The organism is Rummeliibacillus sp. TYF005, assembly GCF_003844195.1.
Classification (GTDB): Bacteria; Bacillota; Bacilli; order Bacillales_A; family Planococcaceae; genus Rummeliibacillus.
Genome location: NZ_ML122561.1, coordinates 1 through 57,671 on the forward strand (window position 1 = coordinate 1; position 57,671 = coordinate 57,671).

General features: G+C 34.2%; 63 protein-coding genes, 3 pseudogenes and 2 other annotated features (1 of these 68 running past the window's edge). Of the genes and pseudogenes, 52 read left to right on the forward strand and 14 right to left on the reverse strand.

Going from position 1 to position 57,671, the window contains the following annotated elements; translation table 11 throughout:
• Positions 1-71: 71 nt before the first annotated feature.
• From CW357_RS10825 to CW357_RS10860, 9 genes are all read left to right on the forward strand, one after another.
• Positions 72-536: an NUDIX hydrolase gene (locus CW357_RS10825; protein WP_124218024.1), complete on the forward strand. Its 465-nt coding sequence runs from the start codon at positions 72-74 to the stop codon at positions 534-536.
• A gap of 54 nt (positions 537-590) precedes the next feature.
• Positions 591-989: a hypothetical protein gene (locus CW357_RS10830; RefSeq protein ID WP_124218025.1), complete on the forward strand. Its 399-nt coding sequence runs from the start codon at positions 591-593 to the stop codon at positions 987-989.
• A gap of 211 nt (positions 990-1,200) precedes the next feature.
• Complete coding sequence (locus CW357_RS10835; protein ID WP_124218026.1) at positions 1,201-1,644, forward strand: MarR family winged helix-turn-helix transcriptional regulator; 444 nt, start codon at positions 1,201-1,203, stop codon at positions 1,642-1,644.
• 44 nt (positions 1,645-1,688) lie between these two features.
• On the forward strand, positions 1,689-2,636 hold the full coding sequence (locus CW357_RS10840) for a ring-cleaving dioxygenase (protein ID WP_119415021.1): 948 nt from the start codon (positions 1,689-1,691) through the stop codon (positions 2,634-2,636).
• 5 nt (positions 2,637-2,641) lie between these two features.
• Positions 2,642-3,700 carry an LLM class flavin-dependent oxidoreductase gene (locus tag CW357_RS10845; protein WP_119415020.1) on the forward strand — a complete coding sequence of 353 codons (1,059 nt, stop codon included), beginning with the start codon at positions 2,642-2,644 and terminating at the stop codon, positions 3,698-3,700.
• A 195-nt stretch (positions 3,701-3,895) separates the two neighbouring features.
• Positions 3,896-4,150, forward strand: a binding site (T-box leader).
• A gap of 86 nt (positions 4,151-4,236) precedes the next feature.
• Entirely contained in the window at positions 4,237-5,604 is a 1,368-nt protein-coding gene (locus tag CW357_RS10850; RefSeq protein WP_124218027.1) for an amino acid permease, read from the forward strand.
• Between the two features lie 204 nt (positions 5,605-5,808).
• Positions 5,809-5,985, forward strand: coding sequence for a hypothetical protein (locus tag CW357_RS18270; RefSeq protein WP_158582317.1), 177 nt, complete (start codon positions 5,809-5,811; stop codon positions 5,983-5,985).
• Between the two features lie 196 nt (positions 5,986-6,181).
• Positions 6,182-6,715: a tubby C-terminal domain-like protein gene (locus CW357_RS10855; protein WP_124218028.1), complete on the forward strand. Its 534-nt coding sequence runs from the start codon at positions 6,182-6,184 to the stop codon at positions 6,713-6,715.
• 178 nt (positions 6,716-6,893) lie between these two features.
• Positions 6,894-7,562, forward strand: a complete 669-nt coding sequence (locus tag CW357_RS10860) for a hypothetical protein (protein ID WP_119415017.1) — start codon at positions 6,894-6,896, stop codon at positions 7,560-7,562.
• 31 nt (positions 7,563-7,593) lie between these two features.
• Here the strand turns inward: CW357_RS10860 and CW357_RS10865 are convergent, their stop codons facing one another.
• The gene (locus CW357_RS10865; protein ID WP_124218030.1) at positions 7,594-8,889 is read right to left on the reverse strand and encodes an aminotransferase class I/II-fold pyridoxal phosphate-dependent enzyme; all 1,296 of its coding nucleotides are present in this window, start codon (positions 8,887-8,889) and stop codon (positions 7,594-7,596) included.
• A 117-nt stretch (positions 8,890-9,006) separates the two neighbouring features.
• Positions 9,007-9,189: pseudogene (locus CW357_RS18595) on the reverse strand (alpha/beta fold hydrolase); the annotation flags it as partial.
• A 310-nt stretch (positions 9,190-9,499) separates the two neighbouring features.
• On the opposite strand from CW357_RS18595, the gene CW357_RS10875 reads away from it, so the two are divergent.
• The 4 genes from CW357_RS10875 (at position 9,500) to CW357_RS10890 (ending at position 11,438) form a co-directional block, all read left to right on the forward strand.
• On the forward strand, positions 9,500-9,694 hold the full coding sequence (locus CW357_RS10875; RefSeq protein WP_124218031.1) for a hypothetical protein: 195 nt from the start codon (positions 9,500-9,502) through the stop codon (positions 9,692-9,694).
• 86 nt (positions 9,695-9,780) lie between these two features.
• On the forward strand, positions 9,781-10,206 hold the full coding sequence (locus tag CW357_RS10880) for a hypothetical protein (RefSeq protein ID WP_124218032.1): 426 nt from the start codon (positions 9,781-9,783) through the stop codon (positions 10,204-10,206).
• Between the two features lie 350 nt (positions 10,207-10,556).
• Positions 10,557-11,165 carry a DUF3267 domain-containing protein gene (locus CW357_RS10885; protein ID WP_124218033.1) on the forward strand — a complete coding sequence of 203 codons (609 nt, stop codon included), beginning with the start codon at positions 10,557-10,559 and terminating at the stop codon, positions 11,163-11,165.
• 42 nt (positions 11,166-11,207) lie between these two features.
• Positions 11,208-11,438, forward strand: a complete 231-nt coding sequence (locus tag CW357_RS10890; protein WP_124218034.1) for a DUF3923 family protein — start codon at positions 11,208-11,210, stop codon at positions 11,436-11,438.
• 439 nt (positions 11,439-11,877) lie between these two features.
• Here CW357_RS10890 and CW357_RS10895 read toward each other — a convergent pair whose 3' ends face one another.
• The 5 genes from CW357_RS10895 to CW357_RS10915 form a co-directional block, all read right to left on the reverse strand.
• Positions 11,878-12,276 (reverse strand): hypothetical protein, encoded by a 399-nt coding sequence (locus CW357_RS10895; protein ID WP_124218035.1) that lies wholly within the window; start codon positions 12,274-12,276, stop codon positions 11,878-11,880.
• Between the two features lie 196 nt (positions 12,277-12,472).
• Positions 12,473-13,240, reverse strand: coding sequence for an ABC transporter permease (locus tag CW357_RS10900; RefSeq protein ID WP_124218036.1), 768 nt, complete (start codon positions 13,238-13,240; stop codon positions 12,473-12,475).
• A 1-nt stretch (position 13,241) separates the two neighbouring features.
• A complete protein-coding gene (locus CW357_RS10905; protein ID WP_124218037.1) occupies positions 13,242-14,150 on the reverse strand; it encodes an ABC transporter ATP-binding protein in 909 nt (302 codons plus the stop codon).
• Positions 14,147-14,347 carry a PLD nuclease N-terminal domain-containing protein gene (locus tag CW357_RS10910; protein ID WP_199670670.1) on the reverse strand — a complete coding sequence of 67 codons (201 nt, stop codon included), beginning with the start codon at positions 14,345-14,347 and terminating at the stop codon, positions 14,147-14,149. The genes CW357_RS10905 and CW357_RS10910 overlap by 4 nt, the downstream gene beginning before the upstream one ends.
• A gap of 1 nt (position 14,348) precedes the next feature.
• Entirely contained in the window at positions 14,349-15,461 is a 1,113-nt protein-coding gene (locus tag CW357_RS10915; protein ID WP_164489586.1) for a helix-turn-helix domain-containing protein, read from the reverse strand.
• A gap of 181 nt (positions 15,462-15,642) precedes the next feature.
• Here CW357_RS10915 and CW357_RS10920 point away from each other — a divergent pair, with 181 nt between their 5' ends.
• From CW357_RS10920 to CW357_RS11000, 17 genes are all read left to right on the forward strand, one after another.
• A complete protein-coding gene (locus CW357_RS10920) occupies positions 15,643-16,185 on the forward strand; it encodes a GNAT family N-acetyltransferase (protein WP_369973751.1) in 543 nt (180 codons plus the stop codon).
• Between the two features lie 5 nt (positions 16,186-16,190).
• On the forward strand, positions 16,191-16,901 hold the full coding sequence (locus tag CW357_RS10925; protein WP_124218039.1) for a nucleotidyltransferase domain-containing protein: 711 nt from the start codon (positions 16,191-16,193) through the stop codon (positions 16,899-16,901).
• 100 nt (positions 16,902-17,001) lie between these two features.
• Entirely contained in the window at positions 17,002-17,382 is a 381-nt protein-coding gene (locus CW357_RS10930) for a hypothetical protein (RefSeq protein WP_124218040.1), read from the forward strand.
• Between the two features lie 250 nt (positions 17,383-17,632).
• On the forward strand, positions 17,633-17,821 hold the full coding sequence (locus tag CW357_RS10935; RefSeq protein ID WP_124218041.1) for a hypothetical protein: 189 nt from the start codon (positions 17,633-17,635) through the stop codon (positions 17,819-17,821).
• Positions 17,822-17,881: 60 nt separating this feature from the next.
• On the forward strand, positions 17,882-18,169 hold the full coding sequence (locus CW357_RS10940; RefSeq protein ID WP_164489587.1) for a YesK family protein: 288 nt from the start codon (positions 17,882-17,884) through the stop codon (positions 18,167-18,169).
• Positions 18,170-18,456: 287 nt separating this feature from the next.
• Entirely contained in the window at positions 18,457-19,155 is a 699-nt protein-coding gene (locus CW357_RS10945) for a hypothetical protein (protein ID WP_124218043.1), read from the forward strand.
• Between the two features lie 173 nt (positions 19,156-19,328).
• Positions 19,329-19,739, forward strand: a complete 411-nt coding sequence (locus tag CW357_RS10950) for a PH domain-containing protein (protein WP_124218044.1) — start codon at positions 19,329-19,331, stop codon at positions 19,737-19,739.
• Positions 19,740-19,819: 80 nt separating this feature from the next.
• Positions 19,820-20,392 (forward strand): VanZ family protein, encoded by a 573-nt coding sequence (locus tag CW357_RS10955; protein ID WP_124218045.1) that lies wholly within the window; start codon positions 19,820-19,822, stop codon positions 20,390-20,392.
• Between the two features lie 99 nt (positions 20,393-20,491).
• On the forward strand, positions 20,492-20,995 hold the full coding sequence (locus CW357_RS10960) for a DNA-deoxyinosine glycosylase (RefSeq protein ID WP_124218046.1): 504 nt from the start codon (positions 20,492-20,494) through the stop codon (positions 20,993-20,995).
• Between the two features lie 223 nt (positions 20,996-21,218).
• Positions 21,219-22,076, forward strand: coding sequence for a MurR/RpiR family transcriptional regulator (locus CW357_RS10965; RefSeq protein WP_124218047.1), 858 nt, complete (start codon positions 21,219-21,221; stop codon positions 22,074-22,076).
• Positions 22,073-23,215, forward strand: a complete 1,143-nt coding sequence (locus CW357_RS10970) for a M20 peptidase aminoacylase family protein (RefSeq protein WP_124218048.1) — start codon at positions 22,073-22,075, stop codon at positions 23,213-23,215. Before CW357_RS10965 ends, CW357_RS10970 begins: the two co-directional genes overlap by 4 nt.
• On the forward strand, positions 23,212-24,033 hold the full coding sequence (locus CW357_RS10975; RefSeq protein ID WP_124218049.1) for a GNAT family N-acetyltransferase: 822 nt from the start codon (positions 23,212-23,214) through the stop codon (positions 24,031-24,033). The genes CW357_RS10970 and CW357_RS10975 overlap by 4 nt, the downstream gene beginning before the upstream one ends.
• Before the next feature lie 14 nt (positions 24,034-24,047).
• Complete coding sequence (gene menC, locus CW357_RS10980) at positions 24,048-25,178, forward strand: o-succinylbenzoate synthase (RefSeq protein WP_124218050.1); 1,131 nt, start codon at positions 24,048-24,050, stop codon at positions 25,176-25,178.
• Positions 25,175-26,254, forward strand: coding sequence for a YkvI family membrane protein (locus CW357_RS10985; protein ID WP_124218051.1), 1,080 nt, complete (start codon positions 25,175-25,177; stop codon positions 26,252-26,254). Before menC ends, CW357_RS10985 begins: the two co-directional genes overlap by 4 nt.
• A gap of 279 nt (positions 26,255-26,533) precedes the next feature.
• Positions 26,534-26,731, forward strand: coding sequence for a DUF4177 domain-containing protein (locus CW357_RS10990; RefSeq protein ID WP_124218052.1), 198 nt, complete (start codon positions 26,534-26,536; stop codon positions 26,729-26,731).
• Positions 26,732-26,905: 174 nt separating this feature from the next.
• On the forward strand, positions 26,906-27,676 hold the full coding sequence (locus CW357_RS10995; protein ID WP_124218053.1) for a DODA-type extradiol aromatic ring-opening family dioxygenase: 771 nt from the start codon (positions 26,906-26,908) through the stop codon (positions 27,674-27,676).
• A gap of 591 nt (positions 27,677-28,267) precedes the next feature.
• A complete protein-coding gene (locus CW357_RS11000; protein WP_124218054.1) occupies positions 28,268-28,858 on the forward strand; it encodes a GNAT family N-acetyltransferase in 591 nt (196 codons plus the stop codon).
• A 66-nt stretch (positions 28,859-28,924) separates the two neighbouring features.
• On the opposite strand, the gene CW357_RS11005 is transcribed toward CW357_RS11000, so the two are convergent.
• Positions 28,925-29,374 (reverse strand): MarR family winged helix-turn-helix transcriptional regulator, encoded by a 450-nt coding sequence (locus tag CW357_RS11005; protein WP_124218055.1) that lies wholly within the window; start codon positions 29,372-29,374, stop codon positions 28,925-28,927.
• A 207-nt stretch (positions 29,375-29,581) separates the two neighbouring features.
• Between CW357_RS11005 and CW357_RS11010 the strand changes: the two genes are divergently transcribed.
• The 3 genes from CW357_RS11010 (at position 29,582) to CW357_RS11020 (ending at position 34,374) form a co-directional block, all read left to right on the forward strand.
• The gene (locus tag CW357_RS11010) at positions 29,582-30,424 is read left to right on the forward strand and encodes an alpha/beta fold hydrolase (RefSeq protein ID WP_124218056.1); all 843 of its coding nucleotides are present in this window, start codon (positions 29,582-29,584) and stop codon (positions 30,422-30,424) included.
• Positions 30,425-30,732: 308 nt separating this feature from the next.
• Positions 30,733-32,427: an FAD-dependent oxidoreductase gene (locus CW357_RS11015; protein ID WP_124218079.1), complete on the forward strand. Its 1,695-nt coding sequence runs from the start codon at positions 30,733-30,735 to the stop codon at positions 32,425-32,427.
• Between the two features lie 372 nt (positions 32,428-32,799).
• A complete protein-coding gene (locus CW357_RS11020; protein ID WP_124218057.1) occupies positions 32,800-34,374 on the forward strand; it encodes a long-chain-fatty-acid--CoA ligase in 1,575 nt (524 codons plus the stop codon).
• A gap of 125 nt (positions 34,375-34,499) precedes the next feature.
• On the opposite strand, the gene CW357_RS11025 is transcribed toward CW357_RS11020, so the two are convergent.
• Complete coding sequence (locus CW357_RS11025) at positions 34,500-35,036, reverse strand: GNAT family N-acetyltransferase (protein ID WP_124218058.1); 537 nt, start codon at positions 35,034-35,036, stop codon at positions 34,500-34,502.
• Positions 35,037-35,180: 144 nt separating this feature from the next.
• On the opposite strand from CW357_RS11025, the gene CW357_RS11030 reads away from it, so the two are divergent.
• From CW357_RS11030 to ade, 3 genes are all read left to right on the forward strand, one after another.
• Positions 35,181-35,717 (forward strand): RNA polymerase sigma factor, encoded by a 537-nt coding sequence (locus CW357_RS11030; protein ID WP_124218059.1) that lies wholly within the window; start codon positions 35,181-35,183, stop codon positions 35,715-35,717.
• Entirely contained in the window at positions 35,686-36,690 is a 1,005-nt protein-coding gene (locus tag CW357_RS11035) for a DUF4181 domain-containing protein (RefSeq protein ID WP_124218060.1), read from the forward strand. The genes CW357_RS11030 and CW357_RS11035 overlap by 32 nt, the downstream gene beginning before the upstream one ends.
• A gap of 161 nt (positions 36,691-36,851) precedes the next feature.
• A complete protein-coding gene (gene ade, locus CW357_RS11040; RefSeq protein WP_124218061.1) occupies positions 36,852-38,600 on the forward strand; it encodes an adenine deaminase in 1,749 nt (582 codons plus the stop codon).
• Positions 38,601-38,668: 68 nt separating this feature from the next.
• Here ade and CW357_RS11045 read toward each other — a convergent pair whose 3' ends face one another.
• Positions 38,669-39,025: a hypothetical protein gene (locus tag CW357_RS11045; RefSeq protein WP_124218062.1), complete on the reverse strand. Its 357-nt coding sequence runs from the start codon at positions 39,023-39,025 to the stop codon at positions 38,669-38,671.
• A gap of 608 nt (positions 39,026-39,633) precedes the next feature.
• Between CW357_RS11045 and CW357_RS11050 the strand changes: the two genes are divergently transcribed.
• From CW357_RS11050 to CW357_RS11065, 4 genes are all read left to right on the forward strand, one after another.
• Entirely contained in the window at positions 39,634-40,140 is a 507-nt protein-coding gene (locus tag CW357_RS11050; protein ID WP_124218063.1) for a hypothetical protein, read from the forward strand.
• 169 nt (positions 40,141-40,309) lie between these two features.
• Complete coding sequence (locus CW357_RS11055) at positions 40,310-41,734, forward strand: FAD-binding oxidoreductase (RefSeq protein WP_241155077.1); 1,425 nt, start codon at positions 40,310-40,312, stop codon at positions 41,732-41,734.
• Between the two features lie 11 nt (positions 41,735-41,745).
• Positions 41,746-42,261: a hypothetical protein gene (locus tag CW357_RS11060; protein WP_124218065.1), complete on the forward strand. Its 516-nt coding sequence runs from the start codon at positions 41,746-41,748 to the stop codon at positions 42,259-42,261.
• Positions 42,262-42,349: 88 nt separating this feature from the next.
• A complete protein-coding gene (locus CW357_RS11065; RefSeq protein ID WP_164489588.1) occupies positions 42,350-42,853 on the forward strand; it encodes a DUF1648 domain-containing protein in 504 nt (167 codons plus the stop codon).
• 51 nt (positions 42,854-42,904) lie between these two features.
• Here the strand turns inward: CW357_RS11065 and CW357_RS18275 are convergent, their stop codons facing one another.
• Both CW357_RS18275 and CW357_RS11070 read right to left on the reverse strand, forming a co-directional pair.
• Positions 42,905-43,054: a hypothetical protein gene (locus tag CW357_RS18275; RefSeq protein WP_164489589.1), complete on the reverse strand. Its 150-nt coding sequence runs from the start codon at positions 43,052-43,054 to the stop codon at positions 42,905-42,907.
• An 8-nt stretch (positions 43,055-43,062) separates the two neighbouring features.
• Positions 43,063-43,212 (reverse strand): annotated as a pseudogene (locus CW357_RS11070) (sporulation protein); the annotation flags it as partial.
• A 168-nt stretch (positions 43,213-43,380) separates the two neighbouring features.
• Between CW357_RS11070 and CW357_RS11075 the strand changes: the two are divergent.
• The gene (locus CW357_RS11075) at positions 43,381-43,959 is read left to right on the forward strand and encodes a YitT family protein (protein ID WP_124218068.1); all 579 of its coding nucleotides are present in this window, start codon (positions 43,381-43,383) and stop codon (positions 43,957-43,959) included.
• Here CW357_RS11075 and CW357_RS11080 read toward each other — a convergent pair whose 3' ends face one another.
• Complete coding sequence (locus tag CW357_RS11080; protein ID WP_124218069.1) at positions 43,960-44,397, reverse strand: Fur family transcriptional regulator; 438 nt, start codon at positions 44,395-44,397, stop codon at positions 43,960-43,962.
• Positions 44,398-45,013: 616 nt separating this feature from the next.
• Here CW357_RS11080 and ssuE point away from each other — a divergent pair.
• From ssuE to CW357_RS11135, 11 genes and pseudogenes are all read left to right on the forward strand, one after another.
• A complete protein-coding gene (ssuE, locus tag CW357_RS11085) occupies positions 45,014-45,523 on the forward strand; it encodes an NADPH-dependent FMN reductase (protein ID WP_124218070.1) in 510 nt (169 codons plus the stop codon).
• A 315-nt stretch (positions 45,524-45,838) separates the two neighbouring features.
• Entirely contained in the window at positions 45,839-47,962 is a 2,124-nt protein-coding gene (topB, locus tag CW357_RS11090; RefSeq protein ID WP_124218071.1) for a type IA DNA topoisomerase, read from the forward strand.
• A 179-nt stretch (positions 47,963-48,141) separates the two neighbouring features.
• Positions 48,142-48,753, forward strand: a complete 612-nt coding sequence (cdaS, locus tag CW357_RS11095) for a sporulation-specific diadenylate cyclase CdaS (RefSeq protein ID WP_124218072.1) — start codon at positions 48,142-48,144, stop codon at positions 48,751-48,753.
• Between the two features lie 518 nt (positions 48,754-49,271).
• The gene (locus tag CW357_RS11100; RefSeq protein WP_119414969.1) at positions 49,272-49,451 is read left to right on the forward strand and encodes a hypothetical protein; all 180 of its coding nucleotides are present in this window, start codon (positions 49,272-49,274) and stop codon (positions 49,449-49,451) included.
• Between the two features lie 89 nt (positions 49,452-49,540).
• Positions 49,541-49,903: pseudogene (locus CW357_RS11105) on the forward strand (ABC transporter permease); the annotation flags it as partial.
• Between the two features lie 57 nt (positions 49,904-49,960).
• Positions 49,961-50,174 (forward strand) — a binding site (T-box leader).
• A gap of 40 nt (positions 50,175-50,214) precedes the next feature.
• Positions 50,215-51,303 carry a glutamate 5-kinase gene (gene proB, locus CW357_RS11110; protein ID WP_124218073.1) on the forward strand — a complete coding sequence of 363 codons (1,089 nt, stop codon included), beginning with the start codon at positions 50,215-50,217 and terminating at the stop codon, positions 51,301-51,303.
• 12 nt (positions 51,304-51,315) lie between these two features.
• A complete protein-coding gene (locus CW357_RS11115) occupies positions 51,316-52,563 on the forward strand; it encodes a glutamate-5-semialdehyde dehydrogenase (protein ID WP_124218074.1) in 1,248 nt (415 codons plus the stop codon).
• Between the two features lie 94 nt (positions 52,564-52,657).
• Positions 52,658-53,104, forward strand: coding sequence for a CoxG family protein (locus CW357_RS11120; protein ID WP_119414965.1), 447 nt, complete (start codon positions 52,658-52,660; stop codon positions 53,102-53,104).
• A 541-nt stretch (positions 53,105-53,645) separates the two neighbouring features.
• Positions 53,646-54,170 (forward strand): tubby C-terminal domain-like protein, encoded by a 525-nt coding sequence (locus CW357_RS11125; RefSeq protein ID WP_124218075.1) that lies wholly within the window; start codon positions 53,646-53,648, stop codon positions 54,168-54,170.
• A 684-nt stretch (positions 54,171-54,854) separates the two neighbouring features.
• The gene (locus CW357_RS11130) at positions 54,855-55,286 is read left to right on the forward strand and encodes a helical membrane plugin domain-containing protein (RefSeq protein ID WP_119414963.1); all 432 of its coding nucleotides are present in this window, start codon (positions 54,855-54,857) and stop codon (positions 55,284-55,286) included.
• A gap of 34 nt (positions 55,287-55,320) precedes the next feature.
• A complete protein-coding gene (locus CW357_RS11135) occupies positions 55,321-56,505 on the forward strand; it encodes an NAD(P)/FAD-dependent oxidoreductase (RefSeq protein ID WP_119414962.1) in 1,185 nt (394 codons plus the stop codon).
• Between the two features lie 175 nt (positions 56,506-56,680).
• Here the strand turns inward: CW357_RS11135 and CW357_RS11140 are convergent, their stop codons facing one another.
• Positions 56,681-57,671, reverse strand: partial view of an IS66 family transposase gene (locus CW357_RS11140; RefSeq protein WP_241155078.1) — the 3' portion only. Its footprint extends 572 nt past the window's final position; 991 of the gene's 1,563 nt are visible here — the last part of the coding sequence; its start codon lies beyond the right edge, outside the window; its stop codon occupies positions 56,681-56,683.

Consider the following 57,671-nt stretch of genomic DNA (forward strand, 5'->3'; position numbering starts at 1 on the left):
AGTGTTCAATCTTATTTAGCGATAACTGTCCATTATAGTTTAGCGTTTACACCTAGATTGGAGAATCAGAAATGGATGTCGTATTTAAAACCGAACAAGGAAGATTCAATTATCGAGTTGCTGGAGTTTTGATGCAAGATGGTCATGTTTTAATACATAAAAATGTAGATGATACTTTTTGGGCATTACCAGGTGGAAGAGTGAAAATCTCAGAAGAATCCCAGATTGGTTTGCAAAGGGAATTTCAAGAAGAGCTTGGTATGAACGTTCAAATAGAAAGATTACTATGGTCAGTTGAAAATTTCTTTGAATATAATGGTACACATTTTCATGAAATCGGATTTTATTATCAAGTCACTACTAATTATGATTACGAGATAAATACAAAGCCATTTTACGGAATGGAAGGCGAAAGATTGATCTATAAATGGATCCCCATTTCGCAACTTGATGAAGTCGAACTATATCCCGAATTTTTAAAATCAGAAATAAAAGATATCCCGTATTATCCTAAACATATTGTTGTGAAAGAATAATGATTTCGCTTGTCACACTTTTATATAGCTGAAAAACAATGGAGGTGCATGTAAATGAAGAAAATGATGTATATGATTATTTTATTAGCTATTGGCATTATACTTGTAGCTTGTTCTGAAAAAGAAGAAAAGCAATTAACAAGAATTGATGTTCAAAAAGTAGATAATTATGAAGATGTTATGGTGATTAAAGATCAAAAAAAGATAGATTCATTAAGTAACGTGTTGGAAAATGTGAGCTGGGAACCAAAAACAAAAGCTGATATGGCGAGAAGAGAGGATTTAGTTGTTTCTCTATATTACACAATGGAGGACAATACATCTAAGAACTATCAATATAGCATTTGGTTCAATGATAAAACTTCAATAATAATAAGTAATAATGAAAAAGAGGGATTTGGAAGACTGAATCAAAAGAACACACAAATCCTAAAAGAAATATTATTAAAGTAGGAATTGCACCAACGTATAGTAATTGAAAGTATTAATTGCTTTCATTACAGCCTCCTTTTTCTTTATATGATATACGGGTATCAATAGAAAAAGGATTCAATTTATAGCATATGCATGAAAGATAAGTATCATCTCAAGAACACTTTGACGTTGACATTTTATCACTTGAGTAGTAAAGTGATATCAACGACAAAGAAAGGAGGACAATAAAATGAAAAAGAATACATTTGAATCCCTTACTTGGTTGCGAATGACGCGTTTTGTGACCGAGAGTAATCATTTATCGAATGAGTTTTTAAAACGATATGATTTAACAGCAGCACAGTTTGATGTATTGATTCAAATTCAAACTTATCAGCCGATTACACAATCAGAACTTGCTGAAAAGGTAACCGTTACGCAAGGTGGAATTTCTCGTATGTTAGCTCGACTAGAGAAGGATGGCTTGATAGAGCGCAAACAGGAATGGAAGATTAAAAAGATTTCATTGACTAAAAAGGGCGAGGACATATTAAATGTCGCAACACCCGAACAAGTCGAATTTCAGTCCTCCTTTTTCAACGAAGTATTAACAGAAGAAGAATTAAAAACACTATATCAACTAACTACAAAGTTACAAAAGCACACACATGAAAAAAATTTACAATCGAAGTAAATTTTTTTGCACTATCAATTGATTAATCAATTGAAGAGGGAGAGATGGACATGAAAGGACATCACCATATTTCAATGCTAACGAAAAACGGCAAAAAGAATAATCACTTTTATCAAAATATTCTAGGGCTACGACGTGTGAAAAAAACGGTCAATCAAGATGAACCATCCATGTATCACTTATTTTATGGCGATGAAATCGGAAGTCCTGGACTTGATCTTACATTTTTTGAAATGCCAGTTGCTGGCCGAACAATGCGAGGTACGAATGCAATCACGCAAATCGGGTTGTTGGTACCAAGTTATGAAAGCCTACAATATTGGAAAGTACGCTTTGAAGAACTAGAGGTAAAACATAGTGACATTACCACTTATATGGGTCAAGATGCATTGTTCTTTGAAGACCATGAAGATTTACGATTGGTTCTATTAAATAATAATGGAGCTAGAATTCCGGAAACATGGCAACCAGTCACATCTTCAGCAGTACCAGCAGAGCACCAAATTTTTGCTTTAGGTACAATCGAAATGACCGTTCGCTATTTAAACCAAACTGTGAATTTATTAAAAGATGTATTTGGCTTTACAGTCATTGAAAAAGAAGACACATTTGTACGACTTCAATTAATTAAAGGGGAACGAACAAGTGAGATTGTAGTAAAAGAACTCGATGCACCAAGGGAAAGACATGGACGAGGAAGTATTCATCATTTAGCACTTCGAGTTGAAGACCAAGCGGAACTTGAAATGTGGAACGAGAAGTTGAGCGATTATGGTCTACAAACTTCTGGGGTAATTGACCGCTTTTACTTTAAAAGCTTATATGTTCGTGACAAAAACGGTATCTTATTTGAACTAGCGACGGATGGTCCTGGATTTACTGCAGATTCAACAGTCGAAGAGTTAGGACAAAAACTAGATTTACCACCATTTTTAGAAGATGAACGTGAAATGATTGAAGCGAAACTAGAACCGCTTGATGAAAAGGAGTGAGTAGAATGGAACAATATCGTATCGATCCATCGAAAGGAATGGAATTTGGTTTATATTCATTAGGAGATCACGTCATGAATCCTCTAAATGGAGAACGTATTAGTGCAGAGCAACGTATTCAAGAAATCATCGAGGCTAGCAAATTAGCTGACGAAGCAGGTATCGATGTCTTTGCAGTAGGGGAAAGCCATCAAAAATATTTTACATCACAAGGACATACGGTCATCTTAGGGGCGATTGCTCAAGCAACAAAAAACATTAAAATTTCAAGCTCAGCATCTGTCATCAGTGTAGCAGACCCAGTTCGCACTTATGAAGACTTTTCAACAATCGATTTAATCTCACATGGTCGAGCCGAAATTGTTGCAGGCCGCGGCTCACGTGTTGGAGCATATGACTTGCTTGGATATGATTTAAATGACTATGAAGAATTATTTGAAGAAAAACTAAATCTATTAATACAATTAAACAAAGATCATCATATTACGTGGGAAGGTAAATTCCGTCCATCATTAAAAAATGCAGAAATTCTGCCTCAACCAAAAACTGGTTCTTTACCAATTTGGAGAGCAGTAGGAGGACCTCCACAAAGTGCAATAAAAGCAGGTTACGCCGGTATTCCAATGATGTTAACAACATTAGGCGGTCCAGCACAATCATTTAAAGTTTCCGTTGACGCATATCGAGAAGCTGCTGCACGAAGTGGATTTGATCCATCTGAGTTGCCAATTGCAACAGCATCATTATTCTATACGGCTGAAAATTCGCAAGATGCAGTAGATGCTATGCACCCACATCTAAATGCAGGTATGTATTATATCCGTGGTGCTGGCTATCCAAAATGGCAAGTAGAAGAAGGACCAGACCGCACGCAAGCATTGATGGTCGGAAGCCCACAACAAATTATTGAAAAAATGCTCTATCAATATGAATTATATGGCCATCAACGTTTCATGGCACAAATCGATTTTGGGGGCGTACCATTTGATAAAATCATGAAAAATATCGAACTAATCGCTACAGAAATCATGCCAGCTGTGAAGAAGTATACGAAAGTAAAATAGAATAATAAATAATTCAAGGCCTACCGACGATTTAAAAATAAATATTATGAAATTAGAAAAATACATCTATATATAAAGAAAATTATATTAAAATGATAGTTGCAGAAAAATTATATTGACAAAATTAAATAAAGGAATAAAATAAAGATAATTAATATTTGCAAAACAAAAACTTTTTAAGATAAAAGTATAAGAACAAAGGCTATGATAAGAAATAGTAGCAATCACGTAAGCAAACAGGGAGTTACCGGCAAATGAGAGGTGCATGCTGAAAGATTGTGAATTCATCTTGGAGCAGTGTACTGAAAAGAGAGTCTTAGTAGGCTACACCGGCTTAGCACCCGTAATCATGTGCTAAAGTATCGTCATCATTTGACCGTACTTACAGAGATAAGCAATTTGAGTTGCTTATGAATTAAAGGTGGTAACACGAGTTGAATCGTCCTTTTGGTTAATCCAAAAGGGCGTTTTTTTATTTTTTAATTTGTTTCTTAAAGAACTTGCGATATTAGAAATAATTTTAAGGAGGAGGAATCATGTTGAGTAAAGAACATCAAAAAAAGAAACTTCAACGGGGATTAGACAATAGACATATCCAGTTAATTGCTCTCGGAGGTTCTATTGGAGTTGGATTGTTTTATGGTTCAAGTGCAACTATTCAAATGGGAGGACCATCTATTTTACTCTCATATTTAGTTGGAGGTTTAGTTATTTTCACTATTATGAGAGCACTTGGGGAAATGGCTGTGGATGAACCAGTTTCAGGCTCTTTTAGTTCATATGCAAATCGCTATTTAGGGACCTTTGCTGGTTATTTAACTGGTTGGACTTATTGGTTTATGTGGGTTGTTGTTGGTATGGCGGAAATATCGGTAGTAGGTGTTTATGTGAACTACTGGTTCCCGGATACTCCAAATTGGTTGGTAGCACTTGTAGTACTGATCGTCTTTACAATGGTCAACCTTGCTAATGTAAAAGCATATGGAGAGTTTGAATTCTGGTTTGCACTGATTAAAGTTGTAGCCATTATCGGAATGATTCTCTTTGGGTTAGGAATTATCTTTTTTGGAATCGGGAACGGCGGACAGCCAATCGGAATTGATAATCTTTGGTCTCATGGGGGATTACTACCGAATGGTATCAACGGTATGATCATGTCATTTGTTCTTGTGATGTTTTCATTTGGCGGAGTAGAACTAGTTGGGATTACCGCAGGGGAAGCAAAAAATCCTCAACGCTCAATTCCTAAAGCCATCAACAATGTCATCTGGAGGATATTAATTTTTTATATCGGTGCATTAGGAATTATGATGATTTTATATCCTTGGGATAAGATAGGCACGAATGGTAGTCCTTTTGTATTGATTTTTGACAAAGTTGGAATTCCTGGCGCTGCGAATTTGATTAACTTCGTTGTTATTACAGCAGCGTTATCAGCTTTTAATAGCGGGTTATTTGCATCTGGAAGAATGCTTTACAATTTATCATTGCAAAATAACGGTCCTAAATTTTTTGGAAAGCTCAGCAAGAATGGCAGTCCAAGACGTGGAATTCTGTTTTCTTCTTTATTTTTATTAGTCGCAGTATTTTTGAATTATATTGTCCCTGAAAAAGTATTTATGTATATTTCAGCTGTTGCCACAGTTGCAGTTATTACTAGCTGGACAATTATTCTGCTTACACATTTAAAGTTCAGAAAATCAAAGTCAAAAGCAGAAATAGGGAAACTCGCATTTAAAATGCCATTATATCCAGTTTCAAGCTATTTAGCATTAGCATTTTTAGCCTTTGTCATTGTCTTAATGGGTTTTATAAAGGACATGCGAATAGCATTGATTGTAGCACCTATATGGTTTTTGATTCTCTATATAGGATTTAATATCAAAAAAAGAAATAATCGTTAATCTATTAAAAGGCACTTTCCAGTAGTAAGGATAGTGTCTTTTTCTTTGAGAAAGTTGATAAAGAAAGTGAAGTTTACTTTAAATAGACTAATTATCCAAGGGTATAGATTTAAAAGTGGTTCAATCTAGTTTTTCTATATATGGAAATTAAATGAATTTAGAGAGGATACTTGTTATAATAGATTTGATAGTTGGTACTCAAGGGTGGTTGGCTCACTCCGTCAATGGTTTGCAGACATCGTATGTTACGACATCGTCTACATTACCCACAAATTGTGGGACCGAGGGGGTGATGCCTTGACAGTTTTTGAATCATTAATGTTTGCGATTGCATTTGCAACGTTAGTCATTACAATTCTGTCATTTAATCATAAAAAATAACCCATCCTTGAGTTGAGCGCTCTGCGGGTTGGGTTATCTGATCCTTTACAGCCAATCCCCTTTAGGGAACCAACTATCATTTGACCGTTTGATACTAAACATCGGCGGTCTTTTTTTCAACTGTATGTTACTTTTTCCTTTATTATACGTGGATTTTGTAGTTATTTGCAAATTAAAAATGGAGGATTTTAGATTTATGTCTCAAATTCAGTTTGTAAGTCCTGTTTTGAAAAGATCTACAAAAGATTTTCCTATCCTAAATGAGAATAATGAAACAATCGGGTATATGCAAAGATTTTATACAGGAAAAGTCAGTCATATTTTAGACTATATTTTTACAGGTATGTTCTTAAATATAAGGGTATTAGACCTATCAAAAAATGTAATAGCTGAGGCAATAGAAAAAGTTGAACGAAAAGATTATGTGAAATTCACACGACAAAATTGGAACGTAAAAACAAAACACTACGGCACTTTAAAATTACTAGATAAAACAAAGATTAATACACATCCAAGGTATGAAATTTATATTAATAATGAACCATTTAAAATAAAGAAAGATTTTGGTGAACGAACAATGTATATACTAAATAGTTCGGACCAAACAATTGCTGAAGCAACCTTTGAAGAAATGATTCTTCCCAAAACTTATACAGTAAAAGTTATTAAACCAGCGATAGATATATATTTGATTGCTTGTTTATTTTATATACTTATTTTAAGAGATTAAAGGATGTCACGACACAATAAAAAGGAGTTGGCCTAGAATAATCAAAAGTAAACAAATTTTTTCTTACATCATCCGCAAATTAGCAGCGGCGGGCTTTTTAATCTTTTTCTTTTTCCTATTTGCATTCTTTGGTTCAGATATGAAAATGTATCAAACTGTTGAAGGGATTTCAAATAAAATGCTGTGGTTTTTTGCTTATGGCTATGGTATTTTGGCTTCCATTTTGATTGATTGGTTGATCAAGAAATATGCAGTAACAAAAATAAAAACTAAAATGGGATTGTATATAATTGCTGGATTTGGCATTTTTCTTATCTTAGGATTTATATTGAATATAATTTCTGGGAAACTATTTAATGTGGATTTAGCTTATGCTAATTTGGCAGGTATTGTCGGAGCGGTTTGTGCACTCATCTTTTTCCTAGGAACAGTTATTGTAAACTACTCAAAGATTTTTACATACATATTTGCATTCCTTATTCCTATTGGTTTATGCATCATCATGTCTAAAGATTATACGGTTAAAAAGAATTGGGAAAGTATTCAACATGAAAATTCATATGCCGCATCGTTTACATATTTTAACGGGAAATACGAAATTCCGATTGAGGCAAAGAAAGGTGAAACGATAAAAATCACGCAACAATTTCATGCCGAAAACGGTGGGGGACATGGCTTCCGTATAAAAGATGAAAATAATCGTTATGTGGGCATGCAAAGAATCGCTAAAGATCAATTTAAGTTCAAAGTTAAGAAGTCGGGCATTTATCGAGCTGTCGTAACTGGAGATGATGTTTCAGGGAGTTTCTATGTTCGTTGGGACATTACAAAGAAAAAAGCTGATTAGCATTTGCTAACCAACTTTTTACTATGAGCCATTATGCTTCTATATCTTTAACGCCTTTATAGATTAGTTCGAATAGTTCTTCGATGCCTTCTTCTTCGATACAAGAGAAAGCTACACGTAAATCAGTACCACTTAAAGCAATTGTACCAACGCCGTATTCGTCTAAAAGGTGAAGACGTAGTTTGTCTGCGTCAACTGTTTTTAGTTTTAAGCACATAAAGTAACCTGAATTGAATGGGTAGTAATCCCAAGCATCATCAAATTTGCCGCTATCAAGAACTTCTTTTACTTTGTTTGCGCGACCTTTCATGATGTTGAATTTTTCTAGTTTTTGTTCTTTAAATTCAGGACTTTGAAGTGCATGTAATACGAAAGTTTGTGATGGGTGTGGACCACTTGAGATTGTAGCACGAATGATTCCTTTTGTTTTTTCTTCTAAAGCTGCTAGAAGCGCTTCGCTTGTACTACCATAAGTGATGAAGCCAACACGGAATCCCCAAATATATTCTTCTTTTGTCGCACCATCAATTTTGACAGCAAGTACACGTTCATGTGCGTTGCTTAGAGCGCCAAATAATGATTCATGTAACGAATCTTCAAAGAATAATGAGTAGTACGCATCATCTGTAATCGCAACAACATTGATCCCAGCATCAGCAGCATCTGTGATCGCTTTTACAATTGCAGCGCCTTCTTCAGCACCTGGTGTGTAACCAGTAGGGTTGTTCGGGAAGTTTAACAAAACAATCGCTTTGCCTTTGTCTTTTTGACTAAGAATCGCTTCATAAAGAGCTTCTGCGTTGAATTTATTTTCTTCATTGTAAAGTGGATAAGTGACAGTATGTGCATGACGACGAATATCAAATACCATATCATAATTTTCCCAGTTTTTATCAGGAAGGATTAATGCATCCCCTTCATCTGCAAACAAATCAGCAGCGATACTTAAACCATGAGTTAACGCATTCGTAACAATTGGTGTACTAAATGTTTTACCTTCTAGTGATGGACTTTCGGCAAGCATTTTTTTACGCCATTCTTTACGTAATTGTGGTTTACCAGCTGGTGGAGCATATAGGTAAAGATCTTTTGGATCATATGCAGATAAAGTATCTTGAATCACTTTTAAATGCATAGGTTTGCCATTTTCTAATGCAGTACCAATTGTTGCATTATATTTTGTTGCCTTTTTACCAGCTTCTGCTGATTGACTTAAAATTCCTTCCTTTGGGAAATACAATTCTTTAGCTAATCCAGAAAGCATTTCATATACGTAAGGATTTTCTCTTTGTATAGTTTCGTTTAATTCTTTTGCTAAACTATGCATGTTGTCTTCGCCTCATTTCGATATACTACGTATAATTATACATGATTCACCTCAAAAATGAATTGATTTGATAACAATTATTGGAGGATTTTTAAATAATCACTCAATATCTGATTTTTACTTACTTAGCTCGGTATTAATGATTTTTTTAAATCGGGTTTCTTCCTCTAAGAAGGGGTAATGATTGCTTTTTTCAAAAATATATAAACTTGAGTTAGGTATTAAAGCATTCATCTCTATGGAAAAGTTAATGGGACATTGAACATCATGTCTACCACAAAGGATAATCGTTTCGGTTTTAGGATGAAAAATTATTGAAAATAATTCCAATTATCTATTTTTTGTTTTAAAATATTAATCATATGCTATGTTTGTTTATAAAAAGACAACTTCAACATTGAAACTGTCAGGTCATACTAAATCACGATTAGATTTAGATATAAAGAAATTAAGATGGAAAAAAGAATGAGAGGCGATTTTTATCAAAATATCAACTACTGATCATTATCAAAATTTATTGAAAAGACTTTGTAAGAGTAATGATATTTCTTCTCGAAAAGTTAGATTTGAGAATGTTGAAGATGTAGTCATTATTCACGTTAAAAATCATTTGAAAGAAGGAGTTGATTTAGAAAGTTTTAAAATTTTAAATCTTGTTCTTCAAACAGTCGTACCATTAGGCATAAAATTCAATCAACAATTATATTTGTATCCAGGCGGAAATAGATTAGATAGAGTTGCAATTACCTTTAAGAAAAATGATTATGTATTACTAAATAAAAAACTAGAAGAAGGCGATTTTTAATTTGCAAAACATGAAAAAAATAAGAGAGTAGCAAAGTATATATATAAAGTTTAAAGTTATTAAATTTGCGAAGAGGTAGAATTAAAATGAAAAATAAAAAGTTATTAGTATCTCTTATTTTGGTAAGTGTTATTGTTGTAGGTTTTGTGATTTATACTAATACACCTAAAATGAAAGCTATAAATAATAATCCTAATTGGGATTATAAAGTGTTGAAAGATAAAAATGTTTCTGAAGAATTGGAGGGGGTTTTATCTCAAAAAGATGAAAAAGATAAGATGGAAATAGATTCTTTTTATATAAAGAATGCTAAAACAGAGAAAAAAATAATTACTTATACAAATGAGGATGTTAAAGCCGGGTTCAGTGAAGAGAATTATAAGAATGAAAAAGACCCTATTTATGTAGAATTCCCCTTAGGTGACAGTCTAAAAAAAGGGAATGAGTATTCTTTAATTTTAACTTATAAAATAAATGATGAAATTAAGACAGACGAAATTAAATTCAAATAATTTAGTATGATATAAATGAAGTACCACTGATTACATTTTCAAAATTAAATTCTAATAGAAAAATCCATTTCCATTAAGCTTTAGCTTTCGAACATGGATTTTTTTAATTATCGGATGAAGTGAGCAAAATTCAGTTTGATTTGAAGGTTATAGAGTCCTAATTTTATTTCCAAATGGAAAGCTTTTATTTCCAAAATGGAGCGGATTACTTCTTTATGAAGGATGTTTATTTCTACTAAATCTGAACAGTATTTGCGCAGAAGGGGAGATAACAGAAAAGTGGTATACTCATGCATAGTAAAATGTTAATATTGTATTAATATGGAATTTTAATAGAGAGGGTAGATTGGATGAAGCTCATTATGAAATTACCAAAGAGTAATCCTAAGCTACATTTGAATTTAATAGAAGATAACTGGATTCCAATGAAAGAGCCTAAAAATGTAGCAAGTGCAATTTTGTTATCAATTCCTTTAATGATTATTGCAGCAATTATCTCTATTTTTGTATTAAACATCGTTTCAAGCATTTCATTAAGTGAATTTGGGATAAAGACGAATGGATTTGCATTTACAATTTATTTTAGTGATATTCTTTGGTTAGTTTTACTGTTAGTGATGCATGAATTGATTCACTTAATCTTCATACCGAATTTTATCAAATCAGAAAGAACATATGCAGGATTAACGGTGTTTGGGGGATTTGTATTTACAGAAGAAGAAATTTCGAAATCAAGATATATCATCATTACAATTGCTCCTTTCGTGATCATTTCGCTAATCTTACCGTTAGTTTTAAGCGTATTCGGACTATTAACTACTACATTAAAATTTTTAATCATACTAAACGCGTTAGGATCATCGGTAGATCTACTCAATCTTATTCTTGTAATCAAACAAGTACCCAAAAATGCCGTTTTAAAAAGTAATGGACCTTACACTTATTGGAGAAATAGATGATTCGTTATTAACAAGTATGAAATATTAAAAATAATATAGCTTATGACAATTCTTATAAAGGGGAATGGGTGGATCGCTAATATTATTTGGATAATTCTATTTGCAGTTGGATCAGCTGTGGTGTGGATAAGAACTGTTGATGGAGCGGGTGTAACCCAAACATTTGAACTCAAACTTGTGGCATTCATAGTAATATTGAGTGCGTTTATAATACCATTCCTTTTTCAAATGGTATGGATGATTGTTAATTTGAAAAAGGGTAGGGAGAATTAAATCAGAAACTATTTGAAATGGTGACTTAAATTGTCCGGAACGTGGATTCAATTCAAAACTGCGTGGATTGAAGTCTCAAGTGCGTGGATTGAATGCCGAAATACGTGGATTGAATCCCAACCTGCGTGGATTAAAAAGATCATTGAACGCGAGTAGTATCTACATTAAATCTGGTAAAACATGCCGCGGATAAAAGGAGTAATTTAGGCTACGTCGATTCGCTAAAACGGTGACTTAAAATGTCCGGAACGTGGATTCAATTCAAAACTGCGTGGATTGAATGCCAAAGTGCGTGGATTAAACCCTGAAGTACGTGGATAGAATCCCAAAATGCGTGGATTAAACCTTGAAACACGTGGATTGAATCCTAAAATGTACTATATAAACAGCAAATAAAAAAGCTCAGAATTATTCTGAGCTTTTTTAACATTGAAGAGACTTATTCATCGTCAACAGAGTCGCCACCATAATTTTTAGAGGTGAATTCCATAGTCGCCATATCTGTTACAATGTTTTCAAATTCCTCTGGAGCTACCCATTCATCTTGTTTAAAATCATTAAATGGTACAAGTTCCATATCCTCGTCATACTTTGAATTTACTTTTAGCACAATTTCTTCGTACTGTTTATAATATTCTTTCTTTTGCTCTTTGGTTAATTTTAAAGGGGCTACTGGTTCAACCTCTTTCTTAAAGGAATCGGGCAAAGTTTCAACTTCTACGATGTGTTCAGTATTTTTCTCTTTCTTTATGTCATCTTTCACCTGTTCTTGTTTGAAACTACATCCTGTTAAAAGGATCACTCCGAGTAACATCCCCACGTACAAAACCTTTTTCAAATCAACACCCCCATTTTAAAATATATTTCAACATAAATAGAACAATTTCCTTTTAAAATAAAAATTCAACTTCATATTAAAATACAAAAAAGAATCTCCTTCATTTCACTATGAAAGAGATTCTTTTTTATTATTAGAATTATAAACCTCGCCAGTCTATATACTTTAAAGAGAAAAACCAGCAACTAAGGGTATATTAAATTAGCGATTTTTTATTAAAGATTCGAATCGTCAGAACTTGCAACACTACGATTAAGCCAATCGAAATAACATAGATCCAATTAAAATCATCGGCATCATATAGCCCTTTTAAAATATTATTTCCATCTGTAGCTAATCTTAATAGGTTGAAGTCTTCTGCCTTAGGGAAGATGGAAACGATAAACCAGACCCCTACAAATAGCGCGGTCAAAAGGAGGTTACCATAAATCGATTTGAACAATACGTTTCCAAATAAGATAACCGCAATGAGTAAAAGACCAAATAGCCATAAATTTCCTACAGCAAAACCTAAATGGGCTACATTCTCATCTTTCCAATAATACCAAGTATAGAAATAGGTCACGCCAAAAGCAGCCCAATACATAACGGTCCAAACTAACATCGAGAAGATTGTTTTTACTAAAACAACTGTACTTCGTCGCAAACCTTTTGTTAGTAAAATGATTAGGGTGCCTTCACTTCTTTCATGAATAATGGTTCCGGCAAATAGTAAAGTAACCACAAAAAGACCGATTTGCGAAAAGTTTTTGAAAAACTGTGCCCATGAATCGAGAGCTGAAGGGGCAGGAAAGCTATCAGCTACTTCTTTCGGAAGAAATTGCGACAAAATTTCTGGCATGAATTTAGCAGTTAAAGGACTCATAATGGCAAATATCATAAAAACAGAGATAACGATTAAAAATTTATAAGTACGATTAAATTCCATTGTTTCTTTTTTAAATAATGCTATAAAAGTATGCATCTTATCTACTCACCTCCAAGAAAATTTCATCTAACGAAGGATGGACTATTTCGATAGAGGATGGGAATAGATGAAGCGTTGTGCATTGGGTGAAAATTTGTTTCTGCATATCTTTAATATTAGTTGCTTCTATTAATAATATATTTGATTGAATCCTTACGTTTTCAATCATTTCAGATTTCTCGACAAAATTTTGTGCTTGTTTTTCGTCATCAAATACAACTCGTATCTGTTGTTTACTGTGCGTTTTCATAATTTCTGAAAGGGTCCCTGTCACAACAAATTTACCGTTATGTAACATGGCCACCTCATCGCAGATTTGCTCAGCATCATGCAAAATATGTGTAGATAAAATGACGGTTGTCTCTTTTTTAATCGATTTCAAAATATCCAATATTTCTTTCCGACCGATAGGGTCAAGTGCTGAAGTCGGTTCATCGCAAATAAGTAATTTTGGTTGGTGAATGAGCGCTTGTGCAATGCCAAGTCGTTGTTTCATACCGCGTGAAAATTGTTGGATCTTCTTTTTGTTTTTTTCTAATCCAACTAGTTTTAAATATTTTTCCGCGCGTTCTTTTAACGTCTTTTTCGGGATTCCTGTAATCTCTCCACATAATATTAAATATTCATAAGCGGTCATATAAGAATAGTAGGAAGGGACATCTGGTAAATAACCGATATGACGATTGGTAGGGGAATAGCCATATTTGACCTCTTCATCAAATAGTAGAATCTTGCCTTTAGTTATTGGCAGCAGCCCTAATATCATTTTCATCAAAGTTGTTTTTCCGGCGCCATTTTGACCAAGTAAACCAAATATTTTCCCTTCTTCTAATTGGAAGCTAATGTCGTCAATGACCAAATTGGAGCCGAATGATTTGGTTACATGATCTAAAGTTAAAATAGTCATTCATCTCTCCCTCTTCCAAATAAGAAGTATACGATTGGTCCAATAATCTGAATGAAAAGAACGATGACAATCCACATAGGTTTATTGCCAAAGCGATAGTGTGGGTGTTTTAAAACATGTACCAATGCAACAATCGCAAGTGTCCACTCTAAAATAGCGATTGGGATGATCAACGGTAGTGCTTCTTGAATTGACATATTAATCACATCCTAACGTGTGTTGTAAATTTGTAAGCATTAAACGTACTTCCTGTTTTTGCAGTAATGGCTTGAATACAGGATTATCTTGAATGGTCGAAATGAGGCTATGTTTAATCGATTGTTCATCTCGCGGAGCATTTGAACCTAAGTCAAATTCACGATCTACCCAACCATCGATTAAGTCAAAAAATTCATCACCATGTAGTGTAATAGGGAACTCAATCGATTGTGCAACTTTTACATATTTTTTGATCATCACGATTGCCTTTTCTTCACGATTTTGCATCATATATCCTTGTGCGGATGTTAGATAAAAGATAAGGGTACTATTGAAATGTAAGTGCCCCAAATCAAAAGCTTCAATAACCTTTTCTGTGCGTTCTACCATTTCATCGAATTTTCCGAGTTGAGTGCTATTCATCATCAAGTAATTTGACGCGATGGATACAATGCCAAGAATATATTGATACATACTAACTTGTAGTGTTTCTTTAGCTTTGTCAGCTTGTTGTAATTGCTGATAGGCATTTGCAACGATAATTTCGTTTCCGATATAAGGTTCAACGCCATTTCCAAGCAAATCCAACACTCTTTCAGGATTTTGTATCATCAGTTGGCAGCTTGCTTCGATAGAACGAGCCTGAAAGGAAAGCCGTGGATTTTCAGCATATTCTTCAACACGTTGACAGAGGGTAATGATTTTTTGCATCACTTCATCTTTTAACTCACCAGCTATCGGTTGATAATTTAGCAATAATACTGCCATTTGCAATAATAAAGGAAAACAAGAATAGTATTCATCAATTATATTTTTAATATGTGAATAGACTTCATCAAAAGATTTAGTTGCAAAGTCTTGAGATAGTTCAACATATAATTTTTGAATATTTTCCTTTGTCATCTGTGGTTTATAACCTAATAACTCATCAATCGTTAAGTTAAAATAAGTTGCGAGTTTAGGAAGTAGTAATATATCAGGATAACTTAAACCGGTTTCCCATTTTGAAACGGCAGCTTTTGAAACACCTACAAAATTAGCCACTTCGTCTTGTGTTAAGCCATTCGTCTTTCGTAAAGAAGCAATTGTATTAGCAAATTGTAAGTCTTTCATCATCTTCAACTCCTTTATGTTCAGTATATCCTAGAAGTACAGTAAAGACGATGGAGAAACAGTGTATTTTAGTTGAAAAAATCAACCGTTAGGAAACTTCGAAATTCACAAATAACTATTGTATAAATTCATTAAACTGATAAAATAGGTATAATTTAACTTTCTTAAGGGGGTATGTAATTTGACAATCGAAATAATTCATTCAAAAGTAATACTAAAAGAGATGAACGAAAAAGATTGGCGAGACGTACATAAATATGCTTCTCTACCAATTGTTTGTCAATATCAACCTTGGGGACCTAATACGGAAGAAGAGACACAAGATTTCGTCAAACAAGTATTATTGGACGCGACAGAAGAAGAGCGCTCTCGGTATGTCTTTTCAGTTATTGAACAAGAAAATGGAAAGATGATCGGCGCTGGGGAGATGAATATTCGTGATTTTAGGGTAGGGGAGATTGCTTACATCATTCATCCTGATTATTGGGGGAAGGGCATAGCTACGGAAGTCGCAAAACTTCTGTTACAATTTGGATTTGAAACGTTAAATCTTCATCGAATCTATGCAACCTGCGATCCACGAAATATCGGTTCTTCAAAAGTACTACAAAAAATTGGCATGATTCAAGAAGGTAGAATACGTGAAGACTTGCTTCTTAAAACAGGTTGGCGTGATTCATTGTTATATAGTATTTTGGAGCATGAATGGAACAGGGGGGAGTAACATGTATGCATCAATATAAACCAGTCGAAGCAGCTAGTTTGTTCATTGAAGAATTTTACCCACAATGTCAAGGTGCCGTTCTTGCAGGAAGTGTAGTGAGAGGGGAAGCTACCGATACATCAGATTTAGATATTGTCATATTTGATAACAAAATAAGTGCGTCTTATAGAGAATCCCTTATCCAATTTGGATGGCCTATTGATGTATTTATACATAATTTAACGTCGTATAAAGCTTATTTTAATAGTGATATAGAAAGAGCACGTCCTTCCTTACCTAGTATGGTGGCCGAGGGCATTATTTTAAAAGATGAAGGGATCATCGAATCAATTAAAATAGAGGCGAAAAAGCTATTAAATAAAGGACCAGCTGAATGGTCAAAAGAAACGATCAATTTCAAACGCTATTTTTTAACAGATACGCTCGACGATTTCATCGGTTGTAAGAATCGAGCTGAGGAATTATTCATTGCAAATCATCTAGCTGAATTAGCAAGTGAATTCGTCTTACGAACAAATCGTCAATGGATCGGATCGTCAAAATGGATTGTTCGTGCATTAAAGCGATATGACCTGAAATTTGCCAATAGATTTATAGATGCTTTCGATGGTTTTTATCGAACTGGCGAAAAAGAAAACGTTATAAAAATAGTAGAAGAGATTTTAGTTCCTTTCGGTGGAACACTCTTTGAAGGGTTTTCGTTAGGGAAAAAGTAAAAGTTTTACTGCATCAAATTCATCGAAACTGCCATCATTAGGCAATTGTGCTATTATAATATTGATGATATTGTAACAGACAAGAAAGGTCGTAATAGAAATGGATTCAACCAATACAAATGTAGAATTGATCGTACAACAAGGAGAAAACGTACTTTTAAGTATGAAAGACTTAAAAAAGGTTGCCAAGAAAAATGGTAAGGTACGTTCTGATATGTATGAAAGATATTGTGCTAATTTACATTCATACTATGTATATACACTAATGGATCCTGAAATTGAAAATGCCCCTGAAGTGGTTGATTTTCAAGAAAAACTAAATCTTTTTAGAGATTACTTTAAGGAAGTAACCAAAGATTTTGAAAGCACAGTAGATACCAAAGGTGCAAATGAAGCCTATGACAACGTATTTCCTGCCTATAATGCAATGGTGTCAGCTCTAGGTTTCCCTGATAAACAAGTAACTGCGAAAAAATTCTAAACGATTTAAATTATTAATCCTAATCCACAGACTGGTCTGAAATTCAGTTTGTGGATTTTTTAGTTTAAAAAATTGTAGGGAAGTAGCGACTAATTAAGAAAATTGCAACGAAAATAAATGGATTGCCTGAAGAATAAAGGCCTTTTTAATAGAAGTGTTAATTACAATAATTGGAAAGTTATGCAATTTGCATGATATAATAAGGTGAGATATTACAAAACCAAACTGAAAAATTATAGTGGGGGAAATTATGAACTTTCTATCAAAGAAATTTTTAGGTAATTCCATTATCGTTTGGATCATGATTATTTTATTATGCCCAATAGGAATGTATACAGTCATAATGAAACACAACGCTCAAGGATTCTATTATTTAATATTAATGGCTGTCTTAATCTTCATCTTTGAAGATATAATATTTAAAAAAGGAAAAAAATAATCCATTTTCTTACACATTTTTGTTTTTTGAAAGATATAACTATAGATAGAAGCTATGAATATGGCAGGGGAGATGTGTAAAATGGAAGGCTTCGGAATTTTTATTTATATTGCGATAGGAGTAACTGTGCTTTTGGTTGTTGCATCAATATTGTTAAAAAAATCAATTCCAGAGAAGAAAGATAAGTACCTTAGGATTGGTTTTTATGCGCTACTGATAATAAGCATAGGTATTGTAATTAGTAGCTTGTTTGTAGGAGGTTGGAGTGGTATGGGTTATGGATTTATTGGAGCCTCTATTCTCGTAGGAACAATAGTAGGTGGTATTGTAAATAGAGTTACAAGTTAGTTATTTTGGGTGAATAAAATTAATAAAGGTGGCAATTAGCTACCTTTCCATTTTCTATACAATGCCCCTAGAACAATTAACCAAAATATTATTCGATTTTTGAGGCCTTGAAATAAGCATTTGCACCACTCGTATTTCAATAAACATTCATATACTATATGGAAATAATCAAGTATTTAGTTTATTTAGGACTTGAAGGCTTTTTAAAGTTTGAATTTTTAGGTAGGCAATAAGGGCAATGATTAATACATACTAAATTTTATAAACAATTAAAGGTGGGGTTATATATGATAGGACAAGTTGGAAGATCGCAACTAAGTTTGTTAGGAAGTGTGAAATCAAAAGTAAATCGACAAGTTCTAGAATTAGATGCTTTGAAAAATACAGAGTCGATTGAAGCAGAGCAAATAGAATACGATGAATATGGCCATACAAAAGTATTTGGAATAAATGTAGGACATTCATTATTAGCAAATCAATTTTCTGAAGAAGATGTGAAACGTTGGAGCCAAATCAATCAAGAACAAGGGCCGTTAAAGATCATTTTTGACGAAATGGCAGGAATAGAGGCTACTACAGGGTATTCAACTGGATATTCAATGAACTTTTTTGATTTTTGCTATTTAGCAGAAAAAGGAACTATGGTAAATCCACAAAATGCTCTAAGTCCAGGTGAAGCACAACAACAAATTCAATCAAAAAATTGGTTAACCTTTTTCAAATATACAACGGTTAATGGTAAAAGAATCAATGTTCAAGATGCGATGCAGCATTTAGATATTTTACAACGCTGCTATGAAATTGGACTAATTAACAATAAAGGTGGCTTAATGCGTTCAGAAGAATTACTTGCAACCATTAACAAACAAAGATATGAAGAACAGCGTGCCTTTTTAGAAAAGCAATTTGCAAAAGATTTAGAAACAAAAGAGCCTGAAGTAAATCGTTTAGGAAAAGCAAAACAAGCATATAAAGATTCCATTTAAGAACAAATCCCTCTCATTTAAATGACACCATAAAAGAACGTATCGATAAAGTGGAATTTAGCTTATCATGTATCGGATCTCAAGGCGTATTCTTATAGGAAGTAGTTATTACCAATCCATATAAATTGTAGTTTATAATTAACTTACAATTATTAGAAAAAAGGAGGGCCTTAATGTATTTCCCATCAAAAAAAGATTTATGGATATATCCTATCAATTGGGGTTGTATAATTGCATGTTTCTCTCCAATCTTTATAGGAAGAGACTATGAAGCACTTTTTTTCACGATTCCTTTAGCAATCCTGTTAGCTTGGAGTTGGTTTACTACAGGGTACACCGTAAATAGCGAATTACTAATCATCCGAAATGGTCCTATAAAAAAGAAAGTGCCAATAAAAGATATTAAAAAAATAACAAAAACAAAAAATCCGTTAGCATCTTCCGCACTTTCGATGGATAGGCTTGAAATCATTTATAGCTCTGAATTCGGAATGGCACTTGTTTCTCCTAAGGATAAACAAAAATTCGTATCTTTTCTAAAAAGTAAAAATCCACAAATTGAGGTTGATAACAGTATAAAGTAATGAGTGTTAGTGCTTTCGAAACATTATTTAGCAGCATAAGGTTTACAAACTACTAATTAAAAATATGGAGGAAATAGTAGATGTCTCTACATATTCTATACAATATTGTTCCTTGGGGATTTATATTATTACTACTTTATATATTTATAGATATATTTTTGGATTTCTTTAGGAAACCGAAGATGACTAATACGAAACGAATAATATTCTATAGTTTTTTATTTTATGTATTGAGCTTGATTCAAATAAAATTTGGAGGAATCACACTCCCGATACTAACCCAACCATATAATTTTCGCGTTACTGTTCCAGATGGATTGTTTGACGAGTATTATTTTATATATAAGAAGACAACAATGAATGTTCCTTCTGCTATTTTTTATAATTTACTTTTATTTATTCCTTTAGGTATTTATCTTTCAATTCTGTTCAAGTTAAATGGCTTAAAGCAAGTTGTACCTACTGTTATTCTAAGCTGTATTGCAATCGAAATTCTTCGTTTTGCTTTTGAATCGTTTGGATTAGTCTTGGCTTTAAATAATAACATGCTTATAAAGACCTTATTATTCAACATATTGGGCGGGATACTTGGATATTTATTGATAAAGGCTATATTTGGCATGAAAAATCGTCTATTTGCTATCGGTCATTGATCTATATAATTTATCTCACCTAGACTATTTTGAGTGAGTGGTATGGAGCAGCGAGGGTATAATGGAGAAGTATCATATTTAAAAGAGGGAAAAGGGAATATGAATATCCAAAATGTTTTACCACCTGTCATTGATGAATCTACAAAAGTTTTAATATTAGGTTCCATGCCAAGTCAATTATCGCTGCAAAAACAACAATATTACGGGAATCCGCGAAATCACTTTTGGCCCATTATAGGGAAAATCCTAAATTGTGAAATTCCATCAGATTATGATGAACGAATAAAACTTTTAAAAAAACACCATATCGGTCTTTGGGATACCATTCAATCTTGTGAAAGAGAAGGTAGCTCAGATGCTAGTATTCGAAATGTCATCCCAAATGACTTTAAGAATCTATTCTTGAAATACCCGAATATTCGAATCTTACTATTTAATGGTGGTAAATCCTATTCAGTCTTCAAGAAATATATGGGACTCGAACTTCTAAAACAAGTTGACTATGCAAAAATGCCTTCAACGAGTCCAATTCCCGGCAAAAACATTAAAACGTTTGATGAGAAAGTTGAAGAATGGCGGGTTATTGAAGAATACATATCCTAAAGGTTACTTTGAAGACCTTTAGGGTATTTTTTTTTATACTTTTGGTTCATTTTTTTTAATAGGATTGAACAATTAATCTCAAATAAACTTAAATGAATATAATTTTCAGAAAAGTTATTGAATTTAAAAATTAAAAGTGCTATTGTTATATACAACAAATTGAAGTCAAAACTTCAAGAATATATAAAAATAAAGTATAAACTTCATTTTGGAGGTTATAAATATGTATCAAAAATTGATACAAGAACATTTTGAACAGCTGTCAAAAGGACAGAAAAAAGTAGCAAGTTACATTCTGGAAACACCTCATGATGTCGCTTTAAAATCAGCTCAAGAAATTGGTGAAGCTGTTGGGGTTAGTGAAACAACTGTTATTCGCTTTTGCTATGCAATTAAGTTGTCAGGCTATAGTGAATTGCAATCTATTATTCGAAGTACATTTATGAAGAGTAAAAGTTCACTAGGTACATACTTAGCAACAAAAAACAAAATTGAAGCAAATGGTAGCTTTCATGAAAAAGTTATGCAAAATGATGCGATGAAAATACAAGAAGTGTCTGAATTGATCAGTAAAGATTCTTTTCAAGAGAGTTGTCAATCTTTACATAATGCAAAAAAGATTTATGTATTAGGACTTCGTTCATCTTTTGCAGCTGCGCAATGGTTAGGGTTTACATTAAATCTTTTGCGACCTGATATTCATATGATTGAACCACAGTCACAAGATATTATCCAACTACTCAGCCATATGAAGAAAGGCGAGGTATTGATTGTTTTATCTTTTCATCGATACTACAAAGAGACAATCGATTTAACACGGATGATCAAGCAAAAGGGAGTTACTATTATTGGGATATCTGATGCGATGACAGCACCACTATATCAGTATGCTGATTACTATTTTCCTCTCGGGTCAGCAGAAACGTCAACAATTGATATCATGCCAATCGTCATTTCTTTTTTGAATACATTAGTTTCAGGCATGACGATTCAAGCGCCAGAGCAATATGAGATGTATAAAGCGCAATATGATAGTGTTGATAGTAGCTTTTTATTTTTAGATGGAGATGATTTTAAATGAAACAATTACTAGAGGAAATAACTCCAACACTAAAAGATGTCTTTACATATCTACATAGCCATCCAGAAATAAGTTGGAAAGAACAAAATACAACGAATTATATTAAACAACTATTAGAGTCATATGGTTTTGCACCACATTTAATAGAAGGATCAACTGGTTTATACGTTGAAATCGGGCATGGTAAACCAGTTATCGGACTTAGAACAGATATTGATGCCCTTTGGCAAGAAGTAGATGGAGTCTTTCAAGCAAATCATTCATGCGGACACGATGGACATATGACCATGGCGATTGGGACATTGTTATTGCTTCAAAAATTACACACCCCAGAAAATGGAACAATCCGCGTCTTATTCCAACCCGCAGAGGAAAAAGGACAAGGTGCGCTACATTTTATCGACAAAGGTTTGGTTGATGATGTCGATTTCTTATTTGGTGTTCATGTCAGACCGATTGAGGAATTACAAGATGGCACATTTAGTCCAGCAATCTACCATGGTGCTGCAAGATTAATAACAGGTACGATTTACGGTAGAGAAGCACATGGTGCACGACCTCATCTTGGCAAAAATGCCATTGAGATTGGTGCTTCTTTAGTAAATGCTTTGCAAAGTATTCACATCAATCCGATGATTCCATCATCTATTAAATTGACAAAATTCCACGCAGGTTCAGCAGCAAATATTATTCCTGGAAAAGCGGAATTTTCAATCGATGCACGCTCTCAAAAAAACGATGGTATAACTGCATTGATGAAGGAATTTGAACATGCAATTGCTGGAGTCGAAAAACAATATGATATTAAAATTGACTATCAGATTGACGCTAATATAGCAGCCGCAGAAGTAGATAAGGAAGCTATGCAACTAATGCATAAAGCGATAGTTGAAACGGTTGGTGAAGCTAATACGAAACCCCCCGTAGTAACAACAGGCGGTGAGGATTTCCACTTTTACACCTTAAAATGTCCGAATATTAAAGCAACTATGCTTGGGCTAGGTTGCGGTTTACAACCAGGTTTACATCACCCGAACATGACATTTAATAGAGATGCACTAATTACAGGGGTCGAAATTTTAACACGAACTGTATTGAATGCAGTTATATACGCAAAGGAAGAAGTGACACCAAAATGATTACGTATAAAGTATTAACAACAAATGAGGAAATGGAACTTGTACAACAACTAGAACATGCCGTTTGGGGTACATCTCCCATCCCGACACATCAAACACTTACAGCTGTAAAGCATGGAGGAACAGTAATTGGTGCATTTGATGGAGATAAAATTGTTGGTTTTAGCTATGGTTTTGCAGGATTTGAAAATGGAAAAGTTTCGCTTTGTTCACATATGCTCGGTATTCTCCCAGAGTATCGAGAACTTGGAATAGGGGCAGAGCTAAAACAACAACAAAAACAACTCGCCGTGAAAATTGGGTATGAAAGAATGACATGGACGTATGATCCATTACAAACAAGGAATGCCTATTTAAACTTAACGAAATTACATGGCGTATGCGATACATACATTGAAGATTGCTATGGAAAGATGGATGATGGTTTGAACAAAGGTTTACCTTCAGACCGATTCCAAATCGATTGGTGGATCACAAGTGATTACGTCAATCAGTTTGTGAAAAAAGAATATGATAAACCGACTGTACTTGCGTCATGGGCATATAACGATCAGAATGTACCGTATTGTGATGATGAATATTTTCGGAAAATAACGAATTTTGATAAAGAGGCCTATCTCGTACCAGTACCTGCTGACATCACTAATTTAAAAGAACAAGATTTAGATGTTGCCGTCGATTGGCGATTGAAAACACGTACCATCTTCAAAACATTATTTCAAAATGGATATACAGCTATTGAATTAGTAAAAACAAAAGATAAACCAGTTCATTATTATCATCTTGTTCAAAAAAATAAATTAATAATTCCACAATAGAAAGGATTTTATAGATGAAAATTCAAAATATCACTATTCGACATTTAAAAATGAAAATGAAAGCACCTTTTACAACGAGCTTCGGAACATTTGTTAATAAAGAGTTTCTACTATTAGAAGCAACAGATGAATTAGGCAACAAAGGATGGGGAGAGTCGGTTGCATTTGATTCCCCTTGGTACAATGAAGAAACTTACAAAACAAATTGGATCATTCTAGAAGACTTTTTAATTCCACTAGTCAAAGGAAGAGAAATCGAACATCCAGATGAAATCAACGAATTATTTGCATTCATTCGCAAAAACAATATGGCAAAAGCAGCTCTTGAGGGTGCTGTATGGGACTTATATGCAAAACGGACACATCAAACATTAGCCTCAGCACTTGGAGGAGACAAGAAAGAAATCGAAGTCGGTATTAGTATCGGTATTCAAAAATCAGTTGAAAAATTACTTTCATTAATAGATGGATATGTAAAAGAAGGCTATAAACGTATCAAAGTGAAGATCAAACCAGGTTGGGATGTCGATGTCATTCGTGCGATTCGAGAAAGATTCCCGGATGTTCCATTAATGGCGGATGCGAATTCAGCATATAGCTTAGAAGATGCAGCGTTATTAAAGCAACTCGATGAATTTAATCTAACAATGATCGAACAGCCCCTTGCTTCTGACGATATTATCGATCATGCCACATTGCAAAAAAAATTGAAAACACCTATTTGTTTAGACGAAAGTATCCATTCTTTAGAAGATGCACGCAAAGCTGTTGAACTAGGAAGTTGCGGCATTATTAATATTAAAATTGGTCGTGTCGGTGGATTAACAGAATCCAAAAAAATCCACGATTATTGTGAATCAAAAGGGATTCCTGTATGGTGTGGTGGAATGTTAGAGTCTGGTATTGGACGAGCTCATAATGTAGCGATTACAACACTTTCTAACTTTATCATGCCAGGCGATACGGCAGGTTCTGAACGTTATTGGGAACGTGACATTATCGATCCTGAAGTAATCGTTGAAAATGGTTATATTACAGTACCAGACGAACCTGGAATTGGATACGAGCCAAACCTTGAACGAATTGAAAAATTCACCGTCAACAAAAAAGTATATAACTTAGTAGACGAAGAGGTGGTTCGATGAAAAAGAGTTTTGAAATGGCCGGAGCATTTATCGGTGTCATTGTTGGTGCTGGTTTTGCCTCTGGACAAGAAATCTTGCAATTTTTCACTAGCTTTGGCTGGTGGGGAGTTGTAGGTACGGCAATTGCAACGGTTTTATTTGCTTTTTTAGGCATGAATTTAACTACATTAGGGAGTCGCTTACATGCGACTTCTCATAAAGAAGTTGTCTATCAAATTTGCGGGAAGTATTTAGGTGCAGCAGTAGATTTTGTCATCACGTTCTTCTTATTTGGAGTATCTGTTGTTATGTTTGCGGGAGCAGGTTCGATTTTTGAAAACCAATTCGGCATTCCGGCCATGTATGGTAGTTTAGCGATGTTAATCGTAACAATATTAACACTGATGTTCAATGTTCAGAAGATTATCGCGATGATCAGTGCAATTACACCTTTCTTAATGGTATTGGTAGTCATTATTGCTGGTTATTCCATCTTTACAACGGATTTAACAGCTGGACAAATGGATCAGTTAGCAAAACAACAAAATTCAGGGTCTTCTAATTGGATTTTAGGGGCACTATTGTATGTATCCTACAATCTTGCAGCAGGTGCATCAATGCTTACTGTAATGGGCGGACTTGAAAAGGATGAGAAAATCGCAAAAAAAGGCGGAGTTTACGGTGGTATTGGATTAGGTATTCTTATTTTGCTTATAAATGTCGCAATATTCACAAAAATAAATCAAGTTGGTAGTTCGGATATGCCAATGCTTACACTTGCAACGAACATTTCACCGATTCTTGGTGTTCTCATGTCAATTGCTTTACTGGGAATGATTTATAACACAGCTGTAGGTATGCTTTATGCCTTTACTGTTCGTATCGTTCCAGCAGAAAGTAAACATTTCAATTGGGTAGTTTGGGTAATTGGTGTTGGTGGATTTGGTCTAAGTTTTGTAGGCTTTATCACTTTGGTGAGCACGGTATATCCAGCAATGGGGTACTTAGGTTTTGTTTTAATGATTGCCATTGTGATTGCATGGTTTGTGAATGTCAAACGTTCAAAAGCGAAATCATTAGTTGTAAAAGAAGCTTGATGTTGAAAAATATATATGTAGCGAAGCCTTCCAAATGGATAACTGGAAGGCTTTTTCTATAAAAAGAAAGCACTAAACAGCATATATAAGAATTTCTATTAACATCTTTTGTATTTAAAATGATAGACACATATGACAGTTTACGACTGTCAAAATTTATTGTGTAATCTTTATTCAACGAGGCAGGTTAATAGAATAATGTTGCCTCTAAATGTTAGTTGAAACTTATTTTAATTGAAACCGTACAAATATTATTATATTCAAAAGGAGGATAATAAAATGTTTGAATACAAGTTCGTCAAAATAGAGTTTAAAAAAATATCTGGTAAGCCTAAAGAAGACTATCAAGAAGTAATTAAAAGTCACGCAGAACAGGGATGGCGTTTTGTTCAAATTTTCTCTCCTGACAGTGTAACTTCAGGAGTTGCAGTAGGTTCTTATTATGATTTAATCTTTGAAAGACCTGTACAAAAGTAAACTGAACAGAAAGATTAAAGGAAACTTACTAAATTTAGATTCCTTTAATTTTTATGTGAGTATATTTAACAGAGCCTAAATAAGATTTATAGACTGCCTGACTTCTGTTTTTACCTTGAAAAGATTATGATGAAATTAGATATTGAAAGGGTTATAAAGAAAGGAAGTTTTCAAATGGTTCCAGCATTATTTATAGGACATGGTTCACCATACTTAGCAGTAACTCCAAATGACTACTCAGCGTTTCTAAAGGATTTAGGAAAACGCATTAAACCGAAAGCGATTGTCATCTTTAGTGCTCATTGGGAAAGTGAAACATTAGCAATCACCTATACAGATGATATTTTAGATACTGTGTATGATTACTACGGTTTTCCTGAGGAAATGTATCAGATTAAATACCCTGCGAAAGGCTCAAAAATAGTTGCAGAAATAGTGGAAGATCGTTTTAAAAAAGCTGGAATTCCTACTCGTCGTGAAGTAGAACGCGGTTTAGACCATGGTGTTTGGGTAGCGTTAAAACATATGTATCCAGAAGCAGATATTCCAGTCGTTGCGATTTCTGTTAACGCATTTTTATCACCAAAGGAGCAATATAAAATTGGAAAATCCTTACAGGGGTTTGACGAGCAAGATATTTTAGTAATTGGTAGTGGTACAACCGTTCACAATTTCCAATGGATGAACCCTAGTGCAACAAGTCCAGTAAAAGAAGCAGTCGATTTTGATAACTGGATTTTTGAACATGTTGAAAAAGGGGATATTGATACATTAGATCAGTATCGTTCACTTGCACCAAATGCTGTCCTTGCCGTTCCTAGAGCAGAACATTTTGTGCCACTATTCATCGCAATGGGAAGCGCAAGCAACAAATCAACAAAACCAAAAAAGATCAACCAAACCTATGAATTCGGTACGATGAGTAATATGTGTATAGAATTTTAGATATAGTTTTAAGAAGAGAGGGAATTGCCCTCTCTTTTTTTGACTTTTTAACCATAGCAGAAGGGAAATCCATAGTAAAAGCAGGAATGTTGATGATTGATAAAGAATATTTTATAGATTAGGGGGTACCACTACCGAGTAATATGTTGGGAGGAATTGTACTTATGTTGCACCTTTTTTACAGGATAGCAGTAGGCTTATTATGAAAGGAGGGTGATTTCTGATTAGCTTTCGGTATAGATTTTTACATAATTTACTTGATATTGTTGGAATATATTTAGTCCCAGTTCTATGTGTTGTCTTCTGTTTAAATCTAGTAAAGATATTAAAAAAAGTTAAGAACGACGAAAAAACTACTATTAATACTTTTTGGTTAACCGTATCTTTTCTTTTAATAATGTGGAGTATTACTTATAGATTAGCGTTTTAATTTCACTAAGGTATTCTTAGGCTGCTATCCCTAGTTCCACTTCCATATACCAGAACCAAATACTTTTGGAAAAATATACTATATATGGTAGTTCCATTATGTTATAATAATTGGAAAAGATAGTAAAATAACAATGGTATTATAAAGATGGGAGAGTTAACTTGAAACAAGAAAACCTTTTAATGGTAGAGCATAGTCGAATGGAAAGTGAGCGTCTTATATTACGTCCGGTATCGTTTGAAGATGCTGAAGATATGTATGAATATACATCTGATGAAGAAACAACACGTTACCTTTATGACCAACATAAAGATCTAAACCAAACAAAAAGTTTTATAGCAAACTATTTTATAAAAGAGCCAATCGGTAAATATGCAGTTTTGTTAAAAGAAGAAAACAATAAAATGATTGGTGCAATTGAGTTTAGAGTCCACGATTATAATAAGAGTGGAGAACTAGGTTATACATTAAATAGGCATTATTGGGGAAAAGGTTACATGACAGAAGCAGGAAAGTTAATACTCGATTTAGCGTTCAATATACTAGAGTTAGAAAGAGTATTTGCAGAATGTGATGTTAAAAATGAAGCTTCAGGAAAGCTGTTGCGTCGTTTAGGTATGACACATGAAGCTACTCTTCGTAAAAATCATATGATTAAAGGTGTCCTTACGGATAGTGAATATTATTCTATGTTAAAAGAAGAGTATATCAATTTACAAACAGGAAAAGATGAGGCATCGGTTATCAATTAAACATAATAAAATGCCAATCATACAAAAAATCCACTCCTACAGTCAGGAGTGGATTTTTCTATACCTCTATTTCTTGGAAGCCGTATTTAGCTGTTGTAGAAGTTGCTTTATTGTTACGTTTATTTCATTTAACTCTTCTTGCTTCATGCCAGAAGCTTCTAGCAAGGATTGAGGAATGCATGAGGCTTTTTCCTGTAGTGCTTGACCTGCATTCGTAATGTGGATGTTCATAATGCGTTCATCTTTTTTGTCACGATGACGCTCGACAAGACCAGCAGCTTCCATACGTTTAAGTAGAGGAGTCAGAGTACCAGTATCCAAACTTAGTACCTCTCCAAGTTCTTTAATCGTACTTTTCTGCTTCACCCATAAAGTGACCAAGACTAGATATTGAGGGTAAGTGAGTTGAAGTTCGTCTAAATATGGACGGTAAAGTCGCAAAATTGCCCTTGAACAGGCATACAATGAGAAGCACAAGTGATCTTCTAATTTAAGATTATCCGCGTTTGTTTCCATAGTTATACCTCGTATACTTAATATTTTTTCATCTTTATTTTAACATACCTCTACAATAATAAAAAACATTTTGCAAAATTTAATTGTTGACAATACTTTATGGATAATATAAGATTAATTTACAAAATACATTTTGCACAATATAATTTTACGAAATACAATTATGCAAAATGAAATTTGTCAAATAATATATTGGAGGGATTTATAATGAGTAAAGTTACAGTTGGAATCGAAAATGGAGCACCTATCGAGCTACACTATGAGGATGTTGGCGCAGGAAAGCCAGTGGTATTGATTCATGGTTGGCCGCTTAGCGGAAGATCATGGGAAAAACAAATTCCCGCATTAGTTGAAGCTGGTTATCGTGTTATTACGTATGATCGTCGTGGATTTGGTCAGTCATCACAACCGTGGAATGGTTACGAGTACAATACATTTGCAAACGATTTGAATAAACTTCTCGTTCATTTAGACCTACAAGATGTTACACTAGTTGGATTTTCTATGGGTGGAGGCGAAGTCGCACGTTACATCGGCACTTACGGAACAGAGCGAATTGCAAAAGCAGTGTTAGCAGGGGCTGTTCCTCCATACCTTTACAAATCAGAAGATAATCCGGATGGTGGATTTGACGATGAAGTGATTAATGGGTTACAAGAAGGAGTTAAGACAGATCGCCTTGCGTTCTTAGAGACGTTTACAACTAACTTCTTCGCATCTGGAGACAGAACAGATTTAGTAAGCGAAGAATTCCGATTACACAATCGTGATATTGCAGCATTTGCTTCACCAAAAGGTACGCTCGACTGTATCGCGGCTTTCAGTAAAACAGATTTCCGAGACGACCTAGATAAATTTGATGTACCGACTTTGATTATTCATGGTGATTCCGATGCAATTGTTCCGCTAGAATTCAGTGGTCAAAAGGCACATGAAAGAATCCCTAATAGCCAACTTGTTGTCATAAAAGGTGGACCACATGGCTTGAACGCAACACATGCTGAACAATTTAACACAGCACTTGTACAGTTCTTAAAAACAGATTTATAATAGCTTCTATTCGTAAAGTAGATTAATATTTTATTAACTACTAGAATCCATTAAACATTTAAATAATTTAATGAGTGCTCTTCACTTTATAAGCGTTTTATCATCAATTCTTTTCAGCCAATTCATAATAAGAATCTTATTCTGTTAGATTACAAAACCGGAATGAGATTCTTTTTTTAGAAAATAAATGACTAAAAGAATAATTTGAAATTTAGAATAATTTATGGCAGATACATATATTATATTGACAATATACCTAGTGGGGTATAAATTGAAGCAGAACTCGAAGTTTCAAAATGGGGGTAAGCATAGTGAAAAAGATTTTAATCGTAGGTGGCGTAGCAGGCGGAGCTTCTACTGCTGCAAGAATTCGCCGTTTAGATGAACAAGCAGAAATTATTATGTTTGAAAGAGGACCACATGTTTCATTTTCAAATTGTTCGTTACCATTCCATTTGAGCGGAATTGTTGAAGATAGCAAAAGATTGGTCTTAACGAATCCAACCGCTTTTAAAACAAAATATAATATTGAAGCACGTGTACAACAAGAAGTTGTTAATATTAATCGTGAAGTTAAAACAATTACAGTCAAAAATTTACTAACAGATGAACAATATGACGAAAGCTATGATTATTTAGTTTTATCACCGGGTGCGAGTCCAATCGTTCCAAATATTGAAGGAGTACATGCTCCTCATGTTTTTACTGTAAGAAACGTCAATGATATTGAACGTTTAAACCAATTTGTAAAAAATGATAATGTCAAAGATATTACAGTTGTTGGCGGAGGATTTATCGGAGTAGAAGTAGCGGAAAATCTACGCTTGGCAGGGAAGAATATAACTTTAGTACAATCAAATAATCAAATTATGACACCATTTGATTATGATATGGCACAAATTTTGCATAAAGAAATGATTGATAAAGGTGTTCAACTATTTGTTAATGATGCTCTCGCAAAAATCTCAGATGATTCTGTTGTATTAAATTCTGGCAGACAAGTGAAAGCCCAAGCAGTCGTTCTAGCGATTGGCGTTCGACCGGAAATTTCTTTAGCAAAAGATGCTGGACTAGAAATCGGTGAACTCGGGGGGATAAAAGTTAACCCTAATTATGTTACATCGGATCCATTCATCTATGCTGTAGGTGATGCAATTGAAGTTTATCATCGCTTGCTGCACAAGCAAACAAGACTTGCACTTGCAGGTCCAGCACAACGACAAGCACGTGCAGCTGCAAATCATATATACAATATACCAAATCAAAACACAGGTGTAATCGGTTCATCTAGTATTCAAATATTTGACTTGAACTGTGCCGTAACAGGTCTAAATGAAAAAACAGCAAAAGACGCTGGTTTTAACGTAAATAGTGTGTACTTAATCGCTCCAGATAAAGTTGGACTTATGCCAAATAGTAATCCATTACACTTCAAACTAGTATATGAAGTACCAACTGGAAGAATTTTAGGTGCACAAGCTATTGGTAAGGGGAATGCAGACAAGCGTATTGATGTCATTGCTACTTTAATAACAATGAATGGTACACTAGAAGATCTGAAAGAATTAGAATTATCTTACTCACCAATGTATAGCACAGCAAGAGATATCGTAAATCTTGCAGCGTTAGTTGGCTTAAACTTATTATATGGTCGATATAATCAAGTTGCGGTTTCACAAGTTCGCGAACTAATGGAGAAAAATGCATATTTTGTAGATGTTCGTGAAAAAAATGAATATGAAAATGGACATTTAAAAGGTTCAGTGAATATCCCATTAAGTGAACTTCGCGATCGTATGGATGAAATCCCAAAAGATGTTCCAGTTTATGTTCATTGTCGTTCAGGGCAACGTAGCTATAACGCAGTAATGGCATTGAAAAATTCTGGATTTAATAATATTTGGAATGTGTCAGGATCATTCCTAGGTATTTGTCTGTATGAATACTTCAATGATATTGCAACAGGACGTGAAAAAATCGTAACTGAATATAATTTTAAATAAAGGTATCTCTAGAGGAAGGATGATTTTTAGACTTCACTAAATTACCTTTTTGCTAGAAATAATTATTAGGCGACTTTTTGTTCAATTTTGAACGGAAAGCCGCCTTTTTTCTTTTCTCTTTTTCCTTTGGGAGTGTATCGTCTAGTGAAATAGACATTATCAGATATATTCTAAAAAAACTATTAGTTTATTCATAAAATTAGTAAATGGAACATAAATACTGATATATTGATATTTTATAAACTACTAGATTCATTTTATTTATAAATATCAAATAATTCTCTTTAAATCAATTAATATCTTAATTATGTACAAAAATATCTTAATAATGTAAAATTAATTTAATTCATTTTTACTAAGGGGTGTATAGGGATGAATGTACAAATGGTGCTAACAGATTTTTTAGACAGAGCAGTAGAATTATACGGGGATAAAGAAGCTATTTTTGATGAAAAGAGAGCTTTTACTTACGCTCAAATAAACGGACGAGTTAATCAGTTATCTCGCGGTCTACAGTCCCTTGGGGTGAAAAAGGCGGATAAGGTAGCCTATTTAGCTTCCAATACGATTGAAATGTATGAAGGTTTTTATGGAATCTATCAATTAGGGGCTATTATGGTTCCACTGAATATCCGTTTAAAGCCTGAAGATTACTTATTTATATTAAATCATAGTGAATCTAAGATTTTACTAGTGGATCAAGATTTGTATCCTTTAATTGTTCCTATAAAAGATAAGTTAGAAACAGTTCAACAAATTATCGTTCACTATAAGGATGAAGAAACGCCTGAACTAGGGTATGATGAATGGCTTGGGAATTTTGATGATAGCCCGTTTAATCGTGTAGAACTAGATGAGGATGACGTTGCTAGTTTACTATATACGAGTGGAACAACAGGAGATCCTAAAGGGGTTATGTTGACACACCGTAACAACTACTTACATGCACTAACAGCTATGCATCATTTACGTGTTATAGATGAAGATGCCCTGTTACATGTGTTACCGATGTTCCATGTAAACGGTTGGGGATCGCCGTTTTACTACACAGCAAATGGTTCAACACAAGTGTTTTTAAGAAAAGCAACACCTGAGGCAATCTTTAATGTCATTGCAAAACATAATATTTCAATTATTCATATGGCTCCAACTGTATTGAATTCTCTAATTCAATACTATGATGAATATACACCACCACTTTCTGAGAAATTACGCATTATTGTTGCGGGCTCAGCTCCTCCAATGGCGTTTATTGAAAGAGTGGAAAAAGAGATTGGTTGGGAATTTATCCAAGTATATGGCATGACAGAGTCTTCACCTTTAAGTACCATTTCTCGTATTCTTCCACAATATAAAGACTTACCAGACCAAGAAAAGTATCAGCTGAAAGCAAAAGGTGGCACTCAATTGATTGGTACGAAAGTGAAAGTTGTGGACGAGTATGGAGATGAGCTTCCGCATGATGGTGTATCTGTTGGTGAAATTGTTATAAGAGGACATGGCGTAATGAAGGGCTACTGGAAAAATGAGCAAGCGACCATCAACACACTTAAAGATGGATGGTTACACACAGGTGATGTCGGACATATCGATGAAAAAGGATATGTAGCGATTACAGATCGTAAAAAAGATATCATTATTAGTGGGGGTGAGAATATTTCTTCAATTGAGGTAGAAGGTGTGCTATATGACCATCCAGATATTTTAGAAGCAGCTGTCATTGCGATTCCGCACGAAAAATGGGGTGAAACACCTCATGCATATGTTGTCTTAAAAGAAAATGCTAAGCTAACAGAGCAAGATATTATCGATTTCTCTCGCTCTAAACTTGCACATTTCAAAGCAGTTACGGGTGTAACTTTTGTGGATGAGTTACCAAAAACAGCATCAGGAAAAATTCAAAAAGTGCATTTGAGAAAAACTCATCTAGAAAAATCGGAAGTGTAATATATAACGGGGGTGTCCTTAAAGGGAACCCCCTTTTTTAATGGCACGGTTAAAATTAGTTGATGATAGATAAAATAGCAGGTACAAATCAAAATCACATCATCTCTTCGCACATTTCAGAAAAATTATTTTTTATGATTCATTCTCCACTCGTCTTCTAAAATCCCCATTTCAATCAAGTTCCAATATTCATCTCCATTTTTTCTTGCATCTCTTAATAACCCTTCTTGAACAAATCCTACTTTTTCGTAACATCGAATGGCAGAGGCATTAAAGTCAAATACACCTAAAGTCACTTTGTGCAATTGCATTTCTTCAAAAGCAATTGCTAAGACAGCTTTCACCATTTCAGCACCAATGCCTTTTCCACGATACTGCGAAGAACCTACCAATACTTTGCCAATCCTAGCAGATTTATTCACTCTATCAACTCTCCCTAAAGAGATATGCCCAATCACTTGTTTTGTATCTTGGTCAATGACCTTAAAAATATATGTATCCGAATCCTCTTTGTTTGCATTTTGTATATACTTTTCGAATTGTGAAACCGTTAAAGGATATTGGAAAGCAGGACCAGCCCATTGTAATGTAAATGAGGCCGATGGGATCCAACTTATTAGTTGTTCTATATCAGTACGTTCAAAGTACTCCAACTTTATCATTTGAAGTCCTCCTTCATTTTTATGATAGGCTATCAGAATTTTATAAAATTAGTATATCATAGTAGATAAATAGAAATTTTAATTTTTACATCTAGTGATTCTTTTTCAATGGTCACTCGTCTATAGCTGTGAAGGGGGATTCAAATGCAGCAAAAACAGTTTGAATGTTTTTACGAAGAATATAGTGATGCCATATTTAAATACATATTAATGCTTGTTGGCAATAAGGAAACTGCTGAGGACTTTACACAAGAAACGTTTTATCGAGCGTATAAGCAATTCGAGACGTTTAAAGAGCAGGCATCTATTCAAACGTGGCTACGAAAAATTGCAAGAAATTTAGTTTATGATCATTACCGAAGAAAAAGAATTATTCAATTCATTCCGTTTCTCTCACAACATGAACAACAAGACACAAATTTGCTCCCAAGTGAAATCGTCGAGAAAGGGGAAGCAATCGTTGCAGTTTATCGTGCCCTCTCAAAACTTAAATTAGAATACAAGGAAGTTATCATCCTTAGAAAAATAGAGGGCCTTTCGATTAAAGAAACAGGGAATCTATTGGGATGGACAGAAGTAAAAGTAAAAAACGCAACAGCTCGTGCAATGCAAGCATTAAAAAAAGAATTGGAAGAGGGAGGGGAATTACATGGCGAAGGATTTAGATCAATTATTAAATGAGCTCTCCACAATTGAGCGAGATCCGAAACAAAAACAACAAAGTTTCCAAAAATTATCAAAGAGAATTCAACATCCTAAACATAAACAATTTAACAAATGGAAACCTGCATTTGCACTTGTCATGCTAGTTTTTGTGTGCAGTATGTATTTTCTAACCTTACGATCAGAACCATCTACGCAAAATTCAGTAAGAGCAGAAAGTATGATGGAACTTTTAAAAAGTGATGCTATTCATTTCGGATCAATGGATATTTCAACCTCCCATTCATTAAAGTACACACCAACTGGAAATCCATTCCGTTATTTTGGTTTTGAAAAGGGAGTTGAACCATTTAGTAGAATTTATAATACAGAATATTTCCTTAAAACAGCAAAACCAATCAATAATATAGATTTAAAAATTCATGAAATTTCGATTAGAGATGTACGTGTTGAATATAATAACTGGAATAGCGGTAGTGAGGAAATATTATTTCTTAAATTTGCTTTTTTAGATAATACCGACAAACTTCTTTATGTAAAAGATATGAATCATAACCAATGGTATAAAATTGAAGGAGAACCTGCAGAGAAACTACAAAAACTAAAATATACATCGAATTATTTGGATTCTTGCGCTAGTATCATTTATTTTTATGCTGGAATTTACGTTTTATCTTTTTTGATCGGAGCCATTATCAAAGATAAATTTCCCATTATTAAACGGACACCTATCTATATAGATAAGAAACATAAGTATATCGATTGGTCTATTCGTTTTGGTTTTATCCTGATCATAGCAGGCTCTTTGTATTACTTCGGAGTGATTCCTATTGCCATGATAGTAGTTTTGAGCTTTATCTATTGGGGAATCCAACTTTATATGGAGTTAAAACATCGGCCAGAGGCTAAACGACATTACCTCATTATCAATTTAATGATCCAAGCGACTGTAATTTTAATCGGAGCTATATGGTATGGCCTTTTTAGGTGACATTTTATGTAAATAATACGCTAAAAAGGCGATTCTTCTTTAAAAATTCTTCCATGGGTATGTTAAGTTAACTCTCTATGCCTATGTATTACTTTTTGTTCATACTAGGAAATTTGTGGTATAAATGTAGAAAGCAATATTTAGGTATAGGGGGTAATTGTATGAATGATGAGTTAATGAGAAAAAAAGAAAGAATATTAAGTTCCCAAAATAGCAAAAAAGCGGATTTCATCTTACGAAATGCAAAAGTTGCAGATGTCTTTAATCTTCAATGGCGAAAAGCGGATATAGTGGTGACGGATGGAATGATTGTTGCCATTGATGAAGATGGAATGTTCGAAGCATATGACGAAGAAGATGCAAATGAGCAATACGTGATTCCGGGCCTGATTGACGGTCATATTCATATCGAATCCTCTATGTTACCACCGTCTGAATTTAGCAAAATTTTATTGCCTCATGGGATTACGACTGTAATAACAGATCCACATGAAATAGCGAATGTTGCAGGTGCTGAAGGGATTCAATATATGTTAGATGATGCCGAAAATGCAGAGATGGATATCAACGTAATGCTACCATCAAGCGTACCGGCTACTTCTTTTGAACATGCAGGGGCAACATTAAATGCACAAGATTTACAACCGTTTTTAACGCATCCAAATGTGTTAGGGTTAGCAGAAGTGATGGATTTTCCTGCAGTATTACAAGGCCAAGAAGATATGCTTCAAAAAATAGCGCAAACAGAAGCTACAAGAAATATTGTCGATGGGCATGGCTCAGGACTAAATGCAGGTCAAATTCGGGGATACCGAGTTGCAGGAATTCAAACAGATCATGAATGTGTAAACGCAGAAGAAGCAGCTATCAGAATACAACAGGGGATGAATGTATTAATACGAGAAGGCTCTGCAGCAAAGAACTTACGCGATGTATTACCTGCTGTCAATTCTGCCAATGCAAGAAGATTCTTATTTTGCACAGATGATAAGCATTTAGATGAATTGATTGAAGAAGGAAGTATTAATCATTCGATTGCTTTAGCGATTGAAGAAGGGATGAATCCACTTCAAGCGATTCAGCTAGCAACGTTAAATGCAGCGGAATGTTATCGAATGTACCAAAAAGGTGCATTAGCAGAAGGGTATGTAGCCGACTTTATCGTGCTCGATGATTTAACAGCTTGTAAGCCAAAATCAGTTTGGAAAAATGGCAAGAAAGTAGCTGAGAATGGGAAACTTCTAGCTAATCAAAATAAAACAAAAGAAGTGCCACCTTCTATTTTACAATCCGTTCATATTCCAAAGCTAACAGCGCAAGATTTAGCTATATCCTTTAGACATAGTAACCTCGCTAATATAATCGAAATTGAACCAAACCAAATTATCACCCATAAAAAAGTCGCTGAAGTGACAGTGGAAAATGGAGAATTTGTTCCTTCAGTAGAAGATGATTATTTAAAACTTGCAGTGATTGAGCGTCATCATAATCTAGGAAATATTGGGCTTGGCATAGTTCATGGTTTTGGATTGGAAAAAGGCGCAGTTGCTACAACCGTTGCTCACGATTCCCACAATGCACTTGTATGCGGAACAAATGATGCAGATATGTTATTAGCATTAAACGAACTACAAAAAATGCAAGGGGGCTACATCGTTGTAGCAGATGGAAAAGTACTAAGTGCTTTACCTCTCCCTATTGCAGGACTTATGACAAACGAAAAGGCAAATGTAGCAGCTAAACACCTACATCATTTACATGAAGCGTTATTACAACTGAACCCTGATTTGAATTTCCATCTATTTTTAACATTATCATTTATCGCATTACCAGTCATACCATCATTAAAGCTGACAGATACGGGATTATTTGATGTAACCAGTTTTCAACATATCTCAATCGAAGCATAAACAACCAACATATAAAATAAAGAGCAGATTCCAAAAGAAATGGAATCTGCTTTTTTAATAAGGTAGTGCTATGCCTTTAAATCATTGAAAATGGTAAATATGAATAGTACACCTGATAAAGCAACTGCAACTGCGCCAGTGTAAACCCAATTTAAGGCAGGAGCAGGGCTAATCAGCAACACGCCCATTAAGAAAATGACTAGACCTATATTGAATAGCCAAAATTGAGCTTTAGCTAAATCTGTATTATCTGAGATATTAAAGTTGTTGTAAATAAGCCCAATCACAGCGCTCGACAACCATCCAAAAACAAGTATATGAAGATAAGCGACCCACTCATAGTTGGATGTAGCGATCATATAGATCCCTAAAGCAATTCCGAGTACAAAATATACAGATGAAACTCTAATCCAATTTAAAGACATAGGAAACACCTCCTTCTATCCTTATAAATATGCCAAGGAAAATGTAAGCGTTAGCATAAAAGCACAGGTATTGAGGGATTAACATCGAAATAAGAAAGGGATTTTATTTAATATATAGAATCATAATATTGAACAATAATTAAATTAAGATATAAGTTTTCAAATTCAAAGATATCTTGAAAGGGTGAAGTAAATAAAGTGTTCGAAATGCCAAAAAGAGAATGCAGATTATCTTACAAAATGTAAATATTGCGGTCATAGATTTATTTCATTAGATATTACAGAAAATGTATTATAATATTGTGAATGTGGTTGTCCTGTTCCAATAACAAATGGTAAAGGTTATTGTGTAAATTGTCAGGAAGAAGTAAATAGTTTTGAACTGTTTTAGAAATAAATTTATATAGGATAACTCTTAAAATCTGAGTGAATAATATCCATTGAGTAGAGTTTTTGGTGAAGATGATAGAGATTAGAATGCTAGGATTAAAGTTTTACTTCCACTTCTCAACAGTTGGGAGCGAATGTTTGATTGACGATAATTTTCTGAAAGTTACGATACTCTAAGAGATTACCAATCTTTATTTTCCTAAGTGAGGGGTGAGATTGTGGTTCATAAGTTTTTTTATCCAATGTTGATTATTATAATCGGCGTTTTATGTGTTATTGTATTTTATTTAGGATTCGGAGGATCACGTGACGAAACTAGAAATGATTTTTATCATTTAAGATTATCAGGAGAAAGTCCGCATTGGGAGCTAAATGGTTACCAATTGGATTTGACTTCAGGGATTCTTAATTCAGGAAATGGTAAGCTTCGGTTTAAATCAAGTGGTAATGATTACACTACTAATTATTTTGCCTTTGAAATGAATGCTGTCATTAACAAAAAGGAAGAAACCCTGCAGAGCAAAGCAGTTACAGGAACCGAGAATTTTAAAAATGATATTGATACAGGAGCTGTCGAAGGATCACCACCAATAATGAAAGACGGAAAGTCCATAGAGTTTAAAGACATAGATAAACTATATGCAGTGATTTATTGGGAAGGAAAAAAGGATGGAAAAGTACACAAAGAATTTATAGATTTGTATGATCGGGTCAAGGAAAACTAAGTAAATGTAATGTAGTATCAAGTCCTTTATATATATCGCCGTCTAATTCAAATGTCCTGTTTACTAAATAATTGGAAATCTAACAATTTTTCTATGATAAAATTCCTTTAGGAATATTTTATAAGGATTTGATGATTCTATGAAGCGATTTTTTAAGAGTCCATTGTTTTTGAGCCTTCTTGTATTGATCATTGTGTTTTTAATAGCTTTCAATATTCCGATTGAAAAGCGAAAATATGGACTTGCTCAAAGTGGAATGACGACAGATTATACAGGGCTTTTACCAGAACATGTCGACCGTGTTGTTAAAGCAACTAATCGTACGGATTTACAAAATATAGTGAAACAAGCCAATCTAGAGGGTAAACATATTTCAATCGCAGGTCTTCAACATTCACAAGGAGGACATACATATTATAAGGATGGCATTGTCATTGATATGCGAACCTTCAACAAAGTAATGGAGGTAAATAAACAAGAAAAAACGGTTCGAGTTGAAGCAGGGGCTAGTTGGGAAGATGTTCAAAAAGCAGTTCAACCATATGGCTTAGCACTTAAAGTGACTCAGTCGCAATCGATTTTTACAATTGGTGGTTCTCTTTCGGTAAATGCACACGGCAGAGATATTCGTTTTGGTCCTATGGCAGATATGGTAAAAGAAATAACATTATTGACGCCAAAAGGGGACATCAAGACGATAAGAAAAAATGATGCTTTAATGGGATATGTGCTAGGTGGCTACGGATTATTTGGCGTAATACTAGATGTCACGCTCGATTTAACAGATAACGAACTGTATACCATTCATACAAACAAGATGAAAACGAATGAATATGAATCATACTTTAAGGATGTGCTCAATAATCCTAAAGTTGCCATGCATTATGCGAGAGTTAGTGTTGCACCAAGTTCATTTTTAGATGAAATGTATGCAATTGATTATTATAAAACGGGAAAATATGATCAAAAAACGAAGTTAAAAGAGGAAAGCTTAGTACATCTAACCAAGTATTCACTTGATATGGGGAGACAAGGTGGTTTTTTAGAGGACCTGTTTTGGAATACACAAAATCTTTATATGAAACAGATTGAAAACTCTCAAATAACCCGAAATAATGTAATGCGTTCTGAATCTACTTTTATGGAATTTACAAAGCCAGGAAAGGTAGAAGTATTACAAGAATTTTTTGTACCTGTTGGTGAATATGGTGAGTATATGAAAGAGTTAAAACAATTTCTTCCTGCGAATGATGCAGATGATGATTTTAAAATACACAATATTACCATTCGATATGCGGCAAAAGATAGAACGACTTCTCTTAACTATGCAAAAGAGGATATGCTCGGTTTAGTTATTCTTATACAGCATGGTCTTCAAGAAGAAAATATTCAAAATGCTAAGAAAATGATACAAAAATGGACCGATATCACTTTGGCACATGGAGGCACATATTATCTTCCGTATTATCCATATCAAACAAAGAAACAATTTAAAGAATCCTATACAAATTGGAAAGATTTTAAAGATGAAAAGTTAAAGCTCGATCCAAATGAAGTGTTCATAAACAATTTTTATCAAAATTATTTGAAGTAACGAGGTAAAGTATGAAAAGAAAATGGAATCGGTTAATCCCATTAATCATTACAGTTGGCCAAGTAGTCGTTTTTCCATACTATGTGATTTGGCTCAAAGGAGTATCTCTTACATTTACGCTATTTGCATGGCTATTTGCGACGCATTCTTTTTCAGCTGCATGGGGCTATCGAACATTTCAAACCAAAAAGAACAAAGAAAAATCACGCATCTCATTCGTATATCTTGGAATGGGATGTGCTTATTTGGTGGTAGGCCAATTTAATATAGAAATGGATTTCTTACCATACATAGCACTAATTTTACAAGTCTTATTAGGCTTTCTTCAAGGCTATTTCCGTGCATGGCATGTTGAACAAGATAGCTATCATCTACATGCAGTAAACCACTATATATTAGTAGGATGGATCATGATTTCTTTATCCTTTATCAAAATTATCTCACCTGTTGTAATTATCTCCATGTTTGGATGGCTATTATGTGGGTGCGGATTGTTGAAGATGCTAGGCAAGAATGTTAGTAATTAGATTTAATCTATTTTTATACAAAAAAGGATTTTGCGGAAAAATGTGTAATAGTGATTAAAATACGTTCTAAAAGCTGGAGGCTGATAAAGTGGAGAAGAACAAGTTGAAAATCAATAGTCCAAAAATTGGAATCTATTTTAATATCGTCGCTATTCTATCATTTATAATCGCTTTAAGCTTCATTTTGATCAATTGGTCAACGTTACCAGACAAAGTACCGAGTCACTATAATCTTGCAGGGGAGCCTGATAAATGGAGTGATAGATGGTTCGTATTTGTTCCGTTAATGATAGGGATTTTCTTATGGTTTAGTCTACAAATAGTTGAGACGAGACCGCATCTTCATAATTACTCCGGTCTAACTGAAAAGAATAGGGAAGTACTTTTCAAAAATTCGATGTTATTAATGAATTTCATCAAAAATGAAATGTTAATCTATTTTTCTTTCTCTGCTATAAATGATATTTATGTCGCAAAAGGTAAAGGAAGTATAGTAGGGCCTTGGGACTTACTTATTTTTAGTGTAATGATTATTGGAACAATTATTATCTTCGTCGTACGTTCAGTACGTTTGAAGAAAGAAGTGTCTTAACATAAAAGAGTTGACCTTTAAATTCGGTCAACTCTTTTTAAATAGGGGGAATCAAACATATTTAGTTATCAATTTTTGCAAAGTACCACGAAGAGTAGGTACATCTGATTTTCGAATGGTAAAACGTACAAATGATTCGTCCATCTCAAGTGCTTCGGATAGTAAACTACCTAACCCGCGTACTTTTCGATCAATTTGCATGATGCCCTCTCATCAATTTGTTGGTCTACATTTCCTCCACGAATTTGAACCTCACCATGAATAACCTCTCCACCTGTATAGTCGGCCTTCTCTAACTTTGTATCAACTGTTGCTGCACCAATACCTAAACTAGCTAATGCTTTATGTACCAAGGATATTTTAACTCCTCCTTCGTATGAATATACATAATTTACGAAAAATCCATAGAAAAGTTTCAGAATGGCATTGTTTTTTTAAATTATTTTATCTTCGCTTATCTCGGTATATCATTTTTGTTCAGAAATACTCATAGCATAGATACATGTTCAGTTCTCGAGGAGGCTACTATGTTTTTATTTAAGAAAGGATTAATGGTTATAATAGGGAGTATATTCCTATCTCTAGGTATAAATTTATTTTTGGCTCCAAATAGAATATTAGATGGTGGATTTATCGGTTTATCTTTAATCTTGAACTATTTATTTAACTTAAAAATAGGCTTAATGATTGTTATTCTGAGTTTACCGATGTTCATAGTGGCCTGGTTTAAAGAGAAAAAATATTTTTACAACAGCTTGCATGGGCTATTTATTTCATCCTTTTTCATCGATTATTTAAGGCCATTAAGATATCTATTACATTTGGACATACTGTACAGCTCCATTATTGGTGGTATATTTGTTGGTTTAGGTACTGGCTTAATGTTACGATTTGATATTAGTACATGCGGGACAGATCTATTAGCATTATTTTTAAGTAAACGATTTGGGATTAATGTTGGGATGATTATTTTATTGATAGATTCTTTTGTTATTTCATTAGGCGGATTACTAATATCAGGAGGTACTTTTTTATTTTCGATTTTTACCATTGCAGCTGGTGGGATTACAATTTCCCTTGTAAATAGACATGCAGCACATGCATAATTAGAAGCAATCTGCATGGCTGCATTGTTGACAAATTCCAAAAAGCATTAGTTCATGCGTATATACTTGATGCTTTGTAATTTGACTAGCAATACTTTCGATATCGATAAAGCTTGGGTAATTGAAATCTGTAGCTTTATGACAATGTGTACAGATGACATGATAATGCGATTGTAAATTTCCATCAAACCTTGTGAGATTAGGGGTGATGGATATTTTTCGTATTAATTGTTTTTCTACAAACAATTCCAGATTTTCATTAATTTCTTTCAATGTTAAAGACGGAAAGTAAGTCTGCAAAGCAATTAAAATATCATTCGCAGTAGGATGACTCGTATTATCTTGAAGAAAATTTAATATAGCTAACCGTTGTTCGGTAATTTTTAAATGTGACGCTTTTAAAATCTGTTCGACCTTACTTATTTTCGAAACGGACATTAAAATCCCCCCTAATTTTCTCTTCTTCAAAATCCATATTTCGTACTGTTTTTAACAGTATTAACAATATATTCGAGTTGGCTTCTAATTATTTCAGCGCATTGTTCTAATTCGTAAGAAGTTTATGCTAAACAATTTATCCATTAAAGATTAATTTACAGAAATTATAGAATATTTTTAAAAATAAAACCAATAATCCTTATAAAAATGGTTGACATTATAATTAACCTAAATTATTATAATAACAATAATTGAATATTAAAGCTCACAGCTCACTAGTCAACTAGAGGCTCCTTTATCTAATTTTGATAAAGGTGCCTTTTATTTTATGTTAGAGGATGTGAAAAGTGTGGCAAGAAAAATATTCGATTAGGAATTACAACGTCGAGGATTATTTAAAACCGAATATAAAGGCACGACATTACGTGAAAATCTTGGCTTGAAACGTCCAGTAAATCCATATACTCGACAAAAAATCACACAATAATTTTAATTTAATCCCTAGTTATTTTAGCGGAATTGTATGTGAAAGTGGTATATAGTGGAAATGTATAGTTTTGGATTTGAAATGTATAGCAATTTACGGGAGAACAGAAACATAGAGGAGGATTTTATCATGACAAAAACGGTTATTATTAATGGAGCGAATGCGCGTACATCACGTGTAAATGCGATTCAACATTACATTCAAGATAGTTTGGAAGAAGTAGAAGCGATTGAGGTGTTTGCATTACCAGCAGAAGATTTAATCTCTGCAAATTTTGCAAGCGAAGCAATTAGAGAAGCAAATGCCAAAGTGGACCAGGCAGATGTAGTTGTCGTATTAACACCCGTCTATAAAGCAGCCTATTCAGGAATTATAAAAACATATTTAGACCTTATTCCGCAAAAAGGATTTGAAGATAAACATATCATCCCCATCGCGGTAGGCGGCACACCACATCATTTATTAGCCATTGATTATGCATTGAAGCCAGTATTAACAGCACTAGGCGCTACAAGTATTTCACATGGTGTCTTTATTATAGATAAGCAAATCGAGCGAACAAAGCAAGGCTTTACAATTGAAGAAGATATTCAAACAAGAATTGAACAACAACTAATACGAAATAAAGTAACAGTTTAACAATCATGTTTTTACTATAGAAGCTCCGTCTCCTTATATAGGGAGGTGGAGTTTTTATTATTTATTGGTCCCAAGAGTCGAGTAATTCATAATTCCTTGCAAAAGGTACAGCATCCTAGTTAAAATGAAATAATCTAGTAGAACAAAAAATTATAAATAAGAGCATGTTTTGATTTTTTTCAAAGCATGCTCTTAGATTTGTCCTTATGTTAAACGTTAAAAGTAATTATAATAGTAATATAATATGAATTGACTTTTTTAACAGCATAAAAGAATACGATCCATTAATATAAGGAACAAAGGAGTGACTCTAATTTGACTAAGATATGTATACTTGCCGAAAAGCCATCTCAGGCAAAGGCATATGCGGACGCATTTAAAGTAGCGAAGAAAACAAAAAACTACATAGAATTACAACCATCAGCTATATTTCCTCAAGGTGCAACGATTACTTGGGGGATTGGTCATTTAGTTGAATTAAAACAACCTGCGGATTATAAACCGGAATGGAAAAGATGGTCACTTAACCAATTACCGATGATTCCTGAAAAATACGAATTTCGTGTAGCAAAAGGGAAATGGGACCAATTTCAAGAAGTGAAAAGACTATTTAAAGAAGCCGACTTACTTATAAACGCATGCGATGTCGATCGTGAAGGTTCGAATATCTTTTATTCCATTTTACGTCAGACAGGTGTACGTAATAAACCAATCCAACGATTATGGATTAACTCTTTAGAAATAGAAGAAATTCGAAAAGGCTTTACCAATTTAAGAGATAATCAGAAGGACTTGTTACTATATCGAGAAGCGCAAACAAGACAAATCAGTGACTGGTTGGTAGGGATGAATGCAAGTCGTCTCTATACCATGTTACTGAAAGCAAAAGGTTTAAATGAAACAATGTCTATCGGAAGAGTACAATCTCCCACAGTATATATGATTTATAAACGACATATGGAAATTGAAAACTTTAAGCCAACGAATTTCTATGAGTTAACAGGCGATTTTTTAGCTGAAAAAGGACCTTATAAAGGGAAAGCTTCTGTGAAAAAAGATAAAAGAGAGGAAGCAGAAGCAATTCTAATGCAGGCTGGCATCGAAGAAGATGAGCCTCTACCTGGAACGATCAAAGATGTAAAAAAAGCTCGCAAAGCTATTAAACCACCAAAACTACATTCGCTATCAACGTTACAAGCAAAGGCTAATAAGATTTGGAAATACAGTCCAGCGAAGGTATTAGAGATTGTACAATCATTGTATGAAAAGAAATTAGTATCTTATCCTCGTTCTGATTGTCAATTTATCACCGATGCTGAATTTGGCTATTTAGTCGAACGAATTCCTGCCTATCAAAAAATAATTGGACAACCATTTGAGGTAGCAAATGCTCGACCACAAAAACGATATGTAGATTCATCAAAAGTAGAAGAGCACTATGCTATCATCCCAACAAAAACGATTCCGTCTGAGCAAAAAATAGCGGGATTACCACCAATGGAGCGGAACATCTATATCGAGATTGTCCGAAATACAATGGCTATGTTCCATCGAGATTATTTATATGAAGAAACAACGATTTTGACAGATGTTAAAAGTATTGAGTTTAAAACGACCGGTAAAGTGGAATTAGATAAAGGGTTCCAAGGTCTTTGGCCGGTTGCTACAAAAAAGAAAGAAGAACCTTTGTTACCGCTAGTTCAAATTCAAGATATTGTCGAATCTCATATTCATATTCATGAAGGAACTACACAACCTCCGAAACCTTATACCGAAGGGCAACTCGTGCAAATGATGAAAACATGCGGAAAACTCATCGAGGACGAGGGAGAAAGCGATATTTTAAAAGAAGTAGAAGGTCTTGGAACAGAAGCAACTCGATCTGGCATTATCGAAACGATTAAAAGACATGGCTATATCGAAGTCGTAAAAAATATCGTCAACATTACTGATAAAGGAAGAGTGCTCTGTGAAACGATTGAAGGTTCACTACTATCAAGCCCTTCAATGACAGCAAAATGGGAAACATATTTACGTAAAATCGGCAATGGCAATGGCTCTCAAGAAGCATTTTTAGGCAGCGTTTCGAAATTTCTACATCATTTAATCCAAGTTACACCAGAAAAAGTTGCAGGAACAAACATTCAAGCTGCAATCGAATCTGCACCATCTAACGAACCGATTGTTGAATGTCCGATTTGCCACCAAGGCAAAATAGTTGCAAGAAAATCCTTCTACGGTTGCTCAAATTACCGAGCTGGTTGTAAATTTACTGTATCAAAAACAATCGCAAGTAAAAAACTATCGCCAAATCAGGTAAAAGATCTTTGTCAAAATGGCGTGACAAAAGAGATGAAAGGATTTAAATCTAAAAAAGGCACAAGCTTTTCCGCAAAACTAAAATTAGACCAGGGGAAAGTGGTTTTTGATTTTAATTAGGACATGAAAATGTGGAACTAAGCTATAGGAATAATAATCTCTATTCAAGCCAAACTTTTAGTAATGGACGATTTGCTGAAAGTAGTGTATTGAATCAGAATTATTATTCCTTTTATTTTGCCGTACTATTCTACGTAGATAATAAAGCAGTTGAAAAAAGTTGAGGGAGATGTTTGCTCATGAATAATTGTAATTGCGATTTTACGCCGATGGAGAAATTATTGAGAGACGATATTCAACAAGTCATTGCGGTACTACAGAATAGTTTGAAAGAAATGGACAATGGAGATGAATTTTGTCTTCTCGGAAATTTTGAAAGTGTAAAAGATAAATTTAGTGAGATTGAAGTGAAAGCAGGTACCTTCTATTTAAACTGCTATTTAGCACCATTTACAGAAAAATATACTGAAATATCTATATGTGCACAAAATTTATCGAAAAAAAGACAAGGTGGATTAATCGTTATCCAACGGGAAGACTCACTCTCATCACTTATACAACCGGGCATTTCAATAAACGCGGAACTAACACATTCCTTGTTGGAATCAATCTTTTATCCAGGAAACCCTTTACATGATGGTGCTGTATTAGTGAAACAAAATATAATAAAATCAGCAGCAAATGTACTTCCACTTACAAACCTATTTGTAGGTGATCAAAAACTAGGAACACGACATCGTGCAGCTATTGGTTTATCGGAAAAAAGTGATGCAATGGTCATCGTTATTTCTGAAGAAACTGGTAAGGTTTCTTTTGCATTGAAAGGTGAACTTTATCCGATTTCAATCTGATGGAGAAGCAGGTCTTTATTGATTTGCATCTCCAAGCAGAATGTACATCACTCAGGCCAAGATTCGCATCACTCAGAAAAAAATTTCAACTCAACTAAAATAAGCATGAGCTAAGGAAACTATGTATACTCAATCATCTTACTAGACAAAACCCTTAGAATATGCGATAATAATACATATGCTGATTAGCTAGTTTAGAAGGTATTGGCATTCTACTATTTGTTTTTAATCATACTTATTCACACTGGCGTGACTTTGGGGTCACAAGGACGTAAAAGAAGGTAGGGTTTACGTTGCTTAAGTTAGAAAGCTTTCCAGTGGAATTTTACCGCGGCAAGAAAGAAATTTTCTCGTAATATTCCCCGGATGATCGGGTTGAAATTAGATTTGATAAATTAGCTAACAATAATCCAAGGGGTAAGTTCTTTATAGAACTTACCCCTTGTCCAATTTTCTAATGATTTCCTCTAAGTATAGAAAAGAAAATAGAAGGCATTCTATATTTGGAGGTGAGCATTATGGCTAAGAAAAACAAAAAGAAAAATAAAGTAAACCGTGAAGAATATGGTGCTGGTTACGACCTGAGTCCAGATGATTTAGATGTAATTGGGCAGAATGATCAAGCTAAAGCAAAAAATGATAACGAAAATAAAGGCAAGCCAACTAATAAAGAAAACCCGTCAAAACTCAATCAATAAAACTACTAAGTCTTTAAGGGTATTTATTCATAAGAATTAAAAAGGACTATCCCTCTAGTGGATTGTCCTTTTTTTATTCGAAAAAGCCTTTAGTAGGTTCTATCTGGCATGTACTGTTGATCAACCTATGTGTAGCTTTAGTAGCACTGTCACTTGGGATTTTACTTTCTAGTTTTGCATCCTCTGAATTTCAAATGGTCCAATTTATACCATTAGTAATTGTGCCACAAATCTTTTTTACAGGATTATTTCCAATGGATGGAATGGCTGATTGGTTGATCAATATTGGACGAATCATGCCATTGTATTATGCTTCGGATGCAATTACTGGAGTCATGTATTAAGGATATGGTCTACAAGATACTTGGATTGATTTGTCTGTGTTAATAGCTTTTGCATTTATATTTATTCTGTTAAACATTTGGTCATTGAAAAAATATCGAACACTTTAAGAAAATTAGTTAAATTTATTGACTTTCAAGATAATCTGATGCATCCTTATATGTAAATATAAAGCGAATTGAAGACTAGTATGTATGTCACTTTTGTAATAGAGAGCAGTGTTCACCGGCTGAAAGACATTGTAACAAAACCATACAGAACCTACTTCATAGCTCCTAGCAAAACTAGGCGCAGTCTCAAGCGTTATGAGGAATGAGTGGAATATCGATTTAGATATTCAACTAAGGTGGTACCACGAAGAGTTCCCTTTTCGTCCTTATTTTAAGGATGGAAAGGGTTTTTTTATTAGGAGGATTATACGATGGAAAAGAAACGAATCGTCGTAAAAATAGGAAGTAGCTCTCTGACAAATGCAAAAGGAGAGATTGATCAAGTAAAATTTCATGATCATATAAAAGCCATTGCAAAATTGAAAAAAGCAGGACACGAAGTCATCCTTGTTTCTTCAGGGGCAGTTGCTTGCGGATTTCGAAAACTAGGTTATTCTTCAAGACCCGTTACACTTAAAGGTAAGCAAGCTGCAGCAGCTGTTGGACAAAGTCTGCTTGTCCAATCTTATACTGAACAATTGAGTGATTATAACATTGTCACTGCTCAAATTTTATTGACAAGAACAGACTTTTCGAAAAAAGATCGTTACAAAAACGCATATGCAACACTTTCAGAATTGCTTGAACGTTCTGTATTACCGATTATCAACGAAAATGACACAGTCTCTATTAAAGAATTAACATTTGGTGACAATGACATGTTATCAGCTTTAGTAAGTGGGTTAGTACATGCAGATCAATTAATCATCTTAACGGATATTAACGGACTTTATAATGCCAACCCTAAAAAAAATCCAGATGCAATTCGTATTAATCGATTAACCGAAATTACAGATGAACAGTTAGGTTTTGCGACTGCTGAGGGTTCAAAAGTTGGTACAGGTGGCATGCAATCGAAAATATTAGCGGCCAAAACAGCATATGATTTAGGCGTTAAAGTTTTTATAGGTAAAGGTACAGGGGAAGATAAACTATTGGCCATTTTAAATGGCGATGGAGATGGCACATATATAGAAAAAGAAGAATTGCCTATTCTCAATAGTCAAAAACAATGGATTTCTAAATTTTCTGCAGTTGCTGGAAGAATTACGATTGATCAAGGCGCTGAAATAGCATTATTACAACATGGAAAAAGTCTGTTACCAGCAGGTGTTATTGATATGGATGGCGAATTTTCTACAGGGGATGTTGTTGAAGTCTATGGAATCAGTGGGTTACTCGGAAGAGGCGAAGTCCTATATTCCTCAGAACAACTAGAACATTCGATGGGGAAAAAGACTAGTGAAATAGATGGACCATCAATCGAAGTCATACATCGAGATCGATGGGTACGAAGTTAAGGAGGAATCTACATGTCAGAAGTCTTTGAAAAAGGTCAGTTAGCAAAACAAGCAAGTTTTGAAATGAACCAAAAGTCAACAGAAGAAAAAAACCAAGCACTACAGGTAATCGCAAAACAACTACAAAAAGATCAACAATTTATCATAAAAGAGAACGAGAAAGACATAGTATTCGGAAGGGGAAAAGGTCTTTCAAATTCTGTTTTAGATCGTATTTTATTGACAGAAGATCGTATCAAAGGAATGATTGACGGTATCCAATTAGTCGTTGGATTAGCTGATCCTGTTGGTGAAGTGTTGGAAGAAATCGAAAAAGAAAATGGTTTACATATCGAAAAAAGACGCGTTCCCCTTGGTGTCATCGGCATGATTTATGAAGCTCGACCTAACGTAACTATTGATGCAGCAACTTTAGCATTAAAAACAGGAAATGCGGTGATTTTACGCGGAAGCTCATCTGCCATTCATTCTAATCGTGCATTGATAGCCTCTATCCATAAAGCGTTAAGTAAATCTAATTTACCGATCAATGCAGTTCAATTAATCGAAAATACGAGTCATGAAGCGGCAGAGGAACTTTTCCGTTTAAAACAATATATCGATGTACTAATCCCTCGAGGAGGAAAGAATTTAATCGATCTAGTAGTTTCAAGAGCTACCGTACCTGTCCTTGAAACAGGAGCAGGGAACTGTCACATCTTTATCGATGAAACAGCAGACCTTCAAATGGTTAAAGACATTGTCATCAATGCAAAAACACAAAGACCTTCCGTTTGTAACGCAGCTGAAAGCCTATTAATCCATAAAAACTGGTTTGCCCAAAATGGAGAAGAGCTAATAGATACTTTACTAAATGCCGAAATTACCATTTACGGTGATGAAACCATTCAACAAGTAAATCGTTCTATTAAACAAGCAACAGAAAGTGATTGGGGAACAGAATATCTAGCATTAGCACTTAGTGCGAAAATAGTACAGAATGTTGACGAAGCTATTAATCATATCAATAAATACGGAACGAAACATTCAGAAGCCATCATTACGGAGAATAACGACAATGCTGGTAAGTTCCAAACGGCAGTAGATGCAGCAGCTGTCTATCATAATGCATCCACTCGTTTTACAGATGGTTTTGAATTTGGTTATGGGGCTGAAATAGGTATTAGTACTCAAAAGCTCCATGCTAGAGGCCCAATGGGATTGCCAGCACTAACTTCTAGTAAGTATTTTATCTCAGGTAATGGGCAAATTCGCAATTAATTTAAGTATTTAGTCTGTTTATTAATACTATTTAAAAATAGTATGATAGTATAATGGATAGAACATCAATCTAAAGAGAAAGTAGTGAATAATAATGGCAACTGCATCACATTCGGTAGAAGTGAAAGTACCACAAAAAGAAGTATGGGATTTCGTAAGTAACATGGAAAAATGGGCGACTTTAGTACCTGGTTATCGCGAACATCAAATTATCAATGATCAACAATCTACATGGACATTTTCAGGAAATGTTGGTGTACTTAAAAAAGAAGTTAAAGTACAAATTGATATTACAGGCTGGGAAGAACCAAACAAAATCAGCTTTAATTTAACAGGTCTAACTGACAAATTTTCAGGAAATGGCTATTTTGAAGATAAAGCAATCGATGAAAATAAAACGGAAATGACAGGTCATTTAGAAGTGAAAGCAGGAGGACTTGCTGGCCCAGTTCTAAATCCTATTTTTTCTGCCGTTCTTCCAAAAGCAACAAGCATTCTTACAAATCGTGTTGCCAACAAAATTCAACTAGTTCACGCTTAAGCGAGATTATATAAGAGGATAGGACAAAATAATTTAGACCTTACTAGATAAGAACAATTGTATTTAATAAAATTGATTTTATTTAGAGTCTCTCTTTGAAAGAATAAGATTTTGCATTGACGATTATCATATAGAATAGTATGTGTGAAGTGGAGGATGGCGATCCTCGAAAATGTTTTCACATTTTCTTCGTGCGGTGTAATTTCGAGGAAGCCAATTCAATGTCCTGCGACGAAGCTAGCGAAGCGATGCAGGAGCACACGGTTTTTGACGAGGAGATTGAAGCCAAGCCCGCGGAAAGCGCCGTCCGGAACGGAACACAAAACTAAATATTACAACGGTATATTAATTAAAAGTTAAACCCCTTAAAAAGAAAATCCGAACAAATGTGAAACTGTAAATAGAATTTCACATTTTGATTCGGATTTTTTATTATCTAAAATTTTTTGTTCTATATTCTTTTGTTGTTAAAAAAATGGACTTGTCCTTCTATAATGTATATAGTTTTTAATAGAAAAGATTTCAGTGATAGGAGTTCCTTATGAAACGCTATTTATATACACATCCAAATACGATCAACGATACGCAAGCATTCACAGTTCGTAATGAGCAAGAACAAGCACTTTTTACTTGTCAAAGAGATTATGGTAATCGTGTGAAACAAGCATTAGATCGTCTTTTAGAAAATAAATACTTCTTGACTTATAAAGCATACGACAAGGATCAACAGCCTCTTTTTACATGTAAAAAGATTTCTAGGAAGGGCAAGATCCACTTCGAAGCTATAGATGAAAAAACGAAAGAAAAATATACAATTGGATATGATGGGTGGCAACGTTTAATACCTGATTTAGTGATTACTAACAATGACTTTGTGATGAAAATACATAAAGAAATGGAAGATTGGTCCACTTTTGAAGAAGATGACAGAGTGATTGCAAAATGGAAAGCATCTTTAGTAGATGACGTTTTTCAAATGGAACTTAAAATTAGTGAAGAAGCGAGAATCCAAAATCCAGCCTTTTATACTGTTATTTCTCAATGCGTTTTATACATTGGTGGATAAAATATTTCGAATAATCCATTTTAAAGAATAGAGAATCGTGAAAAAGACAACACTATATTTGTTAGATATTCTAGTGATAATTATGCTAAAATAATTCGATTTGCATCCTTTAAATGAATTATAACAATAGAGAATCAGAAATATTAGGTGTGCAAATGATATGCTCAGTGAATCGGTGAAACTAGTATTTACAGGCTTTCGGTGATTGAAGAATTACTTCAGAATCTTTAAGTCTAGTAAATCATTTTCCACATAAATACTATTAAATAATTTATTTTTTTGATATGATATTTATTGAAAATTTATAGTTTATTTTAATGTGATCACTGACGGAATCGAACAAATATTCGAATGACTATGTTTGAAAACTAATCTATTCAGATGTTTGTGTATTTTTTCACAAGAAACAATGGATTCTCTCAAAAGAAAGGTGTATTATTCATTTGTAGACTATAAAAGTGTTTTTAACCCACTGATTATAGGATAGAAGTAAAAGTTTTATCGTCGAAGGGGCAATAGTTTTGTCGAAAAACACTATAAAAAAGTGCAATATCGAATAAATTTAGTCTAACAAGATTAAAATTTCAAACTATTGTATTTCTGATGACGGTTAAAGATCGCTTCTTGTGATTATGTGTATTTGAAAAGAAGTAAGTAAAAAGTTATTGCAAAGGAGAATTGGATATGTCAGAAGTGACTAATCAATTACAAGCTGAAAAACCAGCTGTAAGCCAAGAAAAACTTGATGTATTGGATCAATTATTAAAACCTGAGGTACAAGAATCTATTACAGCTCTAGTTAACGAACTACCTAAGTTAACTGAAATGATGACAACTTTAACTAAAATTTATGATTTAGCACAATCATTATCAACTGATGAAGTGTTAAAAAATGATATCGTCGGTGCTGTAGGAGAAATTGCAACTCCAGTTGTAAATTCAGCTAAAAACTTAGCTGCTACTGCAATTGAAGCAAAAGATCGCGCTGAAGAAAGTACTGAAACAATTGGTCTGTTTGGTATGCTTCGATTACTAAAAGAACCACAAGTACAACAATTATTCCGTTTTGCGAATGCTTTTCTTCAAGTGAACGAAGAACATAAAAATTTAAAATAGTCATTACATCATTACTGATTATGGAGGCTTAACTATGTCAAAAAAAATCATCATTTTAGGCGCTGGTTACGGTGGTGTATTAACTGCTTTAACTTTCCGCAAGTATGCAACAAAAGAAGATGCAGAAGTTACTGTTGTCAACCAATTCCCAACTCACCAAATTATTACTGAGTTACACCGTTTAGCTGGTGGAACTATTAAAGAACAAGCTGTAGCATTCCCTCTAGAAAAAATCTTCAAAGGGAAAGAAATTGATCTTAAAATTGCAAAAGTTACAGAAATCTCACCAGATAACAAATTTGTTAAATTAGATGATGGATCATCTCTATCTTATGATGTCCTTGTAGTAGCTCTAGGAAGCCAAACTGGATACTTTGGTATCCCAGGACTAGAAGAAAACAGTATGGTACTTAAATCTGTTAACGATGCTAATCATATCAATGCACATATTGAGTCAAAAATTAAAGCATATGCTGAAACAAAAGACCCTGTAGACGGTACAATTGTAATCGGCGGTGGCGGTTTAACAGGTATTGAACTTGTTGGTGAAATCATCGACAACATGCCAAAAGTTGCAGCAAAATACGGTGTAGATTTCAACGAATTTAACGTTAAATTAGTAGAAGCTGGTCCAAAAATTCTACCAGTTCTACCAGATACACTTATCGAACGTGCAACTGAATCACTTTCAAAACGTGGTGTAGAATTCTTAACAGGTCTACCTGTAACAGCTGTAGATGGTAACAAAATCTCTCTTAAAGACGGCCAAGTAATCGAAGCAAATACATTTGTTTGGACTGGTGGCGTCGCTGCACTTCCTGTAGTTGCTGAATCTGGTTTAGAAGTAAACCGTGGTAAAGCTACGATCAACGAATACTTACAATCCACATCTCACGCTGACGTATTTGTAGTTGGGGATTCTTCAGTATTAATTCCTGAAGAAGGTGCTCGTCCATTATATGCACCAACAGCTCAAGTTGCATGGCAAATGGGTGAAACTGCAGGTTATAACCTATTCGCTCAACTTAAAGGCCAACCTATGAAAGTATTTAGTGCAGTAAACTCTGGTACTCTAGCTTCACTAGGACGTAAAGACGGTGTTGCAACAGTAGGTGCAAATAACACTGAACTTAAAGGTTTACCAGCATCATTGATGAAAGAAGCAAGTAACATCCGTTACTTATCACACATCAAAGCATTATACGGTTTAGCATACTAAGCCGCAACATATCAAAAACCGATTTCCATTAGGAAATCGGTTTTTTTTAGATTTAATCCATCATTCTCTAACTAATTTGTCGTTGAATAGTAAGCCCGAAATATAAAAAATAAGCGCACCTTTTCGGTACGCACGACGAATAGCCAACTATCTGAAATTTTTTTCGGATAGTTGGCTATTTTGCACATGTCGCTTGGATGTTTTTTGACCAAGGCATATAATCATTTAAAAGTTCTGGCTGCTGATAGATTGGTAAATTGGGTAGCTCGCTTAACAGCTTCACGAGGTACTGATAGAAATCAATACCGTTTATTTTGGCTGTTTCCGCTAAACTCAAACAGATGGCATTTGCTTTGGCGCCAGCTTCACTTACAGAGAAAAGCCAGTTTTTTCGACCTATCACATTTGGACGAATGGCGTTTTCCGCTGGATTATTATCGATTTCAATCCGTCCGTCCAATAGAAATGCCTTCAAACCATGGACACGATTCAATGTATATTCGGCTGCCTTTGCGAGCGCATTTTTCCCGAAGAAAGGTGATTCATCTACCCATTTCAAAAATTTCTCCACAATCGGCTTCGACTGTTTTTGACGTGCTTTTCGACGCTTTCCGGGTGAAAGATGCTTGAACTGGCGTTCTAAACGATACAACTGATCGCAATAATCAACACCCACTTGGCCATTTTTACTATCGGCTTTCATCCAATAACGTCGCACATGTGCCCAACAGTTAGCGAATGTGACGTCAGGTAGATTCCCATATGCAGAATAGCCATCACAAATAATGGTTCCTTTAAAGCCATTTGTAAAGTCCTCTAATACAGAACGACCTCTTGATAGAGCACTTTGGAAAAGGACAATGATGGGTCCTTGACTAGATACACTACGGAACACCCAATTGTAGGCATTCGATTGCCCAGATTTTCCGTCTGATCGATTAATAATTTGCGCATAGGTTTCATCCACATGCAGAACTGATTTGGCCATTAAAGCTTTTTTCATCTGTTCATAAACAGGGAAGAGCCAATCTTTAGCTGCACGAATAACCCAGTTCGATAAGTTCTTATCATTTGTTAGAAGACCATATCGTTCCCACTCTTTCACCTGACGGTAAAGAGGTAAGTACTGAATAAACTTATCGTAGATAAGTTTTGCGAGAACAGTT

Excerpts from the sequence above, each read along its gene's own strand:
- CW357_RS10825 (WP_124218024.1), top strand. The coding sequence starts at position 72 with ATGGATGTCGTATTTAAAACCGAACAAGGAAGATTCAATTATCGAGTT.
- CW357_RS10830 (WP_124218025.1), top strand. The coding sequence starts at position 591 with ATGAAGAAAATGATGTATATGATTATTTTATTAGCTATTGGCATTATA.
- CW357_RS10835 (WP_124218026.1), top strand. The coding sequence starts at position 1,201 with ATGAAAAAGAATACATTTGAATCCCTTACTTGGTTGCGAATGACGCGT.
- CW357_RS10840 (WP_119415021.1), top strand. The coding sequence starts at position 1,689 with ATGGACATGAAAGGACATCACCATATTTCAATGCTAACGAAAAACGGC.
- CW357_RS10845 (WP_119415020.1), top strand. The coding sequence starts at position 2,642 with ATGGAACAATATCGTATCGATCCATCGAAAGGAATGGAATTTGGTTTA.
- CW357_RS10850 (WP_124218027.1), top strand. The coding sequence starts at position 4,237 with ATGTTGAGTAAAGAACATCAAAAAAAGAAACTTCAACGGGGATTAGAC.
- CW357_RS10855 (WP_124218028.1), top strand. The coding sequence starts at position 6,182 with ATGTCTCAAATTCAGTTTGTAAGTCCTGTTTTGAAAAGATCTACAAAA.
- CW357_RS10860 (WP_119415017.1), top strand. The coding sequence starts at position 6,894 with ATGCTGTGGTTTTTTGCTTATGGCTATGGTATTTTGGCTTCCATTTTG.
- CW357_RS10865 (WP_124218030.1), bottom strand. The coding sequence starts at position 8,889 with ATGCATAGTTTAGCAAAAGAATTAAACGAAACTATACAAAGAGAAAAT.
- CW357_RS10880 (WP_124218032.1), top strand. The coding sequence starts at position 9,781 with ATGAAAAATAAAAAGTTATTAGTATCTCTTATTTTGGTAAGTGTTATT.
- CW357_RS10885 (WP_124218033.1), top strand. The coding sequence starts at position 10,557 with ATGAAGCTCATTATGAAATTACCAAAGAGTAATCCTAAGCTACATTTG.
- CW357_RS10890 (WP_124218034.1), top strand. The coding sequence starts at position 11,208 with ATGACAATTCTTATAAAGGGGAATGGGTGGATCGCTAATATTATTTGG.
- CW357_RS10900 (WP_124218036.1), bottom strand. The coding sequence starts at position 13,240 with ATGCATACTTTTATAGCATTATTTAAAAAAGAAACAATGGAATTTAAT.
- CW357_RS10905 (WP_124218037.1), bottom strand. The coding sequence starts at position 14,150 with ATGACTATTTTAACTTTAGATCATGTAACCAAATCATTCGGCTCCAAT.
- CW357_RS10910 (WP_199670670.1), bottom strand. The coding sequence starts at position 14,347 with ATGTCAATTCAAGAAGCACTACCGTTGATCATCCCAATCGCTATTTTA.
- CW357_RS10915 (WP_164489586.1), bottom strand. The coding sequence starts at position 15,461 with ATGAAAGACTTACAATTTGCTAATACAATTGCTTCTTTACGAAAGACG.
- CW357_RS10925 (WP_124218039.1), top strand. The coding sequence starts at position 16,191 with ATGCATCAATATAAACCAGTCGAAGCAGCTAGTTTGTTCATTGAAGAA.
- CW357_RS10930 (WP_124218040.1), top strand. The coding sequence starts at position 17,002 with ATGGATTCAACCAATACAAATGTAGAATTGATCGTACAACAAGGAGAA.
- CW357_RS10935 (WP_124218041.1), top strand. The coding sequence starts at position 17,633 with ATGAACTTTCTATCAAAGAAATTTTTAGGTAATTCCATTATCGTTTGG.
- CW357_RS10940 (WP_164489587.1), top strand. The coding sequence starts at position 17,882 with ATGGCAGGGGAGATGTGTAAAATGGAAGGCTTCGGAATTTTTATTTAT.
- CW357_RS10945 (WP_124218043.1), top strand. The coding sequence starts at position 18,457 with ATGATAGGACAAGTTGGAAGATCGCAACTAAGTTTGTTAGGAAGTGTG.
- CW357_RS10950 (WP_124218044.1), top strand. The coding sequence starts at position 19,329 with ATGTATTTCCCATCAAAAAAAGATTTATGGATATATCCTATCAATTGG.
- CW357_RS10955 (WP_124218045.1), top strand. The coding sequence starts at position 19,820 with ATGTCTCTACATATTCTATACAATATTGTTCCTTGGGGATTTATATTA.
- CW357_RS10960 (WP_124218046.1), top strand. The coding sequence starts at position 20,492 with ATGAATATCCAAAATGTTTTACCACCTGTCATTGATGAATCTACAAAA.
- CW357_RS10965 (WP_124218047.1), top strand. The coding sequence starts at position 21,219 with ATGTATCAAAAATTGATACAAGAACATTTTGAACAGCTGTCAAAAGGA.
- CW357_RS10970 (WP_124218048.1), top strand. The coding sequence starts at position 22,073 with ATGAAACAATTACTAGAGGAAATAACTCCAACACTAAAAGATGTCTTT.
- CW357_RS10975 (WP_124218049.1), top strand. The coding sequence starts at position 23,212 with ATGATTACGTATAAAGTATTAACAACAAATGAGGAAATGGAACTTGTA.
- menC (WP_124218050.1), top strand. The coding sequence starts at position 24,048 with ATGAAAATTCAAAATATCACTATTCGACATTTAAAAATGAAAATGAAA.
- CW357_RS10985 (WP_124218051.1), top strand. The coding sequence starts at position 25,175 with ATGAAAAAGAGTTTTGAAATGGCCGGAGCATTTATCGGTGTCATTGTT.
- CW357_RS10990 (WP_124218052.1), top strand. The coding sequence starts at position 26,534 with ATGTTTGAATACAAGTTCGTCAAAATAGAGTTTAAAAAAATATCTGGT.
- CW357_RS10995 (WP_124218053.1), top strand. The coding sequence starts at position 26,906 with ATGGTTCCAGCATTATTTATAGGACATGGTTCACCATACTTAGCAGTA.
- CW357_RS11005 (WP_124218055.1), bottom strand. The coding sequence starts at position 29,374 with ATGGAAACAAACGCGGATAATCTTAAATTAGAAGATCACTTGTGCTTC.
- CW357_RS11010 (WP_124218056.1), top strand. The coding sequence starts at position 29,582 with ATGAGTAAAGTTACAGTTGGAATCGAAAATGGAGCACCTATCGAGCTA.
- CW357_RS11020 (WP_124218057.1), top strand. The coding sequence starts at position 32,800 with ATGAATGTACAAATGGTGCTAACAGATTTTTTAGACAGAGCAGTAGAA.
- CW357_RS11025 (WP_124218058.1), bottom strand. The coding sequence starts at position 35,036 with ATGATAAAGTTGGAGTACTTTGAACGTACTGATATAGAACAACTAATA.
- CW357_RS11030 (WP_124218059.1), top strand. The coding sequence starts at position 35,181 with ATGCAGCAAAAACAGTTTGAATGTTTTTACGAAGAATATAGTGATGCC.
- CW357_RS11035 (WP_124218060.1), top strand. The coding sequence starts at position 35,686 with ATGGCGAAGGATTTAGATCAATTATTAAATGAGCTCTCCACAATTGAG.
- ade (WP_124218061.1), top strand. The coding sequence starts at position 36,852 with ATGAATGATGAGTTAATGAGAAAAAAAGAAAGAATATTAAGTTCCCAA.
- CW357_RS11045 (WP_124218062.1), bottom strand. The coding sequence starts at position 39,025 with ATGTCTTTAAATTGGATTAGAGTTTCATCTGTATATTTTGTACTCGGA.
- CW357_RS11060 (WP_124218065.1), top strand. The coding sequence starts at position 41,746 with ATGAAAAGAAAATGGAATCGGTTAATCCCATTAATCATTACAGTTGGC.
- CW357_RS18275 (WP_164489589.1), bottom strand. The coding sequence starts at position 43,054 with ATGCAAATTGATCGAAAAGTACGCGGGTTAGGTAGTTTACTATCCGAA.
- CW357_RS11075 (WP_124218068.1), top strand. The coding sequence starts at position 43,381 with ATGTTTTTATTTAAGAAAGGATTAATGGTTATAATAGGGAGTATATTC.
- CW357_RS11080 (WP_124218069.1), bottom strand. The coding sequence starts at position 44,397 with ATGTCCGTTTCGAAAATAAGTAAGGTCGAACAGATTTTAAAAGCGTCA.
- ssuE (WP_124218070.1), top strand. The coding sequence starts at position 45,014 with ATGACAAAAACGGTTATTATTAATGGAGCGAATGCGCGTACATCACGT.
- cdaS (WP_124218072.1), top strand. The coding sequence starts at position 48,142 with ATGAATAATTGTAATTGCGATTTTACGCCGATGGAGAAATTATTGAGA.
- CW357_RS11100 (WP_119414969.1), top strand. The coding sequence starts at position 49,272 with ATGGCTAAGAAAAACAAAAAGAAAAATAAAGTAAACCGTGAAGAATAT.
- proB (WP_124218073.1), top strand. The coding sequence starts at position 50,215 with ATGGAAAAGAAACGAATCGTCGTAAAAATAGGAAGTAGCTCTCTGACA.
- CW357_RS11115 (WP_124218074.1), top strand. The coding sequence starts at position 51,316 with ATGTCAGAAGTCTTTGAAAAAGGTCAGTTAGCAAAACAAGCAAGTTTT.
- CW357_RS11120 (WP_119414965.1), top strand. The coding sequence starts at position 52,658 with ATGGCAACTGCATCACATTCGGTAGAAGTGAAAGTACCACAAAAAGAA.
- CW357_RS11125 (WP_124218075.1), top strand. The coding sequence starts at position 53,646 with ATGAAACGCTATTTATATACACATCCAAATACGATCAACGATACGCAA.
- CW357_RS11130 (WP_119414963.1), top strand. The coding sequence starts at position 54,855 with ATGTCAGAAGTGACTAATCAATTACAAGCTGAAAAACCAGCTGTAAGC.
- CW357_RS11135 (WP_119414962.1), top strand. The coding sequence starts at position 55,321 with ATGTCAAAAAAAATCATCATTTTAGGCGCTGGTTACGGTGGTGTATTA.